Annotated in this window: 44 protein-coding genes (1 of these 44 running past the window's edge); 16 read left to right on the top strand and 28 right to left on the bottom strand. The window is 60.7% G+C overall.

Features of this window, described 5'->3' with window-relative positions; genetic code table 11:
* The 4 genes in view from C1N62_RS19445 to C1N62_RS19430 are tightly spaced (at most 13 nt apart) and all read right to left on the bottom strand, a layout consistent with a single transcriptional unit that may run on beyond the window.
* Positions 1–138: the beginning of a 5-carboxymethyl-2-hydroxymuconate Delta-isomerase gene (locus C1N62_RS19445; protein ID WP_137765385.1), read on the bottom strand. It extends 243 nt beyond the left edge of the window; 138 of the gene's 381 nt are visible here — the first part of the coding sequence; the start codon lies at positions 136–138; the stop codon falls past the left edge of the window.
* Positions 139–151: 13 nt separating this feature from the next.
* A complete protein-coding gene (hpaD, locus tag C1N62_RS19440; protein ID WP_137765384.1) occupies positions 152–1,003 on the bottom strand; it encodes a 3,4-dihydroxyphenylacetate 2,3-dioxygenase in 852 nt (283 codons plus the stop codon).
* A gap of 9 nt (positions 1,004–1,012) precedes the next feature.
* Positions 1,013–2,467 carry a 5-carboxymethyl-2-hydroxymuconate semialdehyde dehydrogenase gene (gene hpaE, locus C1N62_RS19435; protein ID WP_137765383.1) on the bottom strand — a complete coding sequence of 485 codons (1,455 nt, stop codon included), beginning with the start codon at positions 2,465–2,467 and terminating at the stop codon, positions 1,013–1,015.
* The gene (locus tag C1N62_RS19430) at positions 2,454–3,746 is read right to left on the bottom strand and encodes a fumarylacetoacetate hydrolase family protein (RefSeq protein WP_137765382.1); all 1,293 of its coding nucleotides are present in this window, start codon (positions 3,744–3,746) and stop codon (positions 2,454–2,456) included. Before C1N62_RS19430 ends, hpaE begins: the two co-directional genes overlap by 14 nt.
* Positions 3,747–4,097: 351 nt before the next feature.
* Between C1N62_RS19430 and hpaR the strand changes: the two genes are divergently transcribed.
* Together hpaR and C1N62_RS19420 are read left to right on the top strand one after the other, a co-directional pair.
* The gene (gene hpaR / locus C1N62_RS19425) at positions 4,098–4,562 is read left to right on the top strand and encodes a homoprotocatechuate degradation operon regulator HpaR (protein WP_137765381.1); all 465 of its coding nucleotides are present in this window, start codon (positions 4,098–4,100) and stop codon (positions 4,560–4,562) included.
* 19 nt (positions 4,563–4,581) lie between these two features.
* Positions 4,582–5,244, top strand: a complete 663-nt coding sequence (locus tag C1N62_RS19420; protein WP_137765380.1) for a LuxR C-terminal-related transcriptional regulator — start codon at positions 4,582–4,584, stop codon at positions 5,242–5,244.
* Positions 5,245–5,267: 23 nt separating this feature from the next.
* On the opposite strand, the gene C1N62_RS19415 is transcribed toward C1N62_RS19420, so the two are convergent.
* From C1N62_RS19415 to C1N62_RS19370, 10 genes are all read right to left on the bottom strand, one after another.
* Complete coding sequence (locus C1N62_RS19415; protein ID WP_137765379.1) at positions 5,268–6,752, bottom strand: aldehyde dehydrogenase family protein; 1,485 nt, start codon at positions 6,750–6,752, stop codon at positions 5,268–5,270.
* 132 nt (positions 6,753–6,884) lie between these two features.
* Positions 6,885–7,964, bottom strand: coding sequence for a two-component system sensor histidine kinase PmrB (gene pmrB / locus C1N62_RS19410; protein WP_137765378.1), 1,080 nt, complete (start codon positions 7,962–7,964; stop codon positions 6,885–6,887).
* Entirely contained in the window at positions 7,961–8,638 is a 678-nt protein-coding gene (pmrA, locus tag C1N62_RS19405) for a two-component system response regulator PmrA (RefSeq protein ID WP_137765377.1), read from the bottom strand. Before pmrA ends, pmrB begins: the two co-directional genes overlap by 4 nt.
* Complete coding sequence (gene eptA / locus C1N62_RS19400) at positions 8,635–10,269, bottom strand: phosphoethanolamine transferase EptA (protein ID WP_240775843.1); 1,635 nt, start codon at positions 10,267–10,269, stop codon at positions 8,635–8,637. Before eptA ends, pmrA begins: the two co-directional genes overlap by 4 nt.
* 74 nt (positions 10,270–10,343) lie before the next feature.
* A complete protein-coding gene (locus tag C1N62_RS19395; RefSeq protein ID WP_137765375.1) occupies positions 10,344–11,048 on the bottom strand; it encodes a helix-turn-helix transcriptional regulator in 705 nt (234 codons plus the stop codon).
* A complete protein-coding gene (locus C1N62_RS19390) occupies positions 11,045–11,437 on the bottom strand; it encodes an amino acid-binding protein (protein ID WP_137765374.1) in 393 nt (130 codons plus the stop codon). The genes C1N62_RS19395 and C1N62_RS19390 overlap by 4 nt, the downstream gene beginning before the upstream one ends.
* On the bottom strand, positions 11,430–11,753 hold the full coding sequence (locus C1N62_RS19385; RefSeq protein ID WP_137765373.1) for an antibiotic biosynthesis monooxygenase: 324 nt from the start codon (positions 11,751–11,753) through the stop codon (positions 11,430–11,432). Before C1N62_RS19385 ends, C1N62_RS19390 begins: the two co-directional genes overlap by 8 nt.
* Before the next feature lie 88 nt (positions 11,754–11,841).
* Entirely contained in the window at positions 11,842–12,534 is a 693-nt protein-coding gene (locus C1N62_RS19380) for a DAPG hydrolase family protein (RefSeq protein WP_137765372.1), read from the bottom strand.
* Positions 12,535–12,537: 3 nt separating this feature from the next.
* Positions 12,538–13,176 (bottom strand): TetR/AcrR family transcriptional regulator, encoded by a 639-nt coding sequence (locus tag C1N62_RS19375; protein WP_137765371.1) that lies wholly within the window; start codon positions 13,174–13,176, stop codon positions 12,538–12,540.
* Positions 13,177–13,298: 122 nt separating this feature from the next.
* Positions 13,299–14,762, bottom strand: coding sequence for an MFS transporter (locus C1N62_RS19370; RefSeq protein WP_137765370.1), 1,464 nt, complete (start codon positions 14,760–14,762; stop codon positions 13,299–13,301).
* 90 nt (positions 14,763–14,852) lie between these two features.
* Between C1N62_RS19370 and C1N62_RS19365 the strand changes: the two genes are divergently transcribed.
* The 3 genes from C1N62_RS19365 (at position 14,853) to C1N62_RS19355 (ending at position 16,910) form a co-directional block, all read left to right on the top strand.
* A complete protein-coding gene (locus C1N62_RS19365) occupies positions 14,853–15,656 on the top strand; it encodes a helix-turn-helix transcriptional regulator (RefSeq protein ID WP_137765369.1) in 804 nt (267 codons plus the stop codon).
* 102 nt (positions 15,657–15,758) lie between these two features.
* Positions 15,759–15,974: a 4-oxalocrotonate tautomerase family protein gene (locus tag C1N62_RS19360; RefSeq protein ID WP_137765368.1), complete on the top strand. Its 216-nt coding sequence runs from the start codon at positions 15,759–15,761 to the stop codon at positions 15,972–15,974.
* 63 nt (positions 15,975–16,037) lie between these two features.
* A complete protein-coding gene (locus C1N62_RS19355; protein ID WP_137765367.1) occupies positions 16,038–16,910 on the top strand; it encodes an AraC family transcriptional regulator in 873 nt (290 codons plus the stop codon).
* Between the two features lie 31 nt (positions 16,911–16,941).
* On the opposite strand, the gene C1N62_RS19350 is transcribed toward C1N62_RS19355, so the two are convergent.
* Positions 16,942–17,901 (bottom strand): sugar phosphate isomerase/epimerase, encoded by a 960-nt coding sequence (locus C1N62_RS19350; RefSeq protein ID WP_137765664.1) that lies wholly within the window; start codon positions 17,899–17,901, stop codon positions 16,942–16,944.
* Between the two features lie 10 nt (positions 17,902–17,911).
* Entirely contained in the window at positions 17,912–18,907 is a 996-nt protein-coding gene (gene iolG, locus C1N62_RS19345; RefSeq protein ID WP_137765366.1) for an inositol 2-dehydrogenase, read from the bottom strand.
* A 671-nt stretch (positions 18,908–19,578) separates the two neighbouring features.
* Here iolG and C1N62_RS19340 point away from each other — a divergent pair.
* On the top strand, positions 19,579–21,012 hold the full coding sequence (locus C1N62_RS19340; protein ID WP_137765365.1) for a sugar porter family MFS transporter: 1,434 nt from the start codon (positions 19,579–19,581) through the stop codon (positions 21,010–21,012).
* Positions 21,013–21,025: 13 nt separating this feature from the next.
* Here the strand turns inward: C1N62_RS19340 and C1N62_RS19335 are convergent, their stop codons facing one another.
* Positions 21,026–22,117, bottom strand: a complete 1,092-nt coding sequence (locus tag C1N62_RS19335; RefSeq protein ID WP_137765364.1) for an RNA-guided endonuclease TnpB family protein — start codon at positions 22,115–22,117, stop codon at positions 21,026–21,028.
* A gap of 46 nt (positions 22,118–22,163) precedes the next feature.
* On the opposite strand from C1N62_RS19335, the gene tnpA reads away from it, so the two are divergent.
* Entirely contained in the window at positions 22,164–22,574 is a 411-nt protein-coding gene (tnpA, locus tag C1N62_RS19330) for an IS200/IS605 family transposase (protein WP_137765363.1), read from the top strand.
* A 516-nt stretch (positions 22,575–23,090) separates the two neighbouring features.
* Positions 23,091–24,146: a GlxA family transcriptional regulator gene (locus tag C1N62_RS19325; RefSeq protein ID WP_137765362.1), complete on the top strand. Its 1,056-nt coding sequence runs from the start codon at positions 23,091–23,093 to the stop codon at positions 24,144–24,146.
* A 7-nt stretch (positions 24,147–24,153) separates the two neighbouring features.
* Here C1N62_RS19325 and C1N62_RS19320 read toward each other — a convergent pair whose 3' ends face one another.
* From C1N62_RS19320 to C1N62_RS19305, 4 genes are all read right to left on the bottom strand, one after another.
* Positions 24,154–24,924, bottom strand: coding sequence for an NAD(P)-binding domain-containing protein (locus tag C1N62_RS19320; RefSeq protein WP_168195910.1), 771 nt, complete (start codon positions 24,922–24,924; stop codon positions 24,154–24,156).
* Between the two features lie 110 nt (positions 24,925–25,034).
* On the bottom strand, positions 25,035–26,477 hold the full coding sequence (gabD, locus tag C1N62_RS19315) for an NADP-dependent succinate-semialdehyde dehydrogenase (RefSeq protein WP_137765360.1): 1,443 nt from the start codon (positions 26,475–26,477) through the stop codon (positions 25,035–25,037).
* A 29-nt stretch (positions 26,478–26,506) separates the two neighbouring features.
* Complete coding sequence (locus C1N62_RS19310) at positions 26,507–27,475, bottom strand: NAD(P)-dependent oxidoreductase (RefSeq protein WP_137765359.1); 969 nt, start codon at positions 27,473–27,475, stop codon at positions 26,507–26,509.
* A gap of 15 nt (positions 27,476–27,490) precedes the next feature.
* Positions 27,491–28,882 carry an FAD-binding oxidoreductase gene (locus tag C1N62_RS19305; RefSeq protein ID WP_137765358.1) on the bottom strand — a complete coding sequence of 464 codons (1,392 nt, stop codon included), beginning with the start codon at positions 28,880–28,882 and terminating at the stop codon, positions 27,491–27,493.
* Between the two features lie 592 nt (positions 28,883–29,474).
* Here C1N62_RS19305 and C1N62_RS19300 point away from each other — a divergent pair.
* The 5 genes from C1N62_RS19300 (at position 29,475) to C1N62_RS19280 (ending at position 47,587) form a co-directional block, all read left to right on the top strand.
* On the top strand, positions 29,475–34,235 hold the full coding sequence (locus tag C1N62_RS19300) for an autotransporter outer membrane beta-barrel domain-containing protein (protein WP_137765357.1): 4,761 nt from the start codon (positions 29,475–29,477) through the stop codon (positions 34,233–34,235).
* A gap of 499 nt (positions 34,236–34,734) precedes the next feature.
* Positions 34,735–39,480 carry an autotransporter outer membrane beta-barrel domain-containing protein gene (locus C1N62_RS19295; RefSeq protein WP_137765356.1) on the top strand — a complete coding sequence of 1,582 codons (4,746 nt, stop codon included), beginning with the start codon at positions 34,735–34,737 and terminating at the stop codon, positions 39,478–39,480.
* A gap of 648 nt (positions 39,481–40,128) precedes the next feature.
* Positions 40,129–44,709: an autotransporter outer membrane beta-barrel domain-containing protein gene (locus C1N62_RS19290; protein WP_137765355.1), complete on the top strand. Its 4,581-nt coding sequence runs from the start codon at positions 40,129–40,131 to the stop codon at positions 44,707–44,709.
* A gap of 211 nt (positions 44,710–44,920) precedes the next feature.
* A complete protein-coding gene (locus tag C1N62_RS19285; protein ID WP_240775831.1) occupies positions 44,921–45,361 on the top strand; it encodes a Shiga toxin A subunit in 441 nt (146 codons plus the stop codon).
* Between the two features lie 285 nt (positions 45,362–45,646).
* Entirely contained in the window at positions 45,647–47,587 is a 1,941-nt protein-coding gene (locus tag C1N62_RS19280) for a TonB-dependent receptor domain-containing protein (RefSeq protein WP_137765354.1), read from the top strand.
* Here C1N62_RS19280 and C1N62_RS19275 read toward each other — a convergent pair.
* Both C1N62_RS19275 and C1N62_RS19270 read right to left on the bottom strand, forming a co-directional pair.
* Positions 47,577–48,923, bottom strand: coding sequence for an ATP-binding protein (locus tag C1N62_RS19275; protein ID WP_137765662.1), 1,347 nt, complete (start codon positions 48,921–48,923; stop codon positions 47,577–47,579). The two genes, C1N62_RS19280 and C1N62_RS19275, sit on opposite strands and share 11 nt — an antisense overlap.
* Before the next feature lie 32 nt (positions 48,924–48,955).
* Positions 48,956–49,690, bottom strand: a complete 735-nt coding sequence (locus tag C1N62_RS19270) for a response regulator transcription factor (protein WP_137765353.1) — start codon at positions 49,688–49,690, stop codon at positions 48,956–48,958.
* 190 nt (positions 49,691–49,880) lie between these two features.
* Between C1N62_RS19270 and C1N62_RS19265 the strand changes: the two genes are divergently transcribed.
* A complete protein-coding gene (locus C1N62_RS19265; protein ID WP_137765352.1) occupies positions 49,881–50,270 on the top strand; it encodes a hypothetical protein in 390 nt (129 codons plus the stop codon).
* Here the strand turns inward: C1N62_RS19265 and C1N62_RS19260 are convergent.
* Genes C1N62_RS19260 through C1N62_RS19245 form a run of 4 tightly spaced genes read right to left on the bottom strand, consistent with a single transcriptional unit; the run spans position 50,267 to position 54,590 of the window.
* Positions 50,267–51,511 carry an FAD-binding oxidoreductase gene (locus C1N62_RS19260; protein ID WP_137765351.1) on the bottom strand — a complete coding sequence of 415 codons (1,245 nt, stop codon included), beginning with the start codon at positions 51,509–51,511 and terminating at the stop codon, positions 50,267–50,269. The two genes, C1N62_RS19265 and C1N62_RS19260, sit on opposite strands and share 4 nt — an antisense overlap.
* A gap of 9 nt (positions 51,512–51,520) precedes the next feature.
* Entirely contained in the window at positions 51,521–51,859 is a 339-nt protein-coding gene (locus C1N62_RS19255) for a RidA family protein (protein WP_137765350.1), read from the bottom strand.
* Between the two features lie 10 nt (positions 51,860–51,869).
* Entirely contained in the window at positions 51,870–53,369 is a 1,500-nt protein-coding gene (locus C1N62_RS19250; protein WP_137765349.1) for an amidase, read from the bottom strand.
* A 9-nt stretch (positions 53,370–53,378) separates the two neighbouring features.
* Positions 53,379–54,590, bottom strand: coding sequence for an MFS transporter (locus C1N62_RS19245; protein WP_137765348.1), 1,212 nt, complete (start codon positions 54,588–54,590; stop codon positions 53,379–53,381).
* A 145-nt stretch (positions 54,591–54,735) separates the two neighbouring features.
* Between C1N62_RS19245 and C1N62_RS19240 the strand changes: the two genes are divergently transcribed.
* Positions 54,736–55,656 carry a LysR family transcriptional regulator gene (locus C1N62_RS19240; protein WP_137765347.1) on the top strand — a complete coding sequence of 307 codons (921 nt, stop codon included), beginning with the start codon at positions 54,736–54,738 and terminating at the stop codon, positions 55,654–55,656.
* Positions 55,657–55,788: 132 nt separating this feature from the next.
* Complete coding sequence (locus C1N62_RS19235) at positions 55,789–57,114, top strand: D-serine ammonia-lyase (protein WP_137765346.1); 1,326 nt, start codon at positions 55,789–55,791, stop codon at positions 57,112–57,114.
* Here the strand turns inward: C1N62_RS19235 and C1N62_RS19230 are convergent.
* The gene (locus tag C1N62_RS19230) at positions 57,111–57,671 is read right to left on the bottom strand and encodes an alpha/beta hydrolase (RefSeq protein ID WP_137765345.1); all 561 of its coding nucleotides are present in this window, start codon (positions 57,669–57,671) and stop codon (positions 57,111–57,113) included. The genes C1N62_RS19235 and C1N62_RS19230 overlap by 4 nt on opposite strands.

The raw sequence follows: 57,671 nt of genomic DNA, 5'->3' as shown, positions 1-57,671 counted from the left end.
CCAATGGGCGCGACTGCGGATACCGCCCAGCGGGAACAGGCCGCTCTCCGCCAGCCGCGCGTTGACCTGCGCGAACAGCGCTGGCAGGCGCGCCTCCTCACGGATATTCTCGGTACATTCAGCGATGAAATGGGGCATCTCGCCCTCCTTGTCAGGCGTCCAGTGGGAAGATGGCGTTGACCTGCCCGGTGCCGGAACTGGGGAAGAGATCGGTGACGAACTCCACCTTGCCGCGGTAGGTGTCCCAGCCCACCAGCCCCATCAGCATCACCGTGTCGTGCATGTTGCCCTCGCCGTAGCAGTAGTCGGCGTACTCCGGCAACATGCGGCAGAACTCGGCGAACATCCCCTCGCGCCACAGCTTCACCACGCGCTTGTCCATCTGCTCGTCAAACTCGCGCGTCCAGGCGTTCATTCCCTCCTCCGCCCGCTGATCATCAATGAAGCGGTGGGAGAGCGAGCCGCTGGCCAGCACCGCCACGGTGCCGTCATACTTCTCCACCGCCCGCCGCACCGCCTCGCCCATCCGCCGGCTGTCGGCGAAGTCATGCACCGTGCAGAACGCGGAGATCGAAACCACCTTGAAGTGGCGGTCGCTGTTCATGTAGCGCATCGGTACCAGCGTGCCGTACTCCAGGCTCAGGCTCTCGATGGCGTGCCCACGCGCGCGCACCCCCTGGCTGACCGCCTCCTCGGCGATCAGGAAGCCCAGCTCCGGGTTGCCGTCGTACTCATAACTCATGTCGCGGATGAAGTGCGGCAGCTCATGGCTGGTGTAGATGCCCTCAAAGTGGCGGTTACAGTTGATGTGGTAGGCGCTGTTGACCAGCCAGTGGGTGTCGAACACTACCAGCGTGTCCACCCCCAGCTCACGGCAGCGCCGGCTGATCTCGCGGTGGCCGTCGATGGCCGCCTGACGGCAGCCGTGGTGCTTGCCCGGCAGTTCCGACAGGTACATCGACGGAACGTGGGTGATTTTTGCCGCTAACGCTAACTTGCCCATAGGTGCCCCTTACACGCCCCATTTCGGGATGGTGTGATCGCCAAAGGAGATGCAGACGTTTTTGGTTTCGGCGAACACCTCAAAGCTGTACTCGCCCCCCTCGCGGCCGGTGCCGGAGGCCTTGATGCCGCCGAACGGCTGGCGCAGGTCGCGCACGTTCTGGGTATTGACGAACACCATGCCCGCCTCGATGCCGCGCGACAGGCGCAGCACCTTGCTGACATCCTGCGTCCAGAGGTAGGAGGCGAGGCCATACTCCACGTCATTCGCCAGCCGCAGCCCCTCGGCCTCATCCTTGAACGGCAGCAGGCAGGCCACCGGGCCGAAAATCTCCTCCTGAGCGACGCGCATCCGGTTATCGACGTCCGCCAGCACCGTAGGGCGCAGGAAGTGGCCGTGGCCCAGCCCCTCGGGCTTGTCCGGCCCACCGGCCAACACCCTCGCGCCCTCCTCGATTCCCAGCCGGATGTAGCCGGAGACCTTCTCCCAGTGCTGCTGGCTGATCAGCGCGCCCACCTGGGTGTTGGGATCGGTGGGGTCGCCCACCCGCAGGCGGTTGGCGCGTTCGGCAAAGCGCTTGACGAACTCCGGATAGATGCTCTGCTGGATGAAGATGCGTGAACCGGCGGTGCAGCGCTCGCCATTGAGGGAGAAGATGGTGAACAGCGCGGCGTCCAAGGCGCGATCGATGTCTGCGTCCTCAAAGATCAGCACCGGCGACTTGCCGCCCAGCTCCATTGAGAACTTCTTCAGCCCGGCGTTCTGCACGATTTTGCGGCCGGTGGCGGTGCCGCCGGTGAAGGAGATAGCGCGCACCTCCGGGTGGCGCACCAGCGCATCGCCCGCCGTCGCGCCGTAGCCCTGCACCACGTTGAGCACGCCGCGCGGGATGCCCGCCTCCAGCGCCAGCTCGCCCAGCCGGTCAGCGCTCAGCGGCGATAGCTCGGACATCTTCAGCACCGCCGTGTTGCCCAGCGCCAGACAGGGCGCGGTTTTCCAGGTGGCGGTCATGAACGGCACGTTCCACGGCGAGACCAGTGCGCAGACGCCGACCGGCTGCAACAGCGTGTAGTTGAGCATCTGGTCATCGACCGGGTAGGTGCGGCCGTTCATCTGCTGGCAGATCTCAGCGAAGAAGTTGAAGTTGTGCGAGGCGCGCGGGATGAGCACGTTTTTGGTCTGGTGGATCGGCAGCCCGGTGTCGGCGGTCTCCAGCTCGGCAATGGCTGGCACGTTCTGGTCAATCAGCTCACCGAGACGGCGCATCAGGCGCGCGCGCTCCTTCATCGGCGTGTTGGCCCATTTCGGGAAGGCGTTTTTCGCCGCCTCCACCGCCTGATTAATCTCCTTCTCGCCGCCAGCGGCCACCTCGGCCAGCACCTCGCCGGTGGCCGGGTTGTGGGTGGTGAAGTAGTCGGCGCTGGCGACGCGCTTGCCGTCGATCCAGTGGTCAATCTTGCTCATGCAGGCTCTCCTCAAATTGTTGTTCACTGACAATATGGTTGGTCAGGCGGCCAATCCCCTCGATCTCCACCACCACTTCGTCGCCGGGCCGGACATCTGCCAGCCCCTTTGGCGTGCCGGTGGCGATCAGGTCGCCGGGGTGCAGCGTCATGAATTCACTCAGGTACGAGACCAAAAACGGCACGTCGAACACCATGTCGCGGGTGTTGCCCGACTGGCGCAGCTCGCCGTTGACGAAGGTCTTGAGTTGCAGGTTCTGGGCATCCGGGATGGCGGCGCGCGGCGTCACCTGCGGCAGCAGCGGCGTCAGGGTGTCGCGGCTCTTTACCCGCAGGTTGGGCCGGTAGTAGTTCTCCAGGTAGTCGCGCACCGCGTAGTCGTTGCACACCGTGTAGCCCTGCACATACTCCAGCGCCTGGTCACGGCTGACGTTGCGGGCGGTCTTGCCGATCACCACCACCAGCTCCGCCTCGTAGTGCATGTACTCCAGGTTGTCTGGCCGCACGCTGACGGCGTGATCGCCGGTCAGGGTGTTGGGGGCCTTGATGAACACCAGCGGCTCCTCCGGGGCCTTGAAATCCAGCTCGGTGGCGTGGTCGGCGTAGTTCAGCCCCAGCGCAAACAGCGTCGGGTGCCCCTCTGCGGCCGGGCGCGCTGCCTCCGGGCGATCGGTGAAGCGGTTGGTCAGCGACGGCAGCCCGGCGGCGCGCAGCGTGACCTCATCGCCCGGCGACAGCGGCACCCGCTGCTGGGGCGTGCCGAGCAAAATTACGTCACCGGCTTGCAGGGTGGCGAAATCACTCAGCGCGGCAATCAGCGTCGCCGCGTCACGGTGCAGATCCGCCGTGCTCCAGCGCTGGCGCTCCTCGCCATTGACCTCGGTGATGATCTCCAGCGCGCTGGCGTCGGCCAGCGGGGCCAGCTCGCCCATCGGGCAGAAGCCGTCACGGCATTTGGCCTTGATCGCCGGGCGGTAGAAGCTCTCCTCCGCCAGACTCAATTCGTTGGCAAGCGCGTAACCGGCGATGTACTCCCCGGCCTCGGCCGCCACCACCTTGCGGGCGGTGCGGCCCATCACCACCGCCAGTGTGCCGCCGCTGTAGGTCTGTTCCATTGGCAGGCTGATAGTGTCGCCGTCGCGGCGGTGGGTGTTGCGTGGCTTGATGAACCAGACCGGCGTTTTTGGCGCAGCCTGATAGGGCGGCTGCCCGAAGGCCTCCTGCCAGTGCGCCGTCTGGGCGCGGTGGTTCAACGCAACGGCAAATACAGTCCTTTTCATGCTCTCTCCTCGCTGGGGATGTGGCGCGCACATCAATCATTAACATCTTAATGAAATAGTATTAGATCGGATCATCGCCGCGAAGCAAGAGGATGTTATTGAATTGTGACGCAGCTAGCAGAGCGGAATTGGCAACATTTTTCGCTACAAAACAGTAAGTTGATATCTTGACTCGCCAACAGGTTAAATATTTGTTACCAGAATTGTGAAGCCTATCACTTTATTAACCTGTTAATATTTCCAGAATTAATGGGTCTGTTATTCTGCTGTTACTAGGCATCGTCCACGGCGGAAAATATACTGGGATCAGCAATGCACCCTCAGTCACCACACCACAACACTGGAATGCTTATGCATGAATCCCTGACGATTGCGCTGTTACAGGCGCGTGAAACGGCGATGGGCTTTTTTCGGCCGATCCTGAACCGCCATAACCTGACCGAGCAGCAGTGGCGCATCATCCGCATCCTGGCGGCGCACCGCTCGCTCGATTTCCATGCGCTGGCGCGTGAAGCCTGCGTGCTGCGCCCTAGCCTGACCGGCATCCTGACCCGGCTGGAGCGCGACGGGCTGGTGTTCCGCCTGAAGCCGCTAAATGACCAGCGCAAGCTGTTCGCCTCGCTGACGCCGCAGGGCGTGGCGCTCTACCAGCAGGCGTGCAACGAAGTGGACGCCGGTTACCAGCAGATTGAGCAACAGTTTGGCCAGCAGAAGATGGCGCAATTGAAGCGGTTGCTGGAGGAGTTCAACACCCTGCAAGCACCGGACGCCCCCGCCACGGTGGAGGCGGAGGGACAGCGTTCCGGCCACGGTTAACCCAAGAGGAGTGTGCGTGATGGCAACCTTACAGATTCCCGCGGATGCGTTTATCCATAGTTGTCTGGAGAACGTGACCCGGCTGATCCCCGGCTCGCTGGGCGTCTACTACCGGGTGGATGAGCAGCTTGCGCCGCAGCACTATGTGCTGGCGGGCATCCCGGCGCAGACGCACCGCGCCTATCTGGAGCACTTCTGCCCGCATGACCCGTTCCACCCGCGCCGCTATGATCCGCTGCCGGTGTCGTTTGCCTTCCCGGATGCCCAGTTGCGCCACACGCCCTACTACCGCCACTTCATGCAGCCGAACAACATGGCGGACATGGCAGAAATTTTCGTGCGCAAGAACCGCCACATCGTGGCGGGCCTGTCGCTGATGCGCGATACCCCCTTCACCCCACAGGAGCGGATGCGGCTGCGCGCCATGCTGCCGCTGGTGGAGCTGGCGACGGAGGAGCTGCTGCCGGTGCCGGGCGACCAGCGCCTGACGCCCAAGGAGCAGGTGATTGTCGATCTGATCCGCGAGGGTGCCTGCAACAAGCGCATCGCCCACCACCTCAACATTTCGCTCTCCACCGTGAAAACCCACCTGCGCAACATCTTCACCAAGGCCGAGGTGAGCAACCGCACCGAGCTGCTGCGCAACGTCGGTGCCAGTTGGTACGCCGGGCCAGCCAGCTAGGGCGGGCACGGCCCGCCCCCCGCTCAATAGCGCACCATCACCGATTTCAGTTCGGTATAGTCATCGATAAAGGCGCTACCGAACTCCCGGCCAATGCCCGACCCTTTGACGCCGCCAAACGGCACCGCCGGGTCGAGGAAGGTGTGCATGTTGATCCAGACGATGCCAGCCTCAAGCCGTTCGCTGATGCGCAGTGCGTGGCTCAGGTTGTGTGACCAGACGCTGGCCGCCAGCCCGTAGGGTGAGTCGTTGATGGTCGCCAGCGCCTGCTCGGCGTCCTGATAGGCGATGAAGCTGCCCACCGGGCCGAAAGTCTCCTCGCGCATCAGGGTGCTGTCCACGGAGGCGACGCGGATGGCGGTGGGCTGCACGAAGAAGCCCTTACCGCCCTGCGCCTGCCCGCCGCAGACAATCTCATCCCCCTCCGCGCGCGCCTGCTCAATCAGGCCCAGCACCTTGTCAAATTGCGCCCGGTTCGCCAGCGGCCCCACCACCGTGGCCTCATCCAGCGGTGAGCCGATCGGCATCGCCGCCAGCCGCTCGCTGAGCAGCGCCAGCACCGCCTCCATCTTCTGCTCCGGTAGCCAGAAGCACTCGGCGGCGGCGCAGATCTGCCCTTGGTTGAGGTAACCGGCCTCCAGAATGCCGTTGACCATCTCCTCCGGCGAGAGATCGTCAAGGAACAGCGCGGCGTTCTTGCCGCCCAATTCGAGGGTGACGCGCTTGCCCTGCTCGGTCGCCAGACGGTTGACGGCGTTGCCGGTGGCAACCGAACCGGTGAAGCTGACCTTGGCACAGGCCGGGTGGCCAATCAGCAGCGGCCCCAGCAGCGCGCCGCTGCCGTTGACCACGTTGATCACCCCCGGCGGGAAGCCGCAGGCGGTCGCCAGCTCCGCCACCCGCAGCAGGGTCAGCGGCGTGTACTCGCTTGGCTTGAGCACTACCGTGCAGCCGCACACCAGCGCCGCCGCCAGCTTCCACACCGCGATCATGATGGAGAAGTTCCACGGCACGATGCCCACCACCACCCCCACCGGCTGGCGGCGGGTGAAGGCGGTATATTTTTCACCAGCAAAGGAGGGAAGCGACACATCCAGCGTCTCGCCATTGATCTTGCCCGCCCAACCGGCGAAGTAGCGCAGGAAGGCCACCGACTGGTCAATTTCCAGCATCCGCGCCAACTGAATGGTCTTGCCGGAGCAGAGGCTCTCCAGTTGCGCCAGCGCCTCACGCTCCTCCGCCAGCGCGTCGGCCAGCTTCAGCAGCAGCGCACCGCGTTGCAGGGTCGGCATATCACGCCACGGGGCGAAGGCCGCCTGTGCCGCCTGCATCGCCGCGTGGGCCTGTGCCTCATCCGCGCCCTTCAGGGTCAATAGGGTGTCGCCGGTGGCGGGGTTGGTCACGCTGAAGGCCGCGCCCTGGCCCTCTTGCGCCTCGCCGTGGATAAAGTGCCCCTGCCGACGGCCAAGGAAGGCCGTCACCTGGGGAAGTAACGCCACATCGCTCATAGGCACTCCAGATTGTGTGATAGCAAAGCGCGCGCCGGGGCGCGCGCAGGTCATCGCTATCTAACACCGGCTGGCAGGTGGCGGCCATCGGCCAAAAGGATGAGAAAGGGAATTCAGTGGAGGGAGAGCGGCTCAGGGGTGCGCCGCGAATTTGACCCACGCGCGACAGCCCGGCTGCGGCTGGCGGTTTTCGAGGAAGAACTGCCCACGGTGCAGCTGCACGATGCGGGTGACGATGCTCAGCCCCAGCCCGATGCCGCCATAGCGGCGATCCATGCGCACAAAGGCCTTGCTCAACTCGCCGCTTTTCGCCTCGTCGATGCCCGGCCCCTCATCTTCCACCATCAGCACCGGTTGCGGCGCGCGCTCCACGCGAACGGTGATGGTGGTGCCCTCCGGGCTGTAGCGGTGGGCGTTCTCCACCAGATTGCGCAACAGCACCTTGAGCAGCGTGGCATCGCCGCGCGTCTGCGCCTCGGCTGGCAGCACCAGTTGCAACTGCTGGCCGCGCTGTGACAGCATCATCCGTAGCTCATCCTCCATCGGCTGCACCACATCCGCCACCAGCGCCACCTGCTGGTAGTTGCCCGAGGTGAAGGATTGCCCAACGCGCGCCAGTTGCAGTAGCTGTGACACGCTGTTGGTCATCTGATCCAGCCGCTGGAGCAGCGGCCGGACATTGACGCCGTGCGCCTTCTCGATCAGCTCCAGATGCAGCCGCAACCCGGCCAGCGGCGTGCGCAGCTCGTGGGCGACATCGGCGGTAAACAGCCGCTCGCGATCCAGGCTGCTCGCCAGCCGCGATACCAGCTGATTGATGGCCTGCGTCACGGCGTCAATTTCCGCCACCGAACTGTGGTAACCAATCGGCTCCAGATCCTCCTCGCTGCGCTGCTCCAGGTGGGTCTGCAACTCCAACAGTGGCCGGGTGATCCACTTCACCGCCTGGAGGCACAGCCCCAGCGCCAGCGCAATCATGATCAGGCTCGGCACCGCCAGACTGGCAATCGCCTCGTGGATCTCCTGCCGCACGTGGCGCTGCTGGTTATGGTTGTGCAGCGCGGCGTCCACCAGCAACTGGATCTGCTCCTTGCTCTCATGCCATAGCCAGATGACGCTGATGATTTGGCAGAACAGCAGAATCACACCAATCACCAGCAACAGGCGAAAACGCAGCGTGCTGCTGCGTCGGCGGGCGGAACGCGGCATCATGCGGGATCGCCCCCCTCATCTTTCATCAGCGCATAGCCAAAACCGCGCACCGTGCGGATGGCCGACTTGCCAATCTTGTCGCGCAGGTTATGGATATGCACCTCCAGCGTGTTGGTGGATGGCTCGGTTTCCCAGCTGTAGATGTCGTTGTAGAGCACCTCGCGGTGCACCGGGTGGCCAGCCTTGAGCATCAGCCGTGAGAGGATGGCGTACTCCTTGGGAGTCAGATCCAGCGGCGCGCCAGCCAGCTGGATCTGGCGATGGGTCATGTCCAGCGTCAGGCGGCCGACGGTCAGCGTGCTGTCGCCTTGGTTGACGTGGCGGCGGATTAGCGCCCGGATGCGCGCCAGCAGTTCATCCAGCGCGAACGGCTTGACCAGATAGTCATCCGCCCCCGCGTCCAGCCCGGCGATGCGCTCGCTGACCGTGTCGCGCGCGGTGAGGATCAGCACCGGTTGCATCACCTTTTTACGCCGCAGCCGCGCCAACAGGCGCAGCCCATCCTCATCCGGCAGGCCGAGATCGAGCACCAGCAGGCTGTACAGCCCAGAGGCGAGGCTCGCCTCGGCGTCGCGCACCGTAGTGACACCGTCACAGGCGTAGCCCGCGCCGGTCAGCGCCAGTTGCAGGCCCTGCAATAGCAGGGCGTCATCCTCAATGATTAAGATTTTCATCCATTGTTGCTCCGGCATGTCGCCAGCAGGTCATCCGCTGGCACATATTCATGCGTCAGGGTGCCGGTCATTCCCAGCAGGGTGGAGAAGAAATTGTCTTGCGAGGCATCCTGCGTCGCCCGCTGGTTCAGGCACTTCATGTCAACAGCATAGCGCGTCTGGTAGTCCGGGGATAACCACAGCAGCATCGGCACATGTTTCTGCACCTCCGGCGCAATGGCGTAGGGCATCCCGTGCAGGTAGGTGCTGGCTTCGCCCAATGACTCGCCGTGGTCAGAGAGGTAGACCAGACTGGTGGTAAAGCGATCCTGATGCGCCTTCAGCAGGGTGATCGCCTTATCGACGATATAGTCCGCATAGAGCACCGTATTGTCATAGGTGTTGACCAGCTGCTCACGCGTACAGGTCTGGATCTCATTGGTGTCACAGGTCGGCGTAAAGCGCCGGAACTGCGGCGGGTAGCGGTGGGAGTAGGTCGGCCCGTGGCTGCCGATGGTGTGCAGCACGATCACGCCGTTGCCCTGCAACCGGTCAATCTCCTGCTCCAGCCCGTGGAACAGCACCTCGTCATAGCACTCGCCCTTGATGCACATACCCGGCAGGTCAAGGCTGGTCACATCCTGATGCGGCACCCGGTCACAGACCCCTTTGCAGCCGCCATCATTCTCGCGCCAGCTGACCTGGATGCCCGCGCGCTGGAGGATGTCCAGCAGTCCCTCCTGATGGGCGGCCAGCGTCTCGTCATAGTGGGCGCGCGGCATGTTGGAGAACATGCAGGGCACCGAGACGGCGGTGGAGGTGCCACACGAGACGGTATGCGGGAAGTAGGTGACCCCGTCCTGCACCAGCTGCGGGTTGGTGAGGCGCGGATAGCCCGACAGCGAGAAGTCATCCGCGCGCGAGGTTTCGCCCAGTACGATGATGGTCAGGTTCTTTTTCGGCCCGGCCAGCTGCGCCGGGCTTTGGCGCGCGTCCAGCCCGATGCGCACCAGCGGCAGGTTGTCCAACCGGTGGTGGCTATAGTAAGACCAGACGGCGGCGATGCTGTTGGAGGGGCTGAGGGATTTCACCAGCTCCTTGTGGTTGCGGAACAGCGAGGCGTAATCCTTATAGAACAGCAGCGCCACCAGCACAATCAGCGCACCAGAGCCAAGGATGCTGGCGACGCGCGCCAGCGCGCCACGCCAGAGCGGCCGGGGCCGACGGATGCGCAGCCAGCAGGCCAGCAGCGCCACCGCCACGCCGGACAGCCCCACTGACAGCGCCATGCGCGGCGTCAGCAGCGCCCAGCTCTCGGAGGCGGTGGTGTCCACGATATTCAGGATCATCGACCGGTCAAGGATGATGCCATAGTGGATGATGAAGTATTGCGCGGTGGCGGAGACCAGCACGAACAGCGCGACCGCCAGCTTCTCCAGCCACAGGAAGGAGCAGAGCGTCACCACGATGTTGATCACGCTAAAGGCCACCAGCGGCATGGAGAGGAACATCGCCCAGTCATGTAGGGAGTGGAGCGGCAAGATGCCCAGCACCTGGCGGTAGTACGCCAGATTAAGGCCAAAGGCAATGTAGGCGGAGAACAACAGCAAAAAGGGGAGCCGCCCCAGCGTGGGCCTTTTAAATTTTAACAGCGACATAGTAGCATCCTGATAACTCACAGAGGGCTACAGGGTGGCAGATGAAAATTAGGAAAACCTTAAGCGGCTTAAGGTAAGGAGAGCGTGAGGCCAAACAGCCGGCGCAGGGCGGCCCGCCCGGTGCCGGTCACGGTCACTTCGCGGTAGCCCGGCGTCCGGGTCAGCCACCCCTTTGCCTCCAGCAGCACCAGCAGCGCGGCACCCGCCTCGCCGCCCAGATGGTGGCGGCGTTCGCTCCAGTCCAGACAGGGGCAGCAGGCTTTGCGCTTGGGTTTGGCGCTCAGCACCGCCCCCATGCCCTCCAGCTGTTCGCGGCCAAGCGGGGTCAGCGCCAACCCATCAGCGGCCAGCCAGCCCTTGTGCTGCATGGCGGCGTAGAGACTGACCGCCACCTCCCCGGCCAGATGGTCATAGCAGGTGCGCGCATGGCGCAGCTGCGGCGGAGTACGCGGCGTCACGCTGTGCTGGGGGCGCATGGAGAGGCCCATCAGGTTCTCCAGCAGCCCGGCCACCTCATGGCCCGCCAAACTGTAGTAGCGGTGGCGGCCCTGCGTCAGGCACTGGATCAGCCCATTGCTGAGCAGCCGCATCAGGTGGCCGCTGGTGGTCGAGGCCGCCACCCCGGCCACCGCGCTCAGTTCGGTGGCCGTCCATGCCCGGCCATCCATCAGCGCGCAGAGAATGGCGGCGCGCGAGGGATCAGCGATGGCGGCCGCAAGGGCGGAGACCGCGCCCTCAAGTGAGGGCGCAGGCTCCCTACGTGGAAGGCTCATTCAGGTGCGGTATCCCATTGTCTGGTGGCTTCACCGGCGCGGACATCATCGTCCGTTAGCAGGATCAGCCGGTTGCGGTGATCGCTGTACTGTACCTGAATTGTCACGCCGCTGCGGGCAATCGCCTCCGCTATTTCGCCCAGTTCGCCGGGGCGTAGCTGCGGCAGCTTGCGGATCAGCGGTCGGCGCACGCCCTGCACGTTGAAACCGGCGGCCAGCAGTACCTCGCGCGCCCGCTCCCCCTCCTCGACCAGAAAATGGGCGTGCCCGCCCTCTGGCGTAGCGAAGAGACCGCCGCCCTCCAGCCCGATCCCACTCTGCCCGAGCAACGTACCTAATGCCGCCAGCGCGCCCGGTGCCATGCTGAGTACCACATGGATGTCATACATGTTGCTCCCTCCCTTGTTCAGAGCTGTACTCCCGCACCACCTCGGCCACGCGTATCCTGTAGAAGGCGAAGATCGACTCCCGCCCCTCCTGCTGCGCCGCCCGGTGCAGCTGGTGCTGCTTCCACTGCCTGACGGACGCCTCATCCTCCCACCATGAGAGCGACAGGATTTTTCCCGGCGTACTCAGGCTCTGGAAGCGCTCCAGCGCGATAAAGCCCGGCGTCCCGGCCAACAGGGGGGCCAATTCGGCGGCAAGCTGAAGGTAACGCTGCTGGGCAGCGGGCAGTGCATCGGCTTCAAAAAGTACGGCAATCATCGGTGTGCTCCCTCAAGAATCTGGCGTCCAGCATAGATCAGCCAAAAACCGATGCTTCGGCCCGCGCCGAACAATGGGTGGCGGGCCGCTACCCGCGATCGGGTGGCGCGAGGGCCGCGGCACGCTCCGCCGCATAGAGCGCCGGCAATATGAGCGACAGGGTGGTGAACTCCTCCTGACAGTGCTGGAGCAGGCCGAGGGCAATCTCCTCCGGCGGGGGCTGGCCGCCGGGCGCCTCCCCGAGAATAAAGCGGCTTCTCAGCACGCATCCCCACGGCGTGTCGCGTACCAGATGGATCATGCGGCCATCGAGCGGGTTACCACACGCATCCAGCGCAATCTCCTCACCAAAGCCAATGCACCCACAGATGGCCGCCGACATCCCGCCGCTTGCTCTGGCCGCCTGCACCTTCTCTGCTGAAAAGAAATGCTCGGGCGAGCTAAAGCGGATTTTGGCTGCCACCGGCGGCACGCTGCCCAGCGCCTCTACCGCCTGAATGGTCGCGCCAAGGTAGTTTTCACCCTTGACCCACTGCTCATCCCAGCCGCCGTGGTGGATATGGTCGTGGGGGTGCCACCACTTCAGGTGCTCGGTGGTCTCAAAAAAGGTAAACCACCACTCCAGCATGGCACCGGTGCAGTTCAGTAACGGGTTCCTGACGGCCACCACCCGCCGCCCATCTGCCAGTTGGCAGGTGCCCGTCTCCAACGGCAACGGGGCCGGGTCAAGCAGCGCATCGATGTCCGGGATGTCCCAGTGTTGCCGGGTCTCTTTTTTCATGGGTCAGCTCCTGATAGGGAATGAAGGATCGTGCCTGCCGCCCGCCAGCCGGGGAACGCGGCCAAACAGGTAATCGACAAAGGGCGCGATGGGTGAAGTGTCGCCAAGGTTGTCGGTGAGCAGATGCAGCCAGCAGAAGCCAAAGAGCATCTTGAGCATCAGCGCCGTGTCGGTATCCGGCGGGAGTTCGCCCTGTGCAATCGCAGTGGCAAGAATTTCCTGTGGCAGTGCCAGCCTTCGGTTCAGGAATGCCTCGCGCAACAGGGCCATGTTCTCTTTATCATGCTGCGACTCGGCGATAAAACTACGGAATGCCACGCCGCAAAGGGTGGTGTGCCATAACGTCCACAGAGCGTTGAGGAGCATCGCCATCCTCTCCCGCACCGGGTAGTGCGCCGGGATGGCGATGTGCGTGGCCTCCACCTCATAGACTTCCGCAATCAACTGCGCCTTGTTCGGCCACCAGCGATAGAGCGTGGGTTTGCTGGCACCGGCCAGCCGGGCCACCGCCTCAAAGGAGAAGCCCGCGTACCCTTTTTCTGCCAGTACCTGGCGCGCCGCGGCCACAATCGCCTGATGCGATGCCTCACTGCGGGTTGCCCCGGCCGAACGGCGCGGGGAGGAGGAGTGACCGTTTTCCATGCAAAGCCCTTTTCACTGTTTATCGATACGATACGGTTCGTTTCAATAAACATAGCCGGGGATGTCTGGCCGGGGGCATTTTTAGGATAAAACGCAGGCGACAAAAAATGGCCCCGCCGCCCTTAGCGCCCGGCGGGTCGGTAGCGTGCCAGCCAGAAAATCAGCAGCGCGGCGAGGAGAATGGCTGTGACGTTGTAACGCATGGCATGACTGAAGGCGTCAGCATAGCGCTCAGCGAGCGGGATGCCGCTGTTGGCGGCCTGTAGGGTATTGACGAAAAAGAGTCCGGCAATCGCCACCCCAAAGGCTCCACCCACTTGCTGCATGGTGGAGATGAACCCGGCGGCCATGCCTGCGTGGCGCTCCTGCACATAGCCGAGCACCAGATTGAGCAGCGGCGTCATGGACAGTCCCTGACCAAAGCCGAATAACAGCAGCGCTGGCATCAGGGCGAAGGGGGCCGGTGGCTGGCTCAGGCTGCCTGCCGCCGCCATCAGCCAGCCAATGCCTGCCGCGTAGAGCAGCGCGCCAACGCCCATCGTCATGCTGCCAACGCGCGCCACCACGTTGGGGGCCAGCATGGAGGCGGCGATAAAGCCCACGCTCGCCGGGGCAAACAGGGTGCCAGCCGCAAACGGCGTCAGGCCAAGGCCGGTTTGCACCAGCAGGGCGAAACAGAGGAACAGCGAACTGGCGGTCGAGTAGATCAGCAGCACCACCAGCGACCCCAAGGAGAACCCGAGATTGCGGAACAGGCGAGTATCAATGGCCGGATCGTCGCCCCGCCCTGCCAGACGCCCCTCCCAGCGCAGGAAGGCCAGCAGCATCAACAGTGACAGCGCCATGCTAAGCCCCGTCCAACGCGGCCAGCCAGCGTTAGGGCCTTCCAGCAGCGGTAACAGCAGCAGCAGCAGCCCGGCCGATGCCAGCCCGATGCCGCGCCAGTCCACCCGCTGGGCCTGTGGCAGAGATGACTCCGGGAGGGCGCGCGTCGCCAGTAGCGCGGCCGCGCCAACCGGCAGGTTAATGAGAAAGATGATCCGCCAGCCCAAGCCAAACAGGTCACCCTCTACCAGCAGGCCGCCCAACACCTGTCCAGCGATGGCCGCCAGTCCTAATGTCATCCCTAACAGGCCAAACGCCCGGCGACGGCCAGCGTCATCATACATGACGCGCAACAGGGCATAGATTTGTGGGAACAGCATGGCAGCGGCCATGCCTTGCAGGAAGCGGGCAACGATCAGGCTGCGGGCGTCCGGGGCCAGACCGCACAGGCAGGAGGCAACCACAAATCCCCACAGGCCCAGCCGGAACAGGCGCCGTCGGCCATAGCGATCGCCCAGCCTGCCGCCAGCAATCAGCAGGATGCCAAAGGCCAGCTCATAGCCCGCGATGACCCAGCCAATCTCGGCGAAGCCAGCCGCCAGCGTAGTCTGCATTGAGGGGATAGCGACGTTGACGACGAACAGGTCAAATACCGTGATAAAACCGCCCAGCAGTAGCGTGGCGAGCGCCAGCGGCGACCGCTGGGATCGGGTGTCTGGGGATGACGCGTGGGTGGCGCACGGTGGGTGATCAGCAGCCATGAATAACTCCCTTTTCAAGTATGTGCCGGGAGTGTGGCAAATAATTTAACCTGTTACTATGGAACCACTTATGCTGTTACTGGAAGTAATATGACCACGACTCGACTGGCACGTACCCGGCTTGAACTGGCAGATTTTCTGCGGCGGCGACGTGAGGATCTCTCCCCGCTGGAGGTGGGGCTGCCCGCTGGCAAGCGTCGGCGTACTCCCGGCCTGCGCCGTGAAGAGGTGGCGGCGCTCGCCGGGGTCGGCATCACCTGGTACACCTGGCTGGAGCAGGGACGCGACATCAGCGTCTCCACGGCCTTTCTGGACAGCATCTCGCGCGTGCTGAAGCTGGATGAGATCGCGCGTCGGCACCTGTTCCTGCTGGCCCACCAGCGGCCGCCCGCCCTCGCCGGGCAGACGTGGTGTGAGCTTTCCCCCTTGGTGCGCCTGCTGCTGGATGACCTGACGACGCGCCCGGCCTACGTGCTGAACCTGCGCTGGGATGTGATTGGCTGGAACGCCGCGGCGGAGCGCCTGTTTGGTTTTGGGCAGCGTGAGGCCGCTGAGCGCAATATGCTCTGGATGCTGTTTGCGGATGAGCGGCTCAGCAGCCGGATTGTCGAGTGGGCGGCCCAAGCGCCGCAGGTACTGGCCAGTTTCCGCCGGGACTTCGCCCAAGCACCAGAGGACGAGGGCATGGTGGCGCTGGTCGAGACGCTTACCCACCTCTCTGCCCCCTTTGAGCAGCTGTGGCACCAGCACGATGTCCACGGCCGCTGTGAGGGCCGCCGCAGTTTCCTGATTGAGGGCCAGGGGGCGGTGGCGTTTAACCACGCCTCTTTCATCGTCGATCAAGACAAGCACCTGCGGCTGGTGTTCTATGCCGCGGTGGATGAGGGCGGCTAATGTTGCAAAGAATTCATTATTCACCGGCGGTTAAATCCTCTACTTTTCCCCTACCTGCCGCCCACCATGCGGGGCGTGCCCATGCCAACAAGGAGAATTCCCATGCCCTACGTGAACATCAAAGTGACAGGCGGCACTGAAGCCCCTACCCCTGAGCAAAAAGCGGAACTGATTGCTGGCGTGACCGACCTGCTGGCCACGGTGCTGGGGAAAAACCCGGCCACCACCGTGGTGGTGATTGATGAGGTGCCCATGGACAACTGGGGCATCGGTGGCGAGAGCGTGACCGTCCGCCGGCAACAGCAGCCGGGCAAATAGTGGCTTTAGCACGTTATGTAGCCGTTGCCGGGAAACTATCCCACAATACCGCCTGAGGTCACGATGCTTCACCACTGCCAGGATAACAGCACGCTTTACCCGGACTTCGAAGACCAGTCTGGCCCGCAGTTGCTTTTTGTCTGCCAGACCGAAGGCGAGGAGTCCGCGATTCCTAGGGTGATGCATAAACATGATGACCGGCTGGAGATGATGTTCATTGCGCGCGGCAGCGGCCAATACCAGATTGGCGGGCGGCAATATTTGGCGCAGGAGGGGGACATTCTGGTGTTCAATCAGGGCGTGGTGCATGACGAGCGCCCCCACCTCAGTGCGGACTCCCTGATCTACAGCTGTGGCATCCACCATTTGCACCTTGCCGGATTGCCCGAAAACCACCTGATTGGCCGTGAGGAGCGCGCCGTGGTCGCCAGCGGCGAGCACCAATTGGCGTTGCACGGGTTGTTTGAGGCGTTATGTACCCAAGTCTTCAGTAAGGCACCGTTCCACGGCGTGATTACCCATCACCTGCTGAATGCCATTGTGATGATGTGCCGCAATGTCTTCTATTCGCACCTTCACGCCTGCAACCAAACCGAGGCGTCGCTTGGCCTGTCGATTAAAGAGTTTATTGATGAGCACTATAAACATCCGCTCACGCTGGAGACCATCGCCAGCCAGCTCGGGATTACGCGCTTCTACCTGATCCATGTCTTCAAGAAATTCTCCGGCTACTCTCCGAAGCAGTACATCATTCGCTGCCGGGTGGGCGAGGCGCAATCTTTGCTGGTGAATACCGATCTGGATGTCGCCGCGATTGCCAGCGCGGTCGGCTATGAGAGCGTCAATAATTTCCACCGGGTATTCAAGATGGTGGTGGGCATTCCGCCGACGCAATATAAAAACCGCTGGCTGGCGGGTATCAAGACTGCCAGTTGAACGCACTGGCCGGGCGGCCAGTGCGAAGGCATTAAATGGCGGGCAACACGTAATCAGACTTCTCCATGGTCGCCGTGCGTTTCAGCAGGTTGACCGATTTGATCACCCCCTCCATGCGGGAGAGGTTCATGTCCTCATGCTCGATGCTCAGCGTCAAATCGGGGCTGGCGAAGTGCGCCAGCGTGTAGCAGAAGGCGTTCCACCACGGCTCTGGCTTCCCATAGCCGAGCGTGACATACGACCAGCTACGTTCGCGGCTCTGCGTCATCGGGCGGTTGTCCAGCGCCGTCGCGGTGGCGCGGTTGACGGTGTCAATCAGGGTGTCTTTGGCGTGCACGTGGTAGATCATGTGGCCCGCCTGACGGATAAAGGCCAGCGGATCGCCGCCCATCCACAGAATGTGGCTCGGATCGAAATTCAGGCCGACCACCTCGCCGGTAATGTCGCGCAGTTGCAGGAAGGTCGGCAGGTTGTAGGCCAGTTGCTGCCCATGCAGCTCGATGCCGATGCGCACCCCATTGTCGCGCGCCCGCTGGGCGGTCTCTCGCCAGAAGCCCTGCGCCACCTCCCACTGGTGCTGGAGGATGGTTTGGGTCTCCGGCGGCCAGGCAGTGACAATCCAGTTCGGGAAGCGATCGCCGGGCGCGCCCGGCAGCCCCGACATGGTAATCACATTCTCCACCTCCAGCAGGCGTGCCAGCTCCAGCGTTTTATGCAAGCAGTCAGCGTGCTGTTGGCCGGTGTCGCCGGGGTGCAGCGGATTGCCATTGGCGTTCAACGCCGAGAGCGTCAGGCCGTGGTCGCGCAACATGCCCATCAGCGTGGAGCGGGCCGCGGCGCTGCCTAGCAGGGCATCAAGATCCAGATGCGGCGCGGTTGACCAGTTGCCGGTGGCGAACTCAATGCAGTCAAGCTTGAGTTCGGCGGCAGTGCGGATCACTTCAGCCACCGGCAGGTGCGCGAGGCTGTCTGAAACCAATCCAATTTTCATCATCCGCTCCTTACAGATTGACGTTGACGACGCGCTGCGTCTTCAGTGACTCCACCGCCGCCTCGGCCAGCAGCAGCGCCTTCAGGCCGTCATCAGCGCTGGTCGGCATCGGGCGCTGCGCCTTCAGGGCCGCCACAAAGGCTTTCCACTGCTCGCTGAACGCCTCCTGATAGCGCTCGAGGAAGAAGTGCAGCGGTTTTTGCGCCTGTGCCCCGCCCTCCTCGGTGATTTTGATCAGCGTGCTGGTCGGCACGTTCTGCACCGTCAGGCACCCCTTCTGGCCGTGCGCCTCGATGCGCTGGTCGTAGCCGTAGCCGGAGCGCCGGCTGTTGTTGATCACCGCAATCTTGCCCGAGGCGGTCTGGAGGGTGATTACCGCGGTATCCACATCGCCAGCCTCCTTGACCGTCGGGCTGACCAGCGCGGCCGCCACTGCCGAGACCGACACCGGTTCCTCACCCAACTGGAAGCGCGCCATGTCAAAGTCATGGATGGTCATGTCACGGAACATGCCGCCGGAGGCCAGCAGGTAGTCATCTGGCAGCGGCGAGGGATCGCGCGAGCAGATTTGCAGGTGCTCGAGGGAGCCAATCTCACCCGCACGCAGCGCGCGGTTGAGGTGAGCATGATTGGGGTCGAAGCGGCGGTTGAAGCCAATCATAAAGGGCACGCCCAGCGCCTTGATCTCCGCCACGCAGGCTTTGACGCGCTCAATATCCAAATCGATCGGTTTTTCACAAAAGATCGCCTTGCCCGCCCGCGCCGCCTGAAGGGAGAAGTTCGCATGGGTATCGGTGGAGGTGGCGACCAGCACCACGTCTACCTGCGGGTCGGCAATCGCCTCCTCAGCGGACAGCACGCGGGCGGCATAATTCTCCGCCAGCGCGCTCGCCGCATCGGCATAAATATCAGATACCGAATAGAGCACCGTGTCCGGGTGGTCATGAATAAGGCGAGCGTGCACATTGGCAATACGGCCAGCACCTAACAGCGCAACGTTTAGCATTATAAACCTCAGCAAAAGTGTATGAGCGGAAAAACGTCAGAGTGAAAAAAACTTTTAATAGCGGGCCTTGCTTTCTCCCAATAAAAATAAGTAGCAAGGCACCGGAACCCTGAAGAGAAAATAGAGAGGCCGCGGTAGCGTTTCAATCCTTTAACCGGTGGAATTTCTATTTTGTTATCCAGTTAACACTTTACCGAGTGCTAAAAGTTGCTCTCATTCAACTGATTGATTTTGCACGGTTAAATTTCTCAAAATGTCACTTTGTTCTGAAGCCCTTACGGCTGATGATGTTAATTTCAAGTTTCAACGCTGTTTTATACAGGTTATCGGTAATTTTTTTACTCCCTGTCCCGCTGGATGCCCTCTCGATTAAAACTCATCCTAATCAATCGGTTATACAGTTCGCCTGTTTGTATGCCGGTTTAATTATAATTCCGGCTCTGTGAAAAGCCTCACAGCTCTTACTCCGCCGCCGATTTAAAGCAACTTTTGTTATTGGAATAGCCATTTTATTGGGGATTAATAGCCACACAACGCATTTTCCCTTTATCTCGCCGCACCCTTCATGCGTTGAAAAATAGATCCGACAGGCATCGTCAATGACCCGGCCCTACTTTCTGCCTGTTATTTTCTGCCTGTTATTTTCTACAAACCGGAATGAGACACTCACGATGGAAGAGAAATTAGTTCGACAGGAAACGGCCGCGCGGGAGATATCCGCTGGCCCCAATATCAAGCGCATTACCTTAATCTCTACCCTTGGCGGACTCTGTTTCGGCTATGACACCGGCGTGATTTCCGGTGCCTTGCTGTTTATGAACCGGGATTTGGGACTCAGCCCCACCGCCGAGGGCATTGTCACCTCGTCGCTGCTGTTTGGCGCGGCCTTTGGCTCGCTGTTTGGCGGCATGTTGTCCGACCGTCAGGGCCGCCGCAAAAACCTGCTCTGGGTTGCCATGATCTTCATCTTTGGCGCGCTGGCAACCGCCACGGCGTGGGATGTCACCTCCATGCTGGCCGCCCGCTTTATCCTCGGACTGGCGGTGGGGTGCGCCTCGGTGACGGTGCCGGTCTACATCGCCGAGCTGGCCCCGGCCAACCAGCGAGAACGGCTGGTGACGGTCAATGAGCTGATGATCGTCACCGGGCAGTTCCTCGCCTACTCGGTCAATGCCGGCATTGTCCACGCCTACCCGGAACTGAGCACCAACTGGCGCATCATGCTGGCGATACCGGCCATACCGGGAGTGCTGCTCTGGCTCGGGATGCTGGCGATGCCAGAGTCGCCGCGCTTCTTCTTGCAACGCGGCCAGGAGAAGGAGGCGCGCGACGTGCTCGCCTTGGTTCGCCCGCCGCAGGAGATTGAGGGCGAGGTGAAAGAAATTCGCCAGATTATCGCGCTGGATACGCAGCCCCTCAGCCTGCGGCAGGAGCTAAGCAAAAAGTGGGTGGTACAGCTGATTTTAATTGGTTTGATGATCGTGCTGGCCACGCGGGTTACCGGGGTGAACACCATCATGTACTACGCGCCGACGGTGCTGAAATCGACCGGGCTGGGCGATGCGGCGGCGGTCACGGCGGCGGTGGCGAACGGGCTGATCTCCATCATTGCCACCCTGCTGGGCATGGCGATCATTGGCAAGCTGCCGCGCCGCAAAATGTTTTTGAGCGGGCAGATTGGCGTGACCGTGGTGCTGGTGATGATTGGCTTGGCGTTCAAGCTGTTTTTCCATTACGAGACGCATGGCGGCGTGAGTAGCTTGCAGGGCAACTTTGCCGGGGCGAGCTATATCATCCTTGGCCTGATGTCGCTGTTTCTGGTGTTTATGCAGGGGTGGATTGCCCCGGTGTTCTGGCTGATGCTGTCAGAGATCTACCCGCTGCGCATCCGTGGGCTGGGGATGGGGATTGCCGTCTTTGGCCTGTTTGGCTTCGACTTTATCATCCAGTCGCTGTTCCCCATCATGCTGGACGCTTGGGGCGGCGGCGCGACCTTTGGCGTCTTCGCACTCTGCAACCTGGTGATGCTGGTGCTGCTGTTCAAATTTCTGCCCGAGACACGCGGCCTCTCCCTGGAGGAGATTGAGCGGAAGTTCCGGCATTGACATCTTCCCCGCCCTAAAGGACGGGGATTCCTACAGCTAGACGGCAATGCCCTGCCGCGAGTATATTCTTTGACGCGTTCACATCGCGATCATGTAGCGTTCCGCACTCGCTACAAGTCCATACTCTTATTCGCAAGCCTGCTCTACCTTTCGGACTGTTTAGGGGTAGCGCCCCACAACACGAACAAGCCTGGGTGGAATAGCTTTCGTTGACTACTTGAAACACCGCTGATCGCGCAATCGCTTTATATTCCAGTTGTGTTTTGAGCATTGACCAGCCAGCGTCTAAAACGCTTTTAGCCATCTTTGTTTTGATTAGCTTGCTGGCGCTCACGTCGCCTACGAAAATTGCCGCATTCGCTTTCACAATAGCCGTGCTAAATTTGTGCAAAGCGTCTTTGCGGCGGTTTTTAATTTTGGCGTAGATAGCCTTAACGCGGCGCTTTTTGTTCGCCCGTTGTGCCTTGCCTAATGCTGGCTCAAGATCACGATAGAACCGCCCAGCCGCCAGCTTTTCACCGTCTGACGTGGTGGCAATATCCTTTAACCCTAAGTCGATACCAACGGCGCTAACGCCTTCGGTGGGTTGTTCCTCATAGTCTACGGCTACGTTGAAATACCAACGCCCCCGGCTATCTTCTGAAAAGCTGCCAGCACGGAATTTATAGGCGCTCAAGCCGTAGCTATCCCATACCTTAAACAGCTTGCCAGCAAACTTAACTTGCCCGTTTTGCCACTTCGCAAAACCGACTTTAAACGGAATCCAGCCCAGCGAACGGCGTGCGCCGCCACTGATACGCCAGCGAAGTTTTGACCGCTTAAACTGCTTGCGGGCTTTGCCGTGTACGGCGATCACTTCCTGAATGCTGGCGCTATCGATCAGATAGCCTTTTTCCTTGCGGAGTCCGGCAGTCTGCTTTTGAACATCATACGCGGTTAGCCACTTTGGAACCTGCGCACCAAAAGCGCCAGCGTTGCTATATGCCGCGCTGGTTATCTCGTTTGCCAGATTAAAGACCTGATTGACTTCAAAAGCCATCTGCCGCAAAACGGCGGCGTGTTTGTCTTTAACTCTGACTGATAATGTTTTGGTCTGAATGCTCATAGTGCGCTACACTACACGCCTTAAAGCACATTTTCAAAGTTGGTCTATGGAGTTAACTTATCGAACGGGGCGGCATTGTGTCTTTGTGCTGCATTGCCATTTAATCTTTATCACTAAGTATCGGGGCAAGGTGTTTAATGCTGCCCATCTGGAAACGCTGGAAATGATTCTCCGCAACGTATGCGAGCAATTCGAATGCGAGGTTGTGGAATTTAACGGGGAATCGGATCACGTTCACATGCTGCTAAACTTCCCGCCGAAGGTGGCGATCAGCAAGCTGGTTAACAGCCTGAAAGGGGTTAGTAGTCGCAAGATGAAATTGCATCACCCTGATTTGCATAAACCCGCGTGGAATTCAGACGCGCTTTGGTCGCCGTCTTATTTCGCTGGTAGCGTGGGCGGTGCGCCCCTTGAAGTGATTAAAAAGTACATTGAGGATCAGAACCGCCCTCATTAGCGCCCTTGCGGGCGCTTCGCTCTGCATCCCCTACCTCAAAGGAAAGGGCTTTCCGCGAAAAGCCTGGTAAGAGGGTCTGGCGCGGAAACTCGGGGAGGAAAAACGCGAATATAAAGGAATAATAAGGCGTAAATTCCATGCGGAATTTTAGATCCCATTCCATTATTTTGGCGTGAGCGATATTACCCGACGTATTGACCAGAGAGAAAATATCAAAATTACACGTCTTATTTTACCGCCACCCTATTGCACTCCCTCGGGGCACCCTTTTATTGCATCCAACTCGAGGCATATTCATCTATAAAATGGCGGACATTTCCACGAATAGAAGCCACTCCATCCCGGCCAAATAAAAATTGCCATAATATTTAGGACAACCTGAGCAGCGCCTTGTGATCTTTGTCACACATCTGACACCTTGTCCGTTTTGTTATACTTCTTGCACATTATGTAATAGCTGGGACAGCCCGCCGTGGGATACAACTGTATGTAAATGGGATGTAGTAAGGATGTGAAATGCTAAATTCTCACCATGCTGTTGAAACCGTCTCCCCCGGCGCGCCCCTTCTGCCTGGCAAACCAGAACTGAAAGTGGGCTTTATTTTGATGAACCACTTTACCCTGATCCCGGTGGCGGGGTTTGTGGACTCCCTGCGCTTCGCGGCGGATGTCTCCTTCTCCAGCCGCCAAATCTACTGCCAGTGGGACTGGATGACGCTCGACGGCGAGCCGGCCACCGCCAGCTGTGAGATGCGCATCGCGCCGACCCGCGCCCTGAATGATGATGAAAGCTATGACTACATTGTGCTGGCTGGCGGTCTGCTGGAGGAGACGCGCGACCCGCCGGAGCGGTTGCTCAACGTATTGCGCAGCTACCATGCGCGCGGCGTGCCGATTATCGCCATGTGCAGCGCCTCGTTCGTGCTGGGCAAGGCGGGGCTGCTACGCAAACGCCGCTGCGCGGTGCACTTCACCATTGCCGACGAGTTCCGCGAGCGCTTTCCCGAGTCACAGGCGGTGATCGACAAGAGCTACATTGATGACCACGGCATCATCACCTGTCCCGGCGGCACGGCGATCGATCTGGCCGCCAATTTAATCAGGAAGCATTGCGGTGAGATCCGCGCGCATAAGGGGCTGGAGTACCTGTTGGTGGAGGAGCGCACCGCTGGCAAAAAAGAGGATGACCGGCTGCACGCCGATAGCATGGAGGAGCACATCTATAAAAACAGCACCGTGCAGCAGGCGGTCAACTTTATGAAAGAGAATTTGGGTATGCACTTCACGCTGAAAGATGTCGCGGAGCACATCGGCACCCACCCCCGCCAGCTCAACCGCGTTTTTTTGGCGAACACCAACGCGACGCCCGCCAGCTACTGGCGACAACTGCGGATGCAGCACGCCCGCAATTTGCTGGTCAATACCAGCCAGCGCGTCACGACGGTCGCCATCAATTGCGGCTTTTCTGACGCCTCGCACTTTATCCTGTGGTTCAGGAAACAGTATGGCGAAACGCCGAATGACTACCGCAAAAGACGGCGCGAAATTGAGCGGCTGGTCAGCCGCCATTGAGGGCGCGTTACTGCTGCGCGGTATGGTTGGTGAGCCGGTTGTAGACCACCTCACAGGCCGCACTCCAGGCGGCGTGGGAGTGGTGGCGATTGAGCATTTGCAGCCCCGCGTCGGTGTGCGTGCCCGGCGTGGCGATGGACTCGCCAATCTGGTTGAACGGCAGGCTGTGCTGCTCGGCATAGGCGCTGATATCCTTCAGACAGTGAATCAATAGCTTTTTCGCCTGCGCCTCCCCCATACCGCGCTCGGTAAACCAGCTGTGCATGGCGTGGAGCAGGAAGTAGAGCCAGCCATTCATGCAGACGCCGACGGTGGACAGCTCAAAATCATTCTCACTGTCAAAAACCAGCGTATTTCCCAGCGCGGCGAAGCGTGCCTCAATCGCCGGGTCAGGCGGGAAAATGGCGATCATGGATTGGTTAATTTCGGCGGCGCTGGTCAGCATCAGCCGATATACCGCCTCGCTATCGAGCAGTAATTTCAACGTGCCCAGTTCAATGCCCGCGATCAGCGAGACAATCTTTTTCCCTTTGGGAAAGGTGGTGTCCCGCATAATATCGCGCAACTGCTCTGGCCTGACCGCCAGAACAATCATATCCGCCCGGTCAATGACCTGTTGATTGGATTCCAACCGGATGCACTGCGGATGTTCAGCCAATGCCCGCGAAGCGGTTTCACCGCGTGGCGATAAATAGATCGTCACATCGCTATCTTCCCGCAGCAGGCCCTTAATCACTTTGCTGGCGAGGTCACCCACGCCAATAAATCCTATGCTCACCCTTCCCCCTCTGGAATTTTTTGACGGGCGCACCATTGCCCCGGCCAGCCTATTCGCCAAACTAACATAGCGATATTGGGAAGTAAAAACGCCGGGGGCTGAGATTATATTCAGATGCTCAGGCAGAGGTATTTGATCTCCAGATAGTCCTCAATGCCATATTTGGAGCCTTCACGCCCGAGGCCCGAGGCTTTTACCCCGCCGAAGGGCGCGACCTCGGTGGTGATCAGGCCAGTGTTAACGCCGACCATGCCATACTCCAGCGCCTCGCCGACGCGGAAGATGCGCGACACATCCTGCGTGTAGAAGTAGGACGCAAGGCCAAACTCGGTGTCATTCGCCTGCGCCACCACCTCGCTCTCATCAGTGAAGCGGATCAGCGGTGCCAGCGGGCCAAAGGTCTCATCCCGCACCACCTGCGCATGGGGCGGCACGTTGATCAGGATGGTTGGCTCGAAGAAGTTGCCCGCCAGCCGCTTGCCGCCAGCAATCAGTTGCGCGCCTTTGCTGAGCGCGTCATCAATGTGCTCCTGCACCTTGGCGAGGGCGTGTTCATCAATCAGCGGGCCGGTGGTGACATGTTGCTCCAGCCCGTTGCCCAGCGTCAGCCCTGACACCGCCGCCTTCAGCTTGTCGGCAAAGGTGCCGTAAACCTGCTCATGCACATAGATGCGGTTGGCGCAGACGCAGGTCTGGCCATTGTTGCGGAATTTGGAGATCAGCGCGCCCTCGACCGCCTTATCCAGATCGGCATCCTCAAACACGATAAAGGGCGCGTTGCCGCCCAGCTCCATCGACACCTTTTTCACGTCGTGGGCGCAGTCGGCGATCAGCTTGCGGCCAATCTCCGTGGAGCCAGTGAAGGTCAGTTTGCTGACGATGGGGTTGCTGGTCAGCTCGCGGCCAATCTCGCGGGCGCTGCCGGTCACCACGCTGAACACACCCGCCGGGATGCCAGCGCGCAGCGCCAGTTCGGCCAGCGCCAGCGCTGAATAGGGGGTCTGCGAAGCCGGTTTCAGCACCATAGTGCAGCCCGCCGCCAGCGCCGGGCCAGCCTTGCGGGTGATCATCGCCGCCGGGAAGTTCCACGGCGTGATCGCCGCCGTGACACCAATCGGCTGCTTGATCACCAGCAAACGCTTGTCAGGCTGGTGGCCGGGGATGGTGTCGCCATAGATTCGCTTGCCCTCCTCGGCAAACCACTCCAGATAGCTGGCGGCCAGCGTGATCTCGCCGCGCGCCTCGGCAAGCGGCTTGCCCTGCTCCGTGGTCATCAGGTGCGCCAGATCCTCCTGATTCTCCAGCACCAGCTCATACCAGCGGCGGATCAGGCTGGAGCGCGTCTTGGCGGTCAGCGCACGCCAGGCGGGCAACGCGGTGTGGGCGGCTTGAATAGCGCGGCGCGTTTCGGCCTGCCCCATCGTGGGGATGGTGCCTATCATCTCGCCGGTGGCCGGGTTGGTCACTGGGCTGCTTTTGCCGCTGTCGGCTCCTTGCCACTCCCCATCAATCAAGGCGTGCTGGCGGAAGAGCGTGGTATCTCTGAGTTGCATGGCGTGTTTCCTTATGGTGTGGCGAAGGGTCAGGAGGCGAGCGGCGAGGCTTTCAGCCGTTCGCCCTCGACAAAGCGATGGATGTTGTCCACGGAGCCGCTGATCAGGGTCTGCATCGCATCCTCACTGCTCCACGCCATGTGCGGCGTCAGGATGAAGTTGGGCAGATCGACCAGCGCAAACAGCGGGTCGTCGGCGGCCAGTGGCTCGTTCACCACCACATCGATGGCCGCGCCGCCAATCTTCCCCTGCTGGAGCGCCTCAATCAGCGCTGCCTCATTGATGATGCCGCCACGGGCGGTATTGATGATCACCGCATCGCGCTTCATCCGCGCCAACTCGGCGCGGCCAATCATGTTGTCGGTTTCCGGGGTCAGCGGGACATTGACCGACACCACGTCGCTCATCTCCAGCAAGGCAGTGCGCGAGACAAAGCCGAACCCGCAGCGCGCGCCGTTACGGTCGTCATACACCACCTCCATGCCCATCTTGCTCGCCAGTTCACCCAGCCGTTGGGCAATCGGCCCGCTGCCGATAATTCCCAGTGTCTTGCCCGCCACGTCGCGCACCCGGTAGTCGAAGTAGATGTTCTTGGCGGCGGTCTCTTGCCGATGCACGCGCCGCATCAGCTGGTGGTAGCAGGCCGGGCGGCGGAACAGCTCATAGATGGTGGCGATCACATGCTCCGCGACGGTGTTGGAGGCATACGCTGGCACGTTGGTCACGGTGATGCCGCGCCGCTGGCAGTAGTCGGTGTCCACGATGTCGGTGCCGGTCAGCGCCAGCGAGATCATTTGCAGATCTGGCAGTTGGCGCAGCTGCTCCTCGCGCAGCGGCACGCTGCAGGTCAGCGCGATGGTGGCCCCCTGCAACCGCGCCACCACCTGTTCCGGCGCGGTGTAACCATAGGATTGCCAGCTGTGTGGGAAGCTGATGGGCGGCACCCTGACCGAGGGCGCAATCCCTTCGTGATCCAGAAAGACGATGTGGTGTGACATGCTTAACCTCGCAGCCTATTTTTTGGTATTCGGTACATAACCGGCCGGGGCCAGCGCCGTCAGGAAGGTGGTGAAGGCCCCCGCGTCGCGGTCGTGGTCTTCCAGCGTCTCTTTGCGTACCAGCGCGTTGCGCACCATGCGCGCACCAACAAAGCGGAACGGCTCCGGCGGCAACAGCTTGACCTTCTGATCCACCAGCCCGCAGCGTGACCACTCGTCGTTCGCCTCCAGCACCAGTGACTTGATGATGCGGCTGGCGAAGACGGTAGTGGCGACGCCGTTACCGGAGAAGCCGATGCCGTAGATGATGTTGGGATTGCCGCCGAGGAAGCCGAAGTTGGGCAGCCCTTTCATGGCGCGATCCAGCGGGCCAGTCCAGCTGCTGACTACCGGCACATCCGCCAGCGTCGGGTAGAAGGAGCGCAGCTCCGCCGTCACCCCCTCCGCTGCCGGACAGGGGCGGTCATAGAGGTTGCCGATCCGCGAGGCGAAGGCGAACTGGCCAAGCGGTTTGCCGAAGACGATGCGGCCATCCGGCGTGTTGCGCCAGTAGTTCAGCACGGTGCGGGAGTCAGTCACGCAGACGCCATCATTGAAGCCGGTGGCATCGAGGCGCGTTTTCATTGGCGCGGTGGCAACCATGTCGCTCGACATCACGACGATCATCCGCTTCAGCTCCGGGAACTGCGCGCCCCAGGCATTCATCGCGATCACCACCTTTTTCGCCCGCACGCTGCCGTGGGCGGTGTGAACCACCGGCGCGGTACGCCGGTCAAGGCGGGTGAGCGGCGTTTTCTCATAGATGCGCACCCCCAGCTCAATGGCGACGCGCCGTAGCCCGCGCGCCAGCATCGCTGGCTGCACCGTGGCGGCATTAGGATCGAAGATCCCGGAGAGGGTACGCGGCGAGCCTGACTTGGCGCGCGCCTCCTCTGGCGTCACCTCGCGGAAGGGGTTGGCGTTGTAGTTGTCCAGCTTCTCGGTCAGCACCCGCCACGAGTTGTGCTGGCGCGGGTTGCTGGCCGTCCATAACCAGCCATCCTTGCGGTACTGAGCATCCACGTTGTGGGCGCGGCAGAACTCGCCAATCTCATCCACCGCTGAGTCGGCCGCCTCACAGATGCGGCGCGCCTCCTGCTCGCCGCAGATGCTCATCAGCGACAGGTATTTCGCCCACCAGTTGTTAGCCAGCCCGCCGTTACGGCCACTGGCACCGGAGCCGCAGCGATCCTTTTCAATTAGCACGACGTCGAGCGAGGGCTGCTCTTTTTTCAGGCGGATGGCTGACCACAGTCCCAGAAAACCGCCGCCAATGATGCAGACGTCCGCGCTGGTAGTGCCCTGTAGCGTCGGGGCCAGCGCGCCCTCCAGGTCAAGCGCCTGTGCATACCAAAAACCTCGGTACATGGGTAGATCCCTCAAATAGGCTGACAATGGAGCCATTATCCAAAGGCAGGCCACGGGCAACTATCATGGTTGGGACAATTTGCGTAACGGTCTTGCTGCTTAGCCAATTTGTGAGGCCGCGCCCTTTGTTGCCACGTAGGAAGCTAAAAAAGCTGGCCGGTGGTCAGCAAATGTTATTGGGGAGAAATAGACGTTATGGCTGGCAGAGAAAACATTACGTTGGTAACAAATGAGTAGCAGGCTTGCCTACAGCGTACTAATTTAATAATTATGAATTATTAAATTGGAGGACATTATTTATAATCATCAATTAATAATAAACATAAAGTTAATTTGTTTTAAATTAAAAACCTTCGCTCAGCTAATTTGCTGATTTTTATCTTAACCCGTCATGACCCTTATGCCTTAAAAATCACCCATCTGGACAAAGAGAGTGTTTTTTCACCGACTGGGGTAATTTATACATAACTTTTCTTTGGTGCCTGTAATGCCAATGCAGCGGCCTGTACTTTTTCACTCTTCTGAAGATCGGCCTGCCGACGGCCTTATTTAGCCATAAAAGTTATCCCTCAAATAATTTTTAAGGTAGCTTATGCAACGTAAAAAATTTCTTTCACTTTGTATTGCCTTGGCACTCAACAATAATAGTTTTGCCGCTGATACCCCCGAAGACAAAACGCCCCTGAAGTGTCCAACCAATATCAATCAGCCCACCCAAGCGCAACGCGATGCCTGCCTGACCTCGTCAGCACTTTCACAGGAGGAGTGGACGTGGATCGCCGGTGGTGCGGCGGCGGCCGCGCTGGCGGTGGGTTTTATCGTGGCCGATGACGATAACAGCCACGCTGTCTCCAGCGGGGATAATGGCAGCGACGACGATAACAGTGACGACGGCGGCGATGATAACGGCGATAACGGTGACGACGGCGGCGATGATAACGGCGATAACGGTGACGACGGCGGCGACGATAACGGCGATAACGGTGACGATGGCGGCGATGATAACGGCGATAACGGTGACGACAGCGGCGATGATGGCGATGATGTCAGCAAGGTTATCGATATTAATGAAGACAGCATCGGCATTGGCGAAGGCAACATCGGCACGCAACTGGCAGTAGATGGCCACACCATCAACAATAACGCCACCACTGGCGCTGAGGCCGGTGGCACTGGCCTGAGCCTTAGCGGCAATGACAACACCCTCAATACTCTCGGCCCGATCGTGGTGGATGGCAGCGGCTCCACCGGTGTGGAGGTAGCGGGCAATGGCAATACGTTGAACACCGACGGTGACGCCACCCTCAGCAACGGCGGCACTGGCATTGCGGTCACCGGTGACAGCAACACCCTGAACCAGCGCGGCGATATGGTGGTAGGCGACTTTGCCACCGGCATCAGCGTCAGCGGGAAGAACAACACCGTCAACCTGAGCGCCGACAATATCGACGTAACGGGTCAGCAGGCCAACGGCGTGCAGGTCGCAGGCGACGCCAACCAGATCTTTCTGACCGGCGATATGCTGGTCGATAAAGATCAGGCCTCCCCGCTGGCCGCCGATAACTTTTATAAAATGACCACCGGCATTGACGTCAGCGGCAGCAACAATACGGTGGTGCTGAACGGCCATCTGCAAGTGGTGGTGGATACGGAAGTCGCGCCCTATAAATATGCCAAAGAGAATGGTTCAAAGGAGGCTATTTCTGGCGTGACCATCAGTGGCGACGGTAATCGCGTGGAGTTGCAGCAGGGTTTCCAACTCACTGGCGAAGTGGATCAGATCGCGGATACCGCGGCCGGCGATGCGATTGCCGAACGACGCACAGGATATGGGGCATATGCGGCCGTCACCATTGATGGCGCCTCTACCCTCTCCCTACAGGGAGACAGCACCATTGACGGCGACTTCCCAGTCGACTTTATTGGCTTTGATCTCTCCCATGGCGGCAAACTGGAGATCGCCGAAGGTGCCAGCCTGAATACCACCGGTATCACCAGCATCAATGCCTTTGACTATCAAGACAGTAGCCTGATTAGGCTCATGTCCGGGAGTAGCCTGATCAATCAGGGCAGTATTGAGGTGGAGAATGTGACGCTGGCCTACGGCAAGAATGAAAATACCCTGATAGATAATCAGGGCAGCATGGAGGTTCGGCGTAATAGCACCGCAGCCGGCACGGGCGTTTTTACCATCGGTATGCGTGCCAGTCATGGGGCCACCACCGTGAATGAGGGGGACATGACAGGCCGGATCATGAACCAGGATAGTATTTTCAACTACACAAGCGGCACCGGACTGATCTCCCCCCACTGGTCTAATAATAAGGTGATGGGTATTCAGTTAATGACGGCGTCGTTTGACTCCTCGGCAACCAATATGGCCGACGGCACGCTAGAGCTGTATGGCCGTGGTGCCGCCATGAATGCGGTTGAGAACAGCACCATCGACAACTTTGGCACCATCACCACCGATGCCATGTGGAAAGATGCCGCCGATACCACGCAGATGGCGGCCAACATCCCGTCCAACTCAGCCAAAGACTTTGCCGTCGGCATGTTTGCCGGCTCAGACGTTTATGACAAAAACCCCTCCACTGCCACCAACCAGCAAGGCGGGGTGATCACGACCTATAACGCCGGGGCCGGCATGGTGGCCTACGGCAATAATCAGGTCATCAACCAGGGCACCATTAACCTGGAAACCAATGAAAATTACGAAGCGGGCCTGCCGCTGGTGGGCATGGCGGTGTACCACGGCGGTACCGCCATCAATGACGCCACCGGCGTGATCAATATCAATGCTGAAAACGGTCAGGCGTTCTACAGCGACGGCAATGCCAATAATGTCATCATCAACCGCGGGCAGATTAATGTCGGCGATGGTGTGCCGGACAGCGCCGACAACAGCAGCGTGCTGGCGATGCCAGAGTTGGCTGATGGCACCGTACTGAGCGGCCCCACCACGCTGGCGAAGGAGACGCTGATCTACACCGACACCGCCGTCAGCAACACCGGTACCGTCGAGGGCAGCCAGCTGGACGTCTGGGGCACGCTGAACAATGAAAGCGGGGGCATCCTCACCGCACCGCTGGTGGTTGAAAACCACGGCACCGTCAATAACAGCGGCGTGATCGACGGTGTCCAGCCGGTGGTCACCGATGGGACAATCATCAATAACACCGGCGGCACCATCGAGAACGGGGCCATGACCGACCGCAGCACCCTGACCAACCACGGCAACTGGAACGCCACTGACAATAAAGACTTCTGGCTGCGCAACCAGAGCGCCATGAACAATGCCGCTGACGGCACCATCACGCTCGGCAATAATCGCAACCTGACGGTTGAGAGTGGCTCGGTATTTAAAAACAGCGGCACCGTGATCAGTAACGGTTCGCAAGGTAGCCGTGCCGGTTTACAGCTTGGCAAGGCCGGCGGCAACAGCATCATCAACAACGGCTCCATTAGCCAGACCGGCGGCAGCAGCGTGCTGGTCAGCACGGTCGCTGATCATGACGTGGCCTCGACCTTCTGGAATCAGGGCAATGGCCTGAACGGCTACAGCGGCGTCACCGGCGAGGTGAACTATAACGCCGCCAACGGTACCGCCGTGTATATGAAAAACACCAATACCGTGGCGATCAACGACGGTGTGATGAACATCAGCGGCAGCAACACCGTCGCCATGAAGGGCAGCAGCAATGCGCAACTGGTGAACAACGGCACCATTAACCTCGGCACCGAAGGCACCACTGACAGCGGCATGGTGGCGATGCAACTGGACGCCAACGCCACCGCCGACGCGGTGCTGGAGAACAACGGCACCATCAACATCTACGCTTCAGACTCCTACGCCTTCAGCCAGCTGGGCGACAACGGCCGCATCGTGAACAACGGCACGGTCAATCTGGCCGGGGCTAATAGCGGACTGGTGAAAGAGAGCGACGTGCAGATTGCCGGCGTCAACGGCAATACCGACGACAAGAGCGAGACGCACTACGCCAGTTACACCCTGCCCACTGACCCGACGGCCGCCAGCACGCTGAACCAGTACACCATTGGCACCAACGCCGACGGCACCGCTGGGACGCTGACCGCCAGCAATGTGGCACTGGGCGATGTGTCGATTGATACCGGCTTTACGCAGGGCAGCGCGGCGACGACTCAGACCTTTGAGGATGTGTTTGTCGGCGACAACATCAGCGGTGAGCAGAACATCACCTCGACCAGCGTGGTATGGAGCGCCGAAGGCCAGAAAGACGACAGCGGCAACGTGGACGTCACCATGACCAAAAACGCCTACGCGGACGTGGTGAGTGACGACAGCGTCTCCAGCATCGCCGGTGCGCTGGATGCGGCCTACACCAACAACGACCTGTTCACCAGCCTGAATCTGAAGAGCACCGCGGAGCTGAACAGCGCGCTACGGCAAATCTCCGGCAGTCAGGCGAAAAGCGTGGCACGGGATGCGCGCGTGCTGGGCAACCGCTTTGAGATGCTGGCTGACACCGCACCGGTGATGGGCAACGGACTGACGTTTAACGTGGTGGCGAAAGGTGACCAGCGCAGTGAACTGGGCAACGACACCCGTTATGACATGATGGCGCTGCGTCAGCAATTTGCGCTGGGCAACAATCAGACGCTTTCGCTGGAGTACGGTATCGCGCGGCTGGATGGTGACGGTGATGTCAGCACCGCCGGTGACAATGGCGTGACCGGCGGCTACAGCCAGTTCTTCGGTGTGCAGCACTCGCTGCCGCTGGCCGAGAGCGGGTTGAGCTGGAACAACGCCGTTCGCTATGACATCCATAACCTCGATAGCAACCGGCAGGTGCAGTACGGCGACGTCAATCGCGTAGCGGACAGCGACAACAACCAGCAGTATCTGGAGTTCCGCAGCGAGATGGCGAAAAGCTACACCCCACAGAAAGGGCTGACGCTGACGCCGTTCGCGGGCATGAAGCTGCGTTATACCTCGGAAGAGGGCTACAACGAGCGCGGTGCGGGTGACTTCAACCTGCGCATGTCAGGCGTTGAGGAAACGGCCGTAGACGCGGTGGCTGGCCTGAAACTGACCTACGCCGGGGAAAACGGCTGGGCCGCCACCGCCACACTGGAGGGCGGCCCGAACCTGAGTTACCAGCAGGGTGAACGCACCGCGTCATTGCAGGGCGCGGCCGGTCAGCGCTTCCGCGTGGAAGACGGCCAGAAAGGCGGCGGCGTTAACGGGCTGGCGCAGGTGGGCGTGAAGTACCAGAGTAAAAAGGCGGCGCTGAGCGCCGATGCCTACCACTGGCAGGAGGATGGCCTGCGTGACACCGGGCTGATGGTCAATTACCGCTACCACTTCTGATCTTAGCAATCCGGCCTGACACCGCCCGGTTACGATCCGGCGGGTATGAAAAAAGCCCCCTCAGTTTTCTGATGGGGCTTTTTTATGCCGTAAAACCGCTGGTGCTGAAGCGGGATATACCACGCTATTATTTCCCAATGGGCCGCCCGTTTTCAGCTCCGTTAAATAAACATTTAATGAATGGTTAAACCATAAATTATTAGTTGCAGTGATCAATTTGGGATTAATAGAGAATTTAGCAAATTTTAATTAAAACTCCCTTCCGGCTAACTTACTGTTTTTTATTTGTGTCGCCCGCAGCCCCATGACGGGGTGTGGATTTATTTTCGCCAGGCCGGGACATTTACCCTCAATTGATATAATTTCTCTTCAAATTTTCCAGTGACCTACAGTAATAACAACGCTGTAACTTTTGCTTTTACGTGCTTTCGAAATGGAATTACACACTGGCTTTCCCAAGCCAGGGAAATGACTCGTCAAATACTCTTGAAGGTGAATCATGCAACGTAAAAAACTTCTCTCACTCTGTATTGCCCTTGCACTCAGCAATAATAGTTTTGCCGCTGATACCCCCGAAGATAAAACCCCTCTGAAATGCCCGACCAATATCAACCAGCTCACTCAAGAGCAGCGTGATGCCCTGCCCGACGCCTGTTTGACCCCGACCGCGCTCTCGCAGGAGGAGTGGGCGTGGATCGCCGGTGGCGCGGTGGCCGCCGCGCTGGCGGTGGGCTTTATCGTGGCCGATGACGACAGCGGCCATACCGCCACCAGCAGCGGTGATGGCGATGACGATGGCGATGACGTAGGCAAGATCATCGATATTAATGAAGACAGCATCGGCGTTGGCGTTGGGGACATGGGTAAGCAACTGACGGTAGAGGGTTACACCATCAACAGTAACGCCACCATCGGCGCTGAGGCTGGCGGCATCGGTCTGAGCCTCAGCGGAAATGACAACACCCTCAATACCCTTGGCCCTGTCGTGGTAGATGGCAGCGGCTCCACTGGCGTGCAGGTGGTAGGCAACGGCAATACGTTGAACACCGACGGTGACGCCACGCTCAGCAACGGCGGCACCGGCTTTTTCGTCGCCGGTGACAGCAATACCCTGAACCAGCGCGGCGATATGGCAGTGGGCGACTTTGCCACCGGCATCAGCGTCAGTGGGCAGAACAACACCGTCAACCTGAGCGCTGATAATATCGCCGTCACCGGCCAGCAGGCCACCGGCGTGAAGGTCACGGGCGAGTCCAACCAGATCACCCTGACCGGCGATATGCGGGTGGATAAAGATCAGTCCTCCCCGCTGGCGGCCGATAACTTCTATGATGCCACCACCGGCATTGCCGTCACTGGCACCGACAATACGGTGGTGCTGGACGGCCACCTGCAGGTGGTGGTGGATACGGAAGTCGCACCCTCAATATATTATGAAGAGAATGGCTCACAGGAGACTATTTCCGGCGTGACCATCAGCGGTGACGGTAACCGCGTGGAGTTGCAGCAGGGCCTCCAGCTCACCGGGGAAACGGATCAGATCGCGGATACGGCGGCCGGTGATGCCATTGCCGAACAACGCAAGGGATTGGGGCCAGCTGCGGCCATCACCGTTGATGGCGCCTCCACCCTCTCCCTGCAAGGAGAGAGCACCATTGACGGCGACTTCCCGGTCGGCGTCAATGTCTTTGCGCTCTCGAATGGTGGCCAACTGGAGATCGCTGAGGGCGCATCCTTAAATACATCGGGTATCACTGCTTACAATAATTACAATGGCGCAGACCACTTTTCATGGTATGCCAGTCTGGTCACCCTTACCTCAGGGGCCTCCTTTATAAATAAGGGCACCATCCAGGCCGCTGATATGACGCTGGTGCAGGGTACGGGCGAGAATACGCTGCTACTCAACCAGGGCAGTATCGACCTCCAACGTACCAGCCTGCTAGCCGGCCAGGCACTCTTTTCCCGTGCGTTGTACGCGTATGACAGCGTCTCTGCCATCAATGAGGGGACACTCACCAGCCACATCATGAATCAGGACAGCTTGGTTAACACCAAGCAAGGCAATGAAATTACCGATAGGAGCTGGTCGAATAATACCGTGGTGGGTATCCAGTTAATGACGGCTGTTCATGACTCCTCTGTCACCAATACGGCCGAAGGCACGCTGGAGGTGTATGGCCGCAGCGTCGCAATGAGTGCGATTGATAACAGTACCGCCGACAACTTTGGCACCATCACCACCGATGCGTTGTGGAAAGATGCGGCCGACACCACGCAGGTGGTAGCCAATATCCCGTCCGCCTCAGCCAAAGACTTTGCCGTCGGCATGTTTGTCGGCACAGACAGTTATGATGTCGCCACAACTAATAGTAATGCTATTGCCACCAACCATCAGGACGGGACGATCACGGTGTATAACGCCGGGGCTGGCATGGTGGCTTATGGCAGCACCAATCAGGTTATCAATCAGGGCACGATTAACCTGGAGAGCAATGAAAATGCCCAGCCGGGCCAGCCGCTGGTGGGCATGGCGGTCTACAACGGTGGCACCGCCATCAACGACACTACTGGCGTGATCAATATCAATGCTGAAAACGGTCAGGCGTTCTACAGCGATGGCAATGCTGGCAACACCATCATCAATCGCGGGCAGATCAACGTCGGTACCGGCGTGCCGGACAGCGCCGACAACAGCAGCACGCTGGCCTCGCTGGAGTTAGCTGATGGCACCGTGCTGAGCGGTACCACTACGTGGACACAAAACATGCTGGTCAACACCGACGCCACCGTCAGCAACACTGGCACCGTCGAGGGCAGCCAGCTGAAGGTGTGGGGCACGCTGAACAATGAGAGCGGGGCCACGATCAGTGCACCGATAACCGTTGAAAATCAGGGCACCGTCAATAATGCCGGCACCGTGGTCGATCTCTCCGTCACGAGCAGCGGCACTGTCAATAACAGCGGCCTGATTGACGGCACTTTGATTGTCAAAAGCGGCGGTACCGTCAATAACAGCGGCGTGATTGACGGCACCCAGCCCTCGGTCGCCGACGGAACCATTATCAACAATGCCGGCGGCACCATCCAGAACGGCGCCGTGACCGACCGCAGCACCCTGACCAACCACGGCAACTGGAATGCAAGTAATAACAAAGACTTCTGGCTGCGCAACAAGAGCGTCATGAACAATGCCGTGGACGGCACCATCACATTATCTAACCAGCGCAACCTGACGGTTGAAACTGGCTCGGTGTTTAAAAACAGCGGCACCGTGAACAGCACTGACACGAAAACCAGCCAGACGGTGTTGCGGATCGGCAGCTCTGGCGGCAACAGCATCATCAACAATGGCACCATCAACCAGACCGGCAGCAGCGTGCTGGTAGGATCGGCGACTAACCAGTCTGAGACCTCAACCTTCTGGAATCAGGGCGACGGCCTGAACGGCTACAGCGGGGCCACCGGCGTGGTGAACTATAACGCCACCAACGCCACCGCCGTCTCCATGACGCACACCAACACCGTGGCGATCAACGATGGCGTGATGAACGTCAGCGGCAGCAACACGGTGGCGATGAAGGGCAGCAGCAACGCGCAACTGGTGAACAACGGCACCATCAACCTCGGCACCGAGGGCACCACTGACAGCGGCATGGTGGCGATGCAACTGGATGCCAACGCCACCGCGAACGCGGTGCTGGAGAACAACGGCACCATCAACATCTACGCCGCCGACTCCTACGCCTTCAGCCAGCTGGGGGACAATGGCCGTATCGTTAACAACGGCACGGTCAATCTGGAGGGTACGGGCAGTGGACTGGTAAAAGAGAGCGACGTGCAGATTGCTGGCGTCAATGGCAACACTGACGACAAGAGCGAGGTGCACTACGCCCATTACACCCTGCCGACTGACCCGACGGCCGCCAGCACGCTGAACCAGTACACCATCGGCACCAACGCCGATGGCACCGCCGGGACGTTGACCGCCAGCAACGTGGCGCTGGGCGACGTGTCGATTGATACCGGCTTCACGCAGGGCAGCGCGGCGACGACTCAGACCTTTGAGGATGTGTTTGTCGGCGACAACATCAGCGGTGAGCAGAACATCACCTCGACCAGCGTGGTGTGGAGTGCCGAAGGCCAGAAAGACGACAGCGGCAACGTGGACGTCACCATGACCAAAAACGCCTACGCGGACGTGGTGAGTGACGAGAGCGTGTCCAGCATCGCCGGGGCGCTGGATGCGGCCTACACCAACAACGACCTGTTCACCAGCCTCAACCTGAAGAGCACCGCTGAACTCAACAGTGCGCTGCGCCAAATCTCCGGCAGTCAGGCGAAAAGCGTGGCACGCGATGCGCGCGTACTCGGCAACCGCTTCGAGATGCTGGCCGACACCGCACCAACTATGGGCAACGGGCTGGCGTTCAACGTGGTGGCGAAGGGTGACCAGCGTAGCGAGCTGGGCAACGACACCCGCTATGACATGATGGCACTGCGTCAGCAGTTTGCATTGGGCAACAATCAGACGCTTTCGCTGGAGTACGGTATCGCACGGCTGGATGGCGACGGCGATGTCAGTACCGCCGGTGACAACGGCGTGACCGGCGGCTACAGCCAGTTCTTCGGCGTGCAGCACTCGCTGCCGCTGGCAGAAAGTGGCCTGAGCTGGAACAACGCCCTGCGCTATGACATCCATAACCTCGACAGCAACCGGCAGGTGCAGTACGGCGATGTTAACCGCGTGGCGGACAGCGACAACAACCAACAGTACCTGGAGTTCCGCAGCGAGATGGCGAAGAGCTACACCCCACAGAAAGGGCTGACGCTGACGCCGTTCGCGGGCATGAAGCTGCGCCACACTACTGAAGAGGGCTACAACGAACGCGGGGCCGGTGACTTTAACCTGCGCATGTCAGGCGTGGAAGAGACGGCCGTGGACGCGGTGGCTGGTCTGAAACTGACCTACGCCGGGGACAATGGCTGGGCGGCCACCGCCACACTGGAGGGCGGCCCGAACCTGAGCTACAGCCAGGGTGAACGCACTGCGTCATTGCAGGGCGCGGCCGGTCAGCGCTTCCGCGTGGAAGACGGCCAGAAAGGCGGCGGCGTTAACGGGCTGGCGCAGGTCGGCGTGAAGTACCAAAGCAAACAGGCGGCACTGAGCGCCGATGCCTACCACTGGCAGGAGGATGGCCTGCGCGACACCGGGCTGATGGTCAACTACACACTGAAGTTCTAAGGATCAAGGCCCGGCTCCCGCCGGGCCTGTTATTATCCACGCGTATGCCTGAATACATCCTGTCCGGCGCGACAAGGTGATTTTTTGATAGCATACTTTCCACCCACAATATTATTATGAGAAATTAACCCATAATCTTTTCTGCCAGCAAATCCCGCAATGAATAAAATCAGTAATGATGAATTAACACAGACGCGCTATTTCCACGATATATAATGATATTTATTTTATACCGATAAAAACCGACCACCACCCTACCCATTATTAATGCGAAGCCAGTCATTTAAATAACATTTCCCTTTCCCACTTTATGCCCGTGCAGTTACCCAGTGCTATACTCATCACTCCATGCATCTCAATGTTTTTTACGCACACCTTGTCGCCCCCATTATTTAGATGGCTCGGGTAAGGCTATCCAATATTGTCACTGCCATTGGATAAAACGATCGCTCATTGTGTTGAGGATTAATCATGCAACAACAAAAACTCCTCTCTCTCTGTATTGCCTTGGCACTCAGCAATAATGGGTTTGCCGCTCTCCCTTCCAGCGATAACACGCCTTCGCCATCGTGCCCGGTCAATATTAATTTGCTGTCCAAAGCGCAGCGTGATGCCCTGCCGAAATCCTGCCTGACGCAGGACTCTTTTATGCAACGAAATGGGATCTGGATCGCGGCCGGCGGCGCCGCGCTTGTGCTGGCTATTGGCTTGATCGCTGCGGATGATGATGACCACGGTAACCGCACCCGTGGTGGCGATGATGGCGGTGACGACGGGGGCGATGATGGTGGGGATGACGGCGGCGACGATGGCGGCGATGACGGTGGCGATGACGGCGGCGATGACGGCGGCGATGACGGCGGCGATGACAAAATCATCGATATCACCGAAAACAGCATCGGCATTGGCGACGGTGATATCGGTACACCACTCTCGCTCGATGGCTACACCATCAACAGCCATGCCATCACCGGCGGGGAGGCTGGCGGCACCGGCCTGAGTGTCAGCGGTGACGAGAACATCCTCAATACCCTTGGCCCCATCGTGGCTGACGGCAGCGGCTCTACCGCTGTGCAGGTGGCGGGCAATGGCAACACCCTGAACACCGAGGGCAACGCCACCCTCAACGACGGCGGCACCGGTATTGCCGTTACCGGCGACAGCAACACCCTGAACCAACGCGGCGCAATGGCGGTGGGCAACTTTGCCACCGGCATTAGCGTCAGCGGCCAAAGTAATACCGTCAACCTGCTCTCCCCGGAGATCAACGTCACCGGCCAACAGGCGACCGGCGTGAAGGTGGCAGGCGAGGCCAACCAGATAACCCTCAACGGCAATATGCGGGTGGATAAAGACCAAAGCTCACCGCTCGCCGCCGAGACCTTTTATGTCGCCTCCACCGGTATCGGGGTGACTGGCACCAATAATCGGGTGGTGCTGGACGGCCATCTTCAGGTGGTGACGGACACGGAAGTGGCTCCCCATCGGTATGCCCTTAATGATGGCTCGCAGGAGAGCATCAATGGGGTGACCCTCAGCGGCGATGGCAATCGCGTGGAGTTGCGTCAGGGCCTCCAGCTCACCGGGGAAGTGGATCAAATTGCCGATACGGCGGCCGGCGATAGCGTTGCCGAGCAACGTACCGGGTCTGGGCCAGCCGTGGCGATCGCCATTGATGGCGCCTCTACCCTCTCCCTACAGGGAGAGAGCAGTGCTGATGGCCTCTTCCCGGTCGGGTTTATTGGCTTCGGCCTCTCCAACGGCGGGCAACTCGAGATTGCTGAAGGGGCCAGCCTGAATACCGCTGGTATCAGCAGCATTAATGCCTATTTTACTACAAACAGTAGCCTGGCCAGCCTTGGGTCCGGTAGTCGCCTGCTCAATCACGGGACGGTTCAGGTAGAGAATATGCCGCTGGCCTACGGCTATGATGAAAATACTCTGCTACATAATCAGGGCAGCATGGAAATCCGGCGTACCAGCATGGCGGCGGGTCAGGCCATTAACACCATCGCCCTGCTCGCCGAAAACAGGGCCAGTGCAGTGAATGAGGGGAGTCTGGCAGGCCGCGTCATGAATCAGGACAGCCTGGTTAACTTCAGCCAAAAATTTAGTATCAGTTATTTTGAGTGGTCAAATAATACGGTGATGGGTATCCAGTTGATGACGGCTTCTAATGGTTCCTCCGCCACTAATATGGCAGACGGTACGCTAAATCTGTATGGCCGAGGTGTCGCGATAAACGCGGTTTATAACAGCACCATAGATAACTTTGGCACCATCACCACCGATGCGCTGTGGAAAGATGCGGCCGATACCACACAGATACCGGTCAATATCCCCTCCAATTCACCCAAAGACTTTGCCGTGGGTATGTTTGCTGGCTCAGACAATTTTGGGGGGCCGGCACTCAATGGCAATGCCGTTGCCACCAACCATCCAGGCGGCGTGATCACGGTCTATAACGCCGGGGCTGGCATGGTGGCCTTGCGCCCCAACAATCGGGTGATTAATCAGGGCACGATTAATCTTGAGACCAATGAAAATGCCCAGCCAAACCAGCCGCTGGCGGGCATGGCGGCCTACAACGGCAGCATCGCCATCAACGACACCACCGGCGTAATCAATATCAACGCCGTGAACGGGCAGGCGTTCTACAGCGACGGCAATGTGGACAACCGCATCGTCAACCGCGGCCAGATCAATGTCGGTACCGGGGTACCGCCCAGCGCCGACAACAGTGAAAGCCTTGCCCTGCTCGAACTGCCTGACGGCTCGGTGTTAAGCGGCACTACCTCGCTGGCGAAGGAGGCGCTGGTCTACACCGGCTCGACCGTTAGCAATACCGGCACCATTGAGGGCAGCCAACTGGATGTGTCGGGCATCCTGAACAATGAGAGCGGGGCCAGCATCACCGCGCCGCTGATGCTGGAATATCAGGGCGTTCTCAACAATGCTGGCACCGTTGCCACCCTTTCCGCCAGAAGCGGTGCCACCGTCAATAACAGTGGCATGATCAACGGCACCGGCCAGCCCGTCGCCACAGACGCAACCCTGATCAATTATGCTGGCGGCACCATACAGAACGGGGCGCTGACCGACCGAAGTACCCTCACCAACCACGGCAGCTGGAATGCCGACCTCACGCAGGACTTCTGGCTGCGCAACAGCAGCGTGTTAAATAATGCCACTGACGGCACGGTGATGATGGGTAAAACCCACAACATGACGATTGAGGGTAACTCGGTGTTCAAAAACAGCGGCACCCTGATCAGTGACGGCACGCAGGGCAGCCGGGTAGTGCTGCGGCTCGGCAGGAATGGCGGCAACAGCATCATCAACAACGGCTCCATTAGCCAGACGACCGGCAGCGGCGTGCTGGTCGGCTCGGCCTTTGACCATGCCCAGCCTTCGACCTTCTGGAATCAGGGTGACGGGATCAACGGCTACAGCGGCGCCACCGGCCAGCTTAATTATACCGCCAACAGAAGCGTTGGCGTGTATATGCGCCACCTGAATGCCATAGCGATCAATGACGGCGTGATAAACGCCAGCGGCAGCAACACCGTGGCGATGAAGGGCAGCAAAAACAACCAGTTGGTGAACAATGGCACCATCAACCTCGGTACGCCCGGCACCACCAACAGCGGCATGGTGGCGATGCAACTGGATTCCATCGCCGCCTCCGAGGCGGTGTTGGAGAATAACGGCATCATCAATGTCTATGCCGTCAACTCCCACGCCTTTAGCCGGTTGGGGGCCAATGGTCGGCTCGTCAACAATGGCAGCGTGAATCTGGTTGGCAATGGCAGCGGACTGATAAAAGAGAGCGACGTCACGGTAGTGGGCGTGAACGGCAACAGCGAGGACAAGAGCGAGGTGCACTACGCGACGTATACCCTGCCCACCGATCCGACCGTCGCCAGCACCCTGAACCAGTACACCATCGGCACCCGTGCTGACGGCACCGCCGGGGCGCTGACCGCCAGCAATCTGGCGCTGGGCGACGTGGCGATCGATACCGGTTTCACGCAGGGCAGCGCCGCGACCACCCAAACTTTCAACGATGTGTTCGTCGGTGAGAACCTTAGCGGCGAGCAGAACATCACCTCCACCAGCGTGGTGTGGCGCGCCGAAGGCCAGAAGGACGACAGCGGCAACATCGACGTCACCCTGACCAAAAATGCCTACGCCAGCCTCGCCAGTGATAAGAGCGTGGCGGGCGCGCTGGATGCGGCCTACACCAACAATGACCTGTTCACCAGCCTGAACGTCGCCAATACCGCTGAACTCAATAGCGCGCTGCGCCAAATCTCCGGCAGTCAGGCAAAAAGCGTGGCGCGTGATGCGCGCGTGCTGGGTAACCGCTTCGAGATGCTGGCCGACACCGCACCAGCGATGGGCAACGGTCTGGCGTTCAACGTGGTAGCGAAAGGTGACCCGCGTAGCGAACTGGGCAACGACACCCGCTATGACATGATGGCGTTGCGCCAGCAATTTACGCTGGATAAAAACCAGACGCTGGAGGTGCAGTATGGCATCGCTCGGCTGGACGGCAGCGGCACTGGACGTGCTGGCGACAACGGCCTGACCGGCGGCTACAGCCAGTTCTTTGGTGTGCAGCACAGTCTGCCGCTGACAGAGAACGAGCTGCGCTGGAACAATGCGTTGCGCTATGACATCCACAACCTCGACAGCAACCGGCAGGTGCAGTATGGCGACGTCAATCGCGTAGCGGACAGCGACAACAACCAGCAGTACCTGGAGTTCCGCAGCGAGATGGCGAAAAGCTACACCCCACAGAAAGGGCTGACGCTGACGCCGTTCGCGGGCATGAAGCTGCGCCACACTACTGAAGAGGGCTACAACGAACGCGGGGCCGGTGACTTTAACCTGCGCATGTCAGGCGTTGAAGAGACGGCGGTAGACGCGGTAGCTGGCCTGAAACTGACCTACGCCGGTGACAATGGCTGGGCCGCCACCGCCACGCTGGAGGGCGGCCCGAACCTGAGTTACCAGCAGGGTGAACGCACCGCCTCGTTGCAGGGCGCGGCCGGTCAGCGCTTCCACGTGGAGGACGGCCAGAAAGGCGGCGGTGTTAACGGACTGGCGCAGGTCGGCGTGAAGTACCAAGGCAAACAGGCAACGCTGAGCGCGGAGGCCTACCACTGGCAGGAGGACATGCTGCGCGATCAGGGCATGATGCTGAACTACCTCTACCACTTCTGATCGCCCCTGATCAGAAATCCGGCCAAGGCCGCCATGCCGTTCTCTTAACCAGAGCGGTATGGCGATTCACCGGATAGCGAGTTTTCAACATTTTAACCGCCCTCGGCCTTGATGGTCGGGGCGTTTTGTTATCAACAGCGCATTTAGATAGCACCCCCTTACTTTATAATGGCGCGGTTTCAGGGAACGCTTAAAAGGATGAAAATTTATTGTGAAAAAAATAATTCATGTTGTGGCCCTCTTTCCTTTTCTGGCCTATGCCGGTGAAGAGGAGTGCGCCAGGGTTAATGCATCAATAGAAATAGCGTTATTCCAGAATTTCACAGAAAAGCTGAATATTGATCCCTCTTCAATAGAAAAAAAGAAAACAGAGGTGAGTGTTTTGGATATTTCGCCGGTCTCCGCTGTTTTTGCTTCACAAACCGCTGCAAACGATCATGCGGCAGACGCGGCGCGTCATGATGGGTTGGCATTGTCAGAAGCACAATATTTATCTTCCTACCTTGATGATGGCGTAAAGAATGTGACGGCAAAATATACCTATTATAATCAGCGTGGGCAAAAGGATGTGTTTATTGCATCTGGATTGATTAACGCCAATGAATGTTCAGTGCGATTCAATGGCTACCTGACGTTGGCGCGCGAGTTTTGAATGGGAGATGCCTGTGAATAATATCTTCATTTAAAAATTGCCCATATTTTATATTTCTATTCAATGGGTGTTTAGTCATTACTCTCGATAAATTCACGTAGCTGCACACCCGTTACATTGATCATCTTAGAATCCCGTGTGTAGGGCGGTGCCTGCCCACCTTTTCACCCTCTGTGCGCCCTTTCACCTCCCGTTTGCCGGTTTTGTCTCACTTTGTCCAATTTTCAGAATTGCGGATGCGTATGATTCGCGTTTTTATTTTCACCTCTGGGAAAGAGACGCACCATGACTGTTACCTTCACACGCCGCGCACTGGCGGAACTGATTACCCTCGCCCTGTTTGTACCCGGCGCCACCTTTGCTGCGGACACCGCCGAAGACACCATGGTGGTGACCGCCGCTGGCTTTGAGCAGCGGCTGGAAGATGCGCCCGCCTCAATTACCGTGATCCCCGGTGAGGCGCTGCGCAAGCGCTCGGTGCAGAACCTCGGCGATGCCCTGCGTGAGGTGGAGGGGGTCGTGGTCAATGGTAGCGCCAACGAAACGGACATCTCCATCCGTGGGATGCCAGCGGACTACACGCTGCTGCTGGTGGATGGCAAGCGTCAGGGTGGCCGCGACTCGCGGGTGAACGGCAATGCCGGTTATGAGCAGAGTTTCATTCCGCCTGCGGCAGCGATTGAGCGCATCGAGGTAATTCGTGGCCCGATGTCCTCGCTCTACGGTTCGGACGCCATTGGCGGGGTGATCAACATCATCACGCGCAAAAACAGCCAAAAGTGGGGCGGTACCCTCTCCTATGACTACTCCGCCCGCCAGCACCGCAGCCAGGGCAACGCCAGCAACACCCAGCTCTACCTCAATGGCCCGCTGGTGCCAGACGTGCTGGCGCTGCAACTCTGGGGCCGCTATCTGGATCGTCAGGCGGATGACAATGTGCAGGAGACCAATGGCTTCACCAAGGCGCACCACAAAGACCTGACCGCCCGGCTGGCCTTCACGCCAACCGAGAATCAGGAGTTCCTGCTGGAGGGCGGCCAGACCCGGCTGAAGAATGGCGATGGCGTCAGCGCCAACTGGGCCACTCGCGAGCAGAAGAATGATCGTGACCACTGGTCGCTCTCCCACGAGGGGCGCTGGTCATGGGCCACCTCGACGCTCTCCTTCTCGCAGGAGAAGACCAGCCGCGAGGGGCTGGCCAGCCCGACCCAGACCGACGTGCTGGGGCGCAAGCCGACCATCAAGAACAGCGTGCTGGACGCCAAGCTGGTCATTCCCACCACTTACCACACCACCACCACCGGCGTGCAGTGGCAGGAGAACCAGCTTAAAGACTGGAACCAAGGCGACGGCACCCGTCAGGATCACAAGTACAAGGTGGTTCAGAAGGCGCTGTTCCTTGAGGATGAGTGGCGCATGGCGGAGGCGTTCGCCCTGACCGGCGGCCTGCGTCTGGACAACCACGAGCAGTACGGCAACCACTATAGCCCGCGCCTGTACGGCGTCTGGTATGTGACCGATGACTGGACGGTGAAAGGCGGGGTGGCGCGTGGCTTCAAGGCACCAGAGATCCGCGCGGTGATTGATGGCTACGCCGTGCTGCGCCGCAACACCTACGTGATGCTGGGCAACCCAGACCTGAAGCCGGAAACCAGCACCAACTACGAGCTATCGGCGATGTGGTCAAACCGTGATGACCTCTCGGCCAGCGCCACGCTGTTCTACAACGACTTCAAGGACAAGCTCTCCACCGTCACCACCAGCGAGCGCTGGAACGGCTACATCGTGATGGATCGCGTCAACATCGACAAGGCGATCATCAAAGGGGTGGAACTGACCGGAAGCTGGCAGATTGTGCCGAACTGGTCGCTGAAGGGGAACTACACCTTCACCGACTCTGAGCAGAAGAGCGGCAGCAACGCCGGCGCGCCGCTGGCGCTGACACCGAAGCACAAAGCGACGCTGCGCACCGAGTGGGAGATGACGGCAGACACCCAGTTCTGGGCCGCCGCCACCTACTACGGCAAGGAGTATGGCAACACCGTCAGCAGCGAGCCAGCACCGGGCTACACCACCGCTGATGTTGGCGTCTCCCACCAGCTAACCCGCAGCGTGACGCTGAATGGCGCGATCTACAACGTTGGCGACAAGCGTCTGGATGACGAGACTTACGGCACCGTCAACTATGGCCGCACCTTCTGGGGCGGCGTCAGCATCAACTTCTGATCCCGCGCGGCAGCAGGATCACCGCGCACAGCCCGGCGGACGGACGGTTTTGCAGCGTCAGCTCGCCGCCGTGGGCATGGATGCAGGCGCGGGCGATGGCCAGCCCCAGCCCCAAGCCGCCGCCAGCCTCCGGCTGTGTGGGTGGCGGGGCATCATGCAGCCGGACAAACGGCTCCAGCACCCGCGTCAGGTTCTCTGGCGCGATGCCGGGGCCGTGATCCAGAATCTCAATACATACCCCCTCCGTAACCCGGCGTAGGCTGAGCGTGGCATCGCCGCCATAGGCCAGCGCATTGTCGATCAGGTTGCCCAGCGCGCGCCGCAACGCCACCGGCCGACAGGCGATCGCTACCCCCTCCCCGCCCGGCCACGCCACCGCCTTGCCCTGCAACTGGTAGCGCCGCGCCAGATCGCCCAGCAGCGCGCCAATGTCACAGCGCTGTGACTGCTCCTGGCTCGCCTCCCCACGGATAAAGTTGAGCGTCTCGCTGACCATCAGCCGCAGATCGTTCAGGCTCTCCAGCATGTCATCCCGCTCCGGCCCCGGCTCCAGCAGTTCAAGCTGGAGGCGCAGCCCGGTCAGCGGCGTGTTGAGATCGTGGCTCATCGCCGCCAGCATCTGGGTGCGCCCCTCGATGTGGCGCGCCAGCCGCTCCTGCATCAGGTTGAACGCCTGCGTCAGCTCGCGCGCCTCCTGTGGGCCAGCCAGCGGCAGCGGGGCCATCCACTCGCCCCGGCTGATCTGGTCGGTGGCGCGCGCCAGCGTGCGCACCGGCCGTACCACCCGCAACAGGAAGAACAGGCTGATCAGCAGCAGCGGCACGCTCGCCACCGGCAGGGAGTAGGAGAGCAGACGCCACCACTCGTAAGCCTGAATCATCGGCTGCACGCCATTCAGGCTGCGCCCATCCGCCAGCAGCAGGCTGGTACGCAGCCGCAGCGGCTGCCAGCGGGCGGGGCTGAACAGCACGCCGCGCGCCCGGCCGCCGTCGGCACGCTCCAGTTGCATGGTTACGCCGCTGACGGTCGGCAACCCCAGCCGTTCGGCCAGCTCCGCCGCCAATCGCCGCTCCTCGCGCCGCATCGGGAAGCGCGGCACCTCCGGCTGGCTGTCCACCCAGAAGCGCGCGCCACCGTCACGCATCGATGCCAGCAGTGGCGCGGCGTCCGGCGGCTGGAGATGCTGTGTCGCCTGAAAGGCGATCGCCAGCCGCTCCAGCGCCAGCGAGCGGGACATCGGGTGCACCAGCGAACCAGCATACTGGATGCCGACAATCGCCATCAGGTTCGCCAGCAGCAGCGAGAGCGCCAGCAGCCACAACAGTTGACTGACCATCCGCCGCGGCCAGAGGGCGCGCCAACCACGCCTCACGCCAGCTCCCGCACGTCGGCCGCCAGCCGGTAGCCCTCGCCCCAGACCGTCATTAGCAGCGGCGGTTCTGGCAGCATCTGCATCAGCCGGGTACGCAGCCGGCTCACCTGTCGGTCAATCGCCCGGTCAAATACCTCATTGCCCGGTGAGACGCACTGGTCAATCAGCTGTTCGCGGCTCAATACCGCATGGGGGTGCTGCAAAAAGGCGCACAGCAAGCGCCCTTCCATAGTGCTCAGGCGCACCTGCTCGCCGCTGGCGTGGCTCAGGGTGCGGCTGGCAGGCTGGTAACAAAGATCGGAGAAGGCGTAGCCACGCGCCGTCTCAGGCGCAGCGGGCGGCGGCGGGGCTGGCTGGCTACGGCGCAGCACGCTGTGGATGCGCGCCACCAGCTCACGCGGCTCGAAGGGCTTGACCACATAGTCATCCGCGCCCAGATCCAGCCCCATAATGCGGTCAGAGGGGGTATCACGCGCCGTCAGCAGGATCACCGGCGTTTTGCTGCGGCGCTGGATCTGCTGGCAGAGCACCATGCCGTCGCCATCCGGCAGCATCACGTCCAGCACCACCAGATCGAAAGCTTTCTGGCGCAGCATCAGCCACATCGCCTCGGCGCTCTCGGCGGTAAACACATCAAAGTCATGGCGGCGCAGGTAGACTGCCAGCGGTTCACGGATTTTACGGTGGTCATCCACCACCAGAATACGATAAGGCGTGGCCCTGTCGGTCATGGGTACAGCTTCCTTTAAGGCATGGCGCGGGGTCGGGCCGGTTTCATTCTTAAAGAGAATCTATCTCACTTGAGAATGAATTTCATCTTTGCTATTAATGAGGCTAAGCCCATGAAGTGCATGGGCATTCAGGAGAGGGAGAGATCAGGGATGTATCAACCATCAGACGCCGGGGAGGCGTACCGCCCCCATGCGTAAATTTAGCAAGCTGTTCCCCTACCTGCTGGCGTTGTTGCTGGGCGGCGTGTTGGCGGTGGCCGTGGCGGCCGGTTTGTTGCTCTACTCGCGGGTGGCCCCAGCGGATGCGGCCTACCAGCGGGCGTGCCAGCACTACCCGGTGGAGGAGGTGAAAGGGCGGCTGATCCGCGCTTGGTTGCGCTCTGCCGCCGGGGATGATCAGGATGCCCTCGGCTGGGATCGGCTGGCCTTTACCCTTACCCCGCACTTCGATGCCAGCCAACACCTCTGGTCAGGCGACTTGACGGTGACCGGCAGCGCCAGCACCGGTCACTATATGGTGATGCTGGACTGCAATAGGGGCCAGTATGAGCAGTCGATACTGGAGGAGCCGGGCCGCTAGAAGGCCCGATCCGCGCGGAAGGGCGAGGTGTCGGTGGCGGGCTTTTCGCCGGTCATCAGTTGGGCGAGCAGCAGGCCAGTGGCCGGGCCGAGGGTAAAACCCTGATGGCCGTGGCCGAAGGCGCACCACATCCCCTCCACGCCGGGCGCGGCACCGATCACCGGTTTCATGTCCGGCATACAGGGGCGCGCGCCCTTCCAGGCCGTCTCCTGCACCGCCTCGCCCATCGGCACCAGATCGCGGGCAAAGCGCTCCACCATCTGCAACTGGCGCGGCGTGGCGGGCGCATCCAGCCCGGCCAGCTCCGCGCCGGTGGTGATGCGCAGCCCGCGTGCCATCGGGGCGACCAGATAGCCGCGCTCCTCATCCATGATCCAGTGGTTCAGCGTTTTCCCGTCCAGCGGCCGATAGTGCTGGTGGTAGCCGCGCTTCACAAACAGCGGTGGCCGGTAGCCGTAGCCTTGGGTAAGTTGGGTGCTCCAGGGGCCGAGCGCCACCACCACCTCACGCGCGCGGATCACGCGCTGTTGCGAGTCCACCACCTGCCAGCGCCCATTGTTGCGCGTCAGGGTGGTGGCATCGCCCAGCGTGAGCGTGCCGCCCCGCTGGGTAAAGAGCGCGGCGTAGGCTTGCACCAGCGCGCCGGGGTCACGGACGGTGAGCGGATCCTGCCACCAGACCGCGCCCGCCATCTTCTCCTGCAACGCTGGCTCCAGCGCCGCCAGTGCCGCGGTGTCCAGCTTGCGGTGCTGCACGCCCCACTCCTGCGCCAGATCGGCCTCGGCGAAGGCCTCATCACGCCCGGCCTCGCTGCGTAGCAGCATCAGCCAGCCGCGCGGCCCGAGCAGGGCGTGCGCCTGCGCCTCATCCATCAGCTGCTGGTGGGTGTCCACGCTCATGGCGATCAGGGAGGCGTAGTCGCGGCTGATGCGCTGCCAGCGCGGGGTGGCGGAGTGGTGATAGTAGCGCCACAGCGGCGCGGCCAGCGGCAACAGGGCGCGCGCATGGTAGCGCACGTCGCTGCGCCGGTTGCCAAGCACCGAGAGGATTCGGCTGGCCGCACGCGGGAAGCGGTAGGGCTTGATCGCCTCGCGCTGCACAATGCCCGCGTTGCCGAATGAGGTCTCCTCGCCCGGCCCGCGCCGGTCGAGCACCACCACCTGCCGACCGCGTGCCTGAAGGTGGAGCGCACAACTGATGCCCACCATGCCCGCGCCCAGTACCAGAACATCTGCCTCCATACGCCCTCCTTACCCTTTGGCCGCCACCACGCTGATCTCTACCTTCGCACCGGGCAGCATCAGCCCGGCCTGTACCGTGGCGCGCACCGGCAGCGGCGCGCTGAACCAGCGGGCATAGGCTTGGTTGAAGGCGGCGAAATCGGCGCTGTCCGTCAGATAGACGGTACAGGCGAAGACATCGCTTAGCCCGTAGCCCGCCCCCTCCAGCGTGGCGCTGATCTTCTCCATCATCCGGTCGGTCTGGCGGGCAATCTCCGGCGCAAAGCTGCCATCCTCCTCCATGCCCAGCTCACCGGAGAGCCACAACTGATCGCCAATCTGGCGCGTCTTTGAAAACGGTAGTGTCATGCTGCGATCCTTACTGTCCAACGGGAAGGTAGAAGTTATCCATCGTGGCGATGGGCCGTGCCTTTTGCAACTGTAGAAGGTTTGGCGTCGGGCGCGCGGTCAGTGGGTTGCCAGCCAGTGCCTGCTCGAGCGCGTGGGCCATGCGCAGCAACTGGGCGTCACTGCCACGGCGGCCAATGATTTGCAGGCCGAACGGCAACCCCTGGCTGTCCAGCCCCACCGGCAGGGAGACCGAGGGCACGCCCGCCAGCGAGGTGACGTAGGCCAGCGCCAGCCAGTGGTAGTAGGTGCGCGTCGCCTGCCCGTTGATCTCTTTCGGGTACAGCTCCGTCCACGGGCGGGGCGAGATGGTGACCGAGGGCGAAAGGATAAAGTCATACTCCTGGAAGAAGGCGGCCCAGCGGCGATGGATCTGGGTCTGGAGATCCAGCCCGCGCGCGATGTCAGTCGCCGAGTAGCGCAGCCCCTCCTCCACGTTCAGCCGCACGTTCTCGCCCACCTGCCCCGGCTGTTGCTGGTACAGCTCGCGGGTGCCGGTCAGGAACATCAGTGAGCGCAGCGCCTCAAAGGACTCATTCGCGCCCCGGCAGTCTGGGGTCGCCTGCTCCACCGCGCCAAACAGGTGGCGGAAGCGGCCCAGCTGCTGCTGGAAGGTCTCCGCCACGCCCAGCTCGGTCGGCGCGAAGCCAAAGTCCGGGGTGGCGGCGATGCGCAACCCGGCCAGATCGCACGGCCCCAGCGGGAAGAACTCCTCTGGCTGGCGCATCTGCCGCCCCGGCACCACGTGGGAGAGCGGATCGCGCGCGTCCTCGCCCATCATCACGCTGAACATCAGCGCCGCGTCCTCCACGCTGCGCGCCATCGGCCCGAGGGTGGAGATTTGCAGCCAGGCGCAGCCGCGCTTCTCCGCCGGGATCAGGCCAGCGGTCGGGCGGAAACCCACCACACCATTGAAGGCCGCCGGGTTGCGCAGCGAGCCGCCGGTATCTGAGCCGGTTGCCAGCGGCACCATGCCACAGGCCAGCGCGGCGGCCGATCCGCCTGAAGAGCCAGCGGCGGAGCGGGTGTTGTCAAACGGGTTGCCGGTGGTGCCGTAGACCGCGTTGCGCGAATTGCCGCCCGCGCCCCACTCTGGCACGTTGGTCTTGCCAAGCACATTGGCCCCCGCGGCGCGAAGCACCGCCACCAGCCGCTCATCCTGCTGCGGGACGTTATCCCGCTTTGACAGGCTGCCAAAGGTGGTGGGCAAACCGGCAGCGTCAATCATGTCCTTCACGCCAAGCGGCAGGCCATGCAGCGGCCCAAGCGCCTCGCCACGGCTGACGGCCTTCTCTTGCTCGCGTGCCACCTGCCGGGCGGTGTCGAAGTCACAGGCCACCATCGCGTTGACCGCCGGGTTCACCTGTTCAATACGGCGGATGCAGCTTTCGGTCAGTTCGCGGGGGGAGATGGCCTTGCGGCCAATCAGCCGGCGCGCTTCCGTCGCGCTCAAATCACACAGTTCAGTCATGGGGTCTCCTTACTTGACGTAATCGGTTTTCAGTTCCAGCGCAGGCTGTTTGGTATGGATGGTCAGGCTCACCAGTGCCGAGCAACTCGCCGCCGCCATCAGGAACAGGAAAGCGGAGGGGAAGCTGATGTACTGCACCATGAGGCCAATCACCAGCGGTGCGACAAAGCCCGCCGCCTGGCCGCCGGTGTTGATCAGCCCAATCCCACAGCCCACCATGCGGCCATGCAGCAGCTTGGTCGGCAGCGCCACGGCCACGGCGAAGACAAAGGATTTGAAGAAGTAGGTGAAGGCCTGCGCCACAATCACCGAGGTCAGGCTGTCGGCGGTGTACATAAAGATCAGGGAGATGGCGGTCAACAGGGAGCTGCCGAACAGCAGCCGCTTCTCGCGCCCGTCGAAGTAGTTGACCATCAGCCAGCCGCCGATGGCGGTGGCGACCGCCGCCATCACATAGGGGATCGGCAGCAAAATGCCGACGGTTTTGATGTCCAGGTGGCGCTCGGTCATCAGGTAGATTGGCATCCAGGAGTCGAGGCCCTTGTTGATCAGGCTGATGCCAAACCACGCCACCGCCAGCTTCCACAGCACCGGATGGCGGATCACCTCACGCAGATCCTGCTTACTGATGCGCTGGCGCACGCCGCCCGCGGCCTGGCTGTTGCGCACCGTCAGGCCATACACCAGCATGAAGACCAGTCCCAGCACGCCGATGATCATAAAGGTGTGCCGCCAGTCGAAGGCCAGCAGCAGCGGCGCGATCATTAGCGGCGCAATCATGCTGCCGACATAGTTGGAGGAGACCAGCAGCGAGGTGATGGCGGGCTTTTTGTTGTCCGGGTAGTTTTCAGCGGCATTTTTGATTGCCGCGGAGGGAAATGCCCCCTCACCCAGCCCGAACAGCAGGCGAATCGCCAGCAGCGAGGCCAGTGACCATGCCAGCCCGGTGAACAGGGTGAACAGCGACCAGAAGCCGACCGCCACCAGCACAATGATTTTTGCGCCAAAGCGATCGGCCAGCCAGCCGCCCGGTAATTGCATTAGCCAGAAACCAAAATAGAACATGCTGAGCACCATGCCTATTTCACCGGCGGACAAATTCAAATCAGCGGCAATATGTGTGGCGCTTAGGCTTAATACCACCCGGTCAATAAACGCGATGCACCAGGCGATATATAACAACAGGACGACCCAATGTTTATAAAACGCAGATGTGCCCATATCGTTTCCTTATCATAAGAGTAAAAGGTGACTGCGGCGACGCGCTATTTCGGCGGGTTCAATTGCATACTACCCAGCAAGAAGGGATACTGCTATTTCAACTTTTTCACCTTTTCCTTGCCGAAATGGCAAACCTGGAGGTTGAGTGAGCGCGCGATATTTGCAGGATACGGCGGTACGGTATTTTCTGGAGGTGGTGCGTTGCGGCTCTATCAGCGACGCGGCGCTGCGGCTCAACGTGGCGGGTTCCGCCATCAGCCGACAGATTGCCGGGCTGGAGGGCAAGCTGAACGTCACGCTGTTTGAGCGGCGCAAGCATGGCATGATCCCCAGCGCCGCTGGCGAGTTGCTGGCCGCCTGGGCGTTCCGCAACCAGCTGGAGACCGAGCGCGTCAGCCAGGAGATCACCGAGTTGCAGGGGCTGCGGCGCGGCGACGTGCATATCGCCAGCACCGCTGGCTTCGTAGTGGATCTGCTGCCGCAGACGATTGTCGCCTTTCGCCGCCTCTACCCCGGCATCCGTTTCCATCTGGAGATTGGCAATGCGCGCGAGGTGAGCCGACGGCTGAGCGAGGGGGAGAGCGACATCGGGCTGACCTTTAGCCAAAGCCCGGAGAACAATATGCATGTGGCGTACCGGCAGAAAGCGCCGCTGATTGCCATCATGCCGCCGGATCACCCGCTGGCGAAGAAGCAAAAAATCCTGCTGTCCCAGCTCTCTGGCTACCCGGTTGGTATGCCCTCGCGCCCGGTGCTGATGCGCAACCTGTTTGACGCCTGTTGCAGCCGCCAGGGGCTGACGATTGAGCCGGTGATCAATGCCACCTCCGTGGCCGCCATCTTGCGCTTTGCCCAGCTTGGCGGCGGCATCGTGATCTCCACGCCGCTGATGGTCTCCCACTATCTGGCAGATCACCAATTAGTCTCCGTGCCGCTGGCCGGTTACGATCTCGATACCCTGAATATTGAGGTGAATACGTTGGCGGGCCGGACACTGCCCCGCGCCGCTTCCACTTTTATGCAATTTTTGATTGAGGCGCTCAAGGCAGAGGAAAATAGCGCGTGAGCCATACTTTTTACTTATGGCGGAGTCAGCCACGCGCTTTTTTATTTCCCCGTCGGAAAGAATCTGTTATATCGGAGATCTTCCTGCCCGCTGGAAATATGCTGCCGTTTACTTTTCTCATGGAATACTATTATGCCGGACATTGACGCCTTAATTAAACAGACACCGCTGGTCAGGGAACTGATCCTTTTAAATGAGGTTAATTGGTTTAATCCCGACACGCTCCCCGCCAAGGAGGGGTTGCCGCACGTCGGCCTGACGCGCCACGAGGTGGAGGAGGCGGCAGCGCGCCTACAACGCTTTGCCCCCTGTCTGGCGCTGGCCTTCCCGGAGACTGCCCCGGCCGGTGGCATCATTGAGTCGCCGGTGGTGCCGATCCCAACGATGCAGCGGGCGCTCAGCCGTCAGGCACCGCTTGGCGGCGCGCTCTGGCTGAAGAAGGATAGCCACCTGCCGGTCTCCGGCTCCATCAAGGCGCGCGGTGGCCTCTACGAGGTGCTGGTTCATGCTGAAAAGCTGGCGCTTGAGGCGGGCTTGCTGAACCTGAATGATGACTACGCCTGCCTGCTGTCGCCAGCGTTCCGGGATTTCTTCGGCCAGTACCGCATTGCGGTCGGCTCCACCGGCAATCTGGGGCTGTCCATCGGCATCATGGGCGCGCGGCTGGGCTTCCACGTCACGGTGCATATGTCCGCCGATGCCCGCCAGTGGAAGAAGGACAAACTGCGCGCCCACGGCGTGGAGGTGAAGGAGTACGCGCAGGATTATGGCGTGGCCGTGGCGCATGGCCGTCAGGCGGCGGAGGGCGATCCGCGCTGCTTCTTTATTGATGATGAAAACTCGCGCACGCTGTTCCTCGGCTATGCGGTGGCGGGGCTACGCCTGCGCCAGCAGTTTGCAGGGCTGGGGGTGCGCGTGGATGCCGACCACCCGCTGTTTGTTTACCTGCCGTGCGGCGTGGGCGGCGGGCCGGGGGGCGTGGCCTTCGGGTTGAAGCTGGCGTTTGGCGACCATGTGCACTGCTTCTTTGCCGAACCGACCCACTCGCCCTGCATGTTGCTGGGGATGAGCACCGGCCTGCATGATGCCCTTTCGGTGCAGGAGATTGGCATCGACAACAAAACCGCCGCCGATGGGCTGGCGGTGGGCCGCGCCTCCGGCTTTGTTGGCCGGGCGATGATAGGGCTGACGGATGGCTGCTACACCCTCAGTGATCAGACGATGTATGACCTGTTGCGGCTGTTGAGCGACAGCGAAAATATCCAGCTCGAACCCTCCGCACTGGCCGGGATGGCTGGCCCGCAGCGCATCTGCGCCGCCGGAGAGTACCAGCAACAGCACCAACTGGGGGCCGACCAGATGGCGAATGCCACCCATCTGGTCTGGGCCACCGGTGGCGGCATGGTGCCGGAGGCCGAGATGCGTGCGTATCTGGCACAGCGCGCGCGCCCGGCCTAAGCGGCCTGCCACTCACGCAACAGGGTCGCCAGCAGCGGCAGTTCACGGAAGCCCTGACGATCGAGGAAGTGCCCTCCCGCTGGCAGGCCATAGAGCGGTGCCTCGAGCCGCTGGCTCAAACGCAACGAGGCCGCCGGTGGGACAATCTCATCATCCAACGACAGCACCACCGCCCGGTGCGGCACCTTTGCAATGAGCCGGGCGCAATCCAGCGGGCGTTCGGTGAAGGCATCCAGTTTTGGCAGCGTCGCCAGCGGCTCACTGAACCCGGACACCATCAGCACCCCTGCCGCATCCTGCCCGGCAGGCTGGTCGTTGAGGTAGCGCAGCACCGTCACGCACCCCAGACTGTGGCCGACAAACCAGGTATCCGCATCCACCTGTCCCACGCACTCTGCCAGCGCGCTTAGCCAGGCCTGCTCCTGCGGCGCCTGCGTGTCTGGCATCGCGGGTACGCAGACCTGCATCCCCAACGCCTCCGCCTGCTGTTTCAACCAGCCAAACCAGTGGCTCTCCGGGCCTGCGGTGTACCCATGCACGATAAATAGCCTTGCCAT

Origin of the sequence: Nissabacter sp. SGAir0207 (assembly GCF_005491205.1) — a bacterium.
Lineage (GTDB): Bacteria > Pseudomonadota > Gammaproteobacteria > Enterobacterales > Enterobacteriaceae > Chimaeribacter.
This window is presented reverse-complemented; position numbering and strand designations above follow the sequence as displayed.

Bases quoted from the DNA above. Each gene is read 5' to 3' on its own strand.
- C1N62_RS19335 (WP_137765364.1), bottom strand. From the start codon at position 22,117: ATGAGCATTCAGACCAAAACATTATCAGTCAGAGTTAAAGACAAACAC.
- C1N62_RS19280 (WP_137765354.1), top strand. From the start codon at position 45,647: ATGACTGTTACCTTCACACGCCGCGCACTGGCGGAACTGATTACCCTC.
- C1N62_RS19395 (WP_137765375.1), bottom strand. From the start codon at position 11,048: ATGAGCCTTCCACGTAGGGAGCCTGCGCCCTCACTTGAGGGCGCGGTC.
- C1N62_RS19420 (WP_137765380.1), top strand. From the start codon at position 4,582: ATGGCAACCTTACAGATTCCCGCGGATGCGTTTATCCATAGTTGTCTG.
- C1N62_RS19365 (WP_137765369.1), top strand. From the start codon at position 14,853: ATGACCACGACTCGACTGGCACGTACCCGGCTTGAACTGGCAGATTTT.
- C1N62_RS19305 (WP_137765358.1), bottom strand. From the start codon at position 28,882: ATGTACCGAGGTTTTTGGTATGCACAGGCGCTTGACCTGGAGGGCGCG.
- C1N62_RS19270 (WP_137765353.1), bottom strand. From the start codon at position 49,690: ATGACCGACAGGGCCACGCCTTATCGTATTCTGGTGGTGGATGACCAC.
- hpaD (WP_137765384.1), bottom strand. From the start codon at position 1,003: ATGGGCAAGTTAGCGTTAGCGGCAAAAATCACCCACGTTCCGTCGATG.
- gabD (WP_137765360.1), bottom strand. From the start codon at position 26,477: ATGCAACTCAGAGATACCACGCTCTTCCGCCAGCACGCCTTGATTGAT.
- C1N62_RS19325 (WP_137765362.1), top strand. From the start codon at position 23,091: ATGCTAAATTCTCACCATGCTGTTGAAACCGTCTCCCCCGGCGCGCCC.
- C1N62_RS19290 (WP_137765355.1), top strand. From the start codon at position 40,129: ATGCAACGAAATGGGATCTGGATCGCGGCCGGCGGCGCCGCGCTTGTG.
- C1N62_RS19265 (WP_137765352.1), top strand. From the start codon at position 49,881: ATGCGTAAATTTAGCAAGCTGTTCCCCTACCTGCTGGCGTTGTTGCTG.
- C1N62_RS19380 (WP_137765372.1), bottom strand. From the start codon at position 12,534: ATGAAAAAAGAGACCCGGCAACACTGGGACATCCCGGACATCGATGCG.
- C1N62_RS19385 (WP_137765373.1), bottom strand. From the start codon at position 11,753: ATGATTGCCGTACTTTTTGAAGCCGATGCACTGCCCGCTGCCCAGCAG.
- C1N62_RS19255 (WP_137765350.1), bottom strand. From the start codon at position 51,859: ATGACACTACCGTTTTCAAAGACGCGCCAGATTGGCGATCAGTTGTGG.
- C1N62_RS19260 (WP_137765351.1), bottom strand. From the start codon at position 51,511: ATGGAGGCAGATGTTCTGGTACTGGGCGCGGGCATGGTGGGCATCAGT.
- C1N62_RS19340 (WP_137765365.1), top strand. From the start codon at position 19,579: ATGGAAGAGAAATTAGTTCGACAGGAAACGGCCGCGCGGGAGATATCC.
- tnpA (WP_137765363.1), top strand. From the start codon at position 22,164: ATGGAGTTAACTTATCGAACGGGGCGGCATTGTGTCTTTGTGCTGCAT.
- C1N62_RS19230 (WP_137765345.1), bottom strand. From the start codon at position 57,671: ATGGCAAGGCTATTTATCGTGCATGGGTACACCGCAGGCCCGGAGAGC.
- C1N62_RS19355 (WP_137765367.1), top strand. From the start codon at position 16,038: ATGCTTCACCACTGCCAGGATAACAGCACGCTTTACCCGGACTTCGAA.
- C1N62_RS19275 (WP_137765662.1), bottom strand. From the start codon at position 48,923: ATGGTCAGTCAACTGTTGTGGCTGCTGGCGCTCTCGCTGCTGCTGGCG.
- C1N62_RS19430 (WP_137765382.1), bottom strand. From the start codon at position 3,746: ATGAAAAGGACTGTATTTGCCGTTGCGTTGAACCACCGCGCCCAGACG.
- C1N62_RS19300 (WP_137765357.1), top strand. From the start codon at position 29,475: ATGCAACGTAAAAAATTTCTTTCACTTTGTATTGCCTTGGCACTCAAC.
- pmrB (WP_137765378.1), bottom strand. From the start codon at position 7,964: ATGATGCCGCGTTCCGCCCGCCGACGCAGCAGCACGCTGCGTTTTCGC.
- pmrA (WP_137765377.1), bottom strand. From the start codon at position 8,638: ATGAAAATCTTAATCATTGAGGATGACGCCCTGCTATTGCAGGGCCTG.
- C1N62_RS19250 (WP_137765349.1), bottom strand. From the start codon at position 53,369: ATGACTGAACTGTGTGATTTGAGCGCGACGGAAGCGCGCCGGCTGATT.
- C1N62_RS19415 (WP_137765379.1), bottom strand. From the start codon at position 6,752: ATGAGCGATGTGGCGTTACTTCCCCAGGTGACGGCCTTCCTTGGCCGT.
- C1N62_RS19245 (WP_137765348.1), bottom strand. From the start codon at position 54,590: ATGGGCACATCTGCGTTTTATAAACATTGGGTCGTCCTGTTGTTATAT.
- C1N62_RS19310 (WP_137765359.1), bottom strand. From the start codon at position 27,475: ATGTCACACCACATCGTCTTTCTGGATCACGAAGGGATTGCGCCCTCG.
- hpaR (WP_137765381.1), top strand. From the start codon at position 4,098: ATGCATGAATCCCTGACGATTGCGCTGTTACAGGCGCGTGAAACGGCG.
- C1N62_RS19390 (WP_137765374.1), bottom strand. From the start codon at position 11,437: ATGTATGACATCCATGTGGTACTCAGCATGGCACCGGGCGCGCTGGCG.
- C1N62_RS19370 (WP_137765370.1), bottom strand. From the start codon at position 14,762: ATGGCTGCTGATCACCCACCGTGCGCCACCCACGCGTCATCCCCAGAC.
- iolG (WP_137765366.1), bottom strand. From the start codon at position 18,907: ATGCTAAACGTTGCGCTGTTAGGTGCTGGCCGTATTGCCAATGTGCAC.
- C1N62_RS19295 (WP_137765356.1), top strand. From the start codon at position 34,735: ATGCAACGTAAAAAACTTCTCTCACTCTGTATTGCCCTTGCACTCAGC.
- hpaE (WP_137765383.1), bottom strand. From the start codon at position 2,467: ATGAGCAAGATTGACCACTGGATCGACGGCAAGCGCGTCGCCAGCGCC.
- C1N62_RS19375 (WP_137765371.1), bottom strand. From the start codon at position 13,176: ATGGAAAACGGTCACTCCTCCTCCCCGCGCCGTTCGGCCGGGGCAACC.
- C1N62_RS19360 (WP_137765368.1), top strand. From the start codon at position 15,759: ATGCCCTACGTGAACATCAAAGTGACAGGCGGCACTGAAGCCCCTACC.
- C1N62_RS19235 (WP_137765346.1), top strand. From the start codon at position 55,789: ATGCCGGACATTGACGCCTTAATTAAACAGACACCGCTGGTCAGGGAA.
- C1N62_RS19350 (WP_137765664.1), bottom strand. From the start codon at position 17,901: ATGAAAATTGGATTGGTTTCAGACAGCCTCGCGCACCTGCCGGTGGCT.